40 protein-coding genes, 1 rRNA gene, 1 other RNA gene and 1 pseudogene (1 of these 43 running past the window's edge) are annotated in these 57671 nt (G+C 72.8%); 13 read left to right on the top strand and 30 right to left on the bottom strand.

What is annotated here, in order from left to right; all coding sequences use genetic code 11:
• Positions 1-1216, top strand: partial view of a hypothetical protein gene (locus tag ACWC9T_RS08560; protein WP_449820289.1) — the 3' portion only. Its footprint begins 83 nt before the window's first position; only the last 1216 of its 1299 coding nucleotides appear in the window; its start codon lies off the left edge, out of view; it ends in the stop codon at positions 1214-1216.
• A 3-nt stretch (positions 1217-1219) separates the two neighbouring features.
• Here the strand turns inward: ACWC9T_RS08560 and ACWC9T_RS08555 are convergent, their stop codons facing one another.
• From ACWC9T_RS08555 to ACWC9T_RS08530, 6 genes and pseudogenes are all read right to left on the bottom strand, one after another.
• On the bottom strand, positions 1220-2653 hold the full coding sequence (locus ACWC9T_RS08555) for an MFS transporter (RefSeq protein ID WP_449820288.1): 1434 nt from the start codon (positions 2651-2653) through the stop codon (positions 1220-1222).
• A 195-nt stretch (positions 2654-2848) separates the two neighbouring features.
• Positions 2849-5176, bottom strand: a complete 2328-nt coding sequence (locus ACWC9T_RS08550; RefSeq protein WP_449820287.1) for a xanthine dehydrogenase family protein molybdopterin-binding subunit — start codon at positions 5174-5176, stop codon at positions 2849-2851.
• A gap of 749 nt (positions 5177-5925) precedes the next feature.
• A pseudogene (locus ACWC9T_RS08545) lies at positions 5926-6414 on the bottom strand ((2Fe-2S)-binding protein); the annotation flags it as partial.
• 71 nt (positions 6415-6485) lie between these two features.
• Complete coding sequence (locus ACWC9T_RS08540) at positions 6486-7352, bottom strand: FAD binding domain-containing protein (protein WP_355671945.1); 867 nt, start codon at positions 7350-7352, stop codon at positions 6486-6488.
• 860 nt (positions 7353-8212) lie between these two features.
• Positions 8213-8488, bottom strand: coding sequence for a DUF3039 domain-containing protein (locus ACWC9T_RS08535; protein WP_153460824.1), 276 nt, complete (start codon positions 8486-8488; stop codon positions 8213-8215).
• A gap of 74 nt (positions 8489-8562) precedes the next feature.
• Complete coding sequence (locus ACWC9T_RS08530; RefSeq protein WP_449820352.1) at positions 8563-9156, bottom strand: YqgE/AlgH family protein; 594 nt, start codon at positions 9154-9156, stop codon at positions 8563-8565.
• 299 nt (positions 9157-9455) lie between these two features.
• Here ACWC9T_RS08530 and murA point away from each other — a divergent pair, with 299 nt between their 5' ends.
• Complete coding sequence (gene murA, locus ACWC9T_RS08525) at positions 9456-10796, top strand: UDP-N-acetylglucosamine 1-carboxyvinyltransferase (RefSeq protein WP_355671828.1); 1341 nt, start codon at positions 9456-9458, stop codon at positions 10794-10796.
• Positions 10797-10868: 72 nt separating this feature from the next.
• Here the strand turns inward: murA and ACWC9T_RS08520 are convergent, their stop codons facing one another.
• From ACWC9T_RS08520 to ftsE, 8 genes are all read right to left on the bottom strand, one after another.
• A complete protein-coding gene (locus ACWC9T_RS08520) occupies positions 10869-11150 on the bottom strand; it encodes an HU family DNA-binding protein (protein ID WP_270146674.1) in 282 nt (93 codons plus the stop codon).
• A gap of 502 nt (positions 11151-11652) precedes the next feature.
• Positions 11653-13125 carry a malic enzyme-like NAD(P)-binding protein gene (locus tag ACWC9T_RS08515; RefSeq protein ID WP_449820286.1) on the bottom strand — a complete coding sequence of 491 codons (1473 nt, stop codon included), beginning with the start codon at positions 13123-13125 and terminating at the stop codon, positions 11653-11655.
• A 348-nt stretch (positions 13126-13473) separates the two neighbouring features.
• Positions 13474-15777 (bottom strand): HelD family protein, encoded by a 2304-nt coding sequence (locus tag ACWC9T_RS08510; RefSeq protein ID WP_449820285.1) that lies wholly within the window; start codon positions 15775-15777, stop codon positions 13474-13476.
• Between the two features lie 154 nt (positions 15778-15931).
• Positions 15932-16313: a transfer-messenger RNA gene (ssrA, locus tag ACWC9T_RS08505) on the bottom strand.
• Between the two features lie 86 nt (positions 16314-16399).
• On the bottom strand, positions 16400-16876 hold the full coding sequence (gene smpB / locus ACWC9T_RS08500) for an SsrA-binding protein SmpB (RefSeq protein ID WP_449801790.1): 477 nt from the start codon (positions 16874-16876) through the stop codon (positions 16400-16402).
• Positions 16877-16981: 105 nt separating this feature from the next.
• Positions 16982-18118, bottom strand: a complete 1137-nt coding sequence (locus ACWC9T_RS08495) for a S41 family peptidase (RefSeq protein ID WP_449820284.1) — start codon at positions 18116-18118, stop codon at positions 16982-16984.
• 113 nt (positions 18119-18231) lie between these two features.
• On the bottom strand, positions 18232-19143 hold the full coding sequence (gene ftsX / locus ACWC9T_RS08490) for a permease-like cell division protein FtsX (protein ID WP_449820283.1): 912 nt from the start codon (positions 19141-19143) through the stop codon (positions 18232-18234).
• 77 nt (positions 19144-19220) lie between these two features.
• Positions 19221-19910 (bottom strand): cell division ATP-binding protein FtsE, encoded by a 690-nt coding sequence (gene ftsE, locus ACWC9T_RS08485; protein WP_360239098.1) that lies wholly within the window; start codon positions 19908-19910, stop codon positions 19221-19223.
• Between the two features lie 349 nt (positions 19911-20259).
• Here ftsE and ACWC9T_RS08480 point away from each other — a divergent pair, with 349 nt between their 5' ends.
• Positions 20260-20454 carry a hypothetical protein gene (locus ACWC9T_RS08480; RefSeq protein WP_449820282.1) on the top strand — a complete coding sequence of 65 codons (195 nt, stop codon included), beginning with the start codon at positions 20260-20262 and terminating at the stop codon, positions 20452-20454.
• A 101-nt stretch (positions 20455-20555) separates the two neighbouring features.
• Here ACWC9T_RS08480 and prfB read toward each other — a convergent pair whose 3' ends face one another.
• From prfB to ACWC9T_RS08465, 3 genes are all read right to left on the bottom strand, one after another.
• Positions 20556-21668 carry a peptide chain release factor 2 gene (gene prfB, locus ACWC9T_RS08475; RefSeq protein ID WP_449820281.1) on the bottom strand — a complete coding sequence of 371 codons (1113 nt, stop codon included), beginning with the start codon at positions 21666-21668 and terminating at the stop codon, positions 20556-20558.
• 112 nt (positions 21669-21780) lie between these two features.
• Complete coding sequence (locus ACWC9T_RS08470; protein ID WP_449820280.1) at positions 21781-23034, bottom strand: serine/threonine-protein kinase; 1254 nt, start codon at positions 23032-23034, stop codon at positions 21781-21783.
• Between the two features lie 194 nt (positions 23035-23228).
• Positions 23229-25073: a protein kinase domain-containing protein gene (locus ACWC9T_RS08465; RefSeq protein ID WP_449820279.1), complete on the bottom strand. Its 1845-nt coding sequence runs from the start codon at positions 25071-25073 to the stop codon at positions 23229-23231.
• 343 nt (positions 25074-25416) lie between these two features.
• Between ACWC9T_RS08465 and ACWC9T_RS08460 the strand changes: the two genes are divergently transcribed.
• Entirely contained in the window at positions 25417-28353 is a 2937-nt protein-coding gene (locus ACWC9T_RS08460) for an FtsK/SpoIIIE domain-containing protein (RefSeq protein WP_449820278.1), read from the top strand.
• A gap of 177 nt (positions 28354-28530) precedes the next feature.
• Here ACWC9T_RS08460 and ACWC9T_RS08455 read toward each other — a convergent pair whose 3' ends face one another.
• The 4 genes from ACWC9T_RS08455 to ACWC9T_RS08440 all read right to left on the bottom strand — a co-directional run bounded on the left by ACWC9T_RS08455 (position 28531) and on the right by ACWC9T_RS08440 (position 36784).
• On the bottom strand, positions 28531-33477 hold the full coding sequence (locus tag ACWC9T_RS08455; RefSeq protein WP_449820277.1) for an NAD-glutamate dehydrogenase: 4947 nt from the start codon (positions 33475-33477) through the stop codon (positions 28531-28533).
• Between the two features lie 286 nt (positions 33478-33763).
• A complete protein-coding gene (pruA, locus tag ACWC9T_RS08450; protein ID WP_449820351.1) occupies positions 33764-35389 on the bottom strand; it encodes an L-glutamate gamma-semialdehyde dehydrogenase in 1626 nt (541 codons plus the stop codon).
• Positions 35390-35566: 177 nt separating this feature from the next.
• Complete coding sequence (locus tag ACWC9T_RS08445) at positions 35567-36223, bottom strand: HAD family hydrolase (protein ID WP_449820276.1); 657 nt, start codon at positions 36221-36223, stop codon at positions 35567-35569.
• Between the two features lie 51 nt (positions 36224-36274).
• Entirely contained in the window at positions 36275-36784 is a 510-nt protein-coding gene (locus tag ACWC9T_RS08440) for a DUF6912 family protein (protein WP_449820275.1), read from the bottom strand.
• 359 nt (positions 36785-37143) lie between these two features.
• Here ACWC9T_RS08440 and ACWC9T_RS08435 point away from each other — a divergent pair, with 359 nt between their 5' ends.
• The gene (locus ACWC9T_RS08435; RefSeq protein WP_449820274.1) at positions 37144-37593 is read left to right on the top strand and encodes an Rv3235 family protein; all 450 of its coding nucleotides are present in this window, start codon (positions 37144-37146) and stop codon (positions 37591-37593) included.
• A gap of 77 nt (positions 37594-37670) precedes the next feature.
• Here ACWC9T_RS08435 and secA read toward each other — a convergent pair whose 3' ends face one another.
• A complete protein-coding gene (gene secA / locus ACWC9T_RS08430) occupies positions 37671-40433 on the bottom strand; it encodes a preprotein translocase subunit SecA (protein ID WP_449820273.1) in 2763 nt (920 codons plus the stop codon).
• A 242-nt stretch (positions 40434-40675) separates the two neighbouring features.
• Here secA and ACWC9T_RS08425 point away from each other — a divergent pair, with 242 nt between their 5' ends.
• Positions 40676-41233, top strand: a complete 558-nt coding sequence (locus ACWC9T_RS08425) for a GNAT family N-acetyltransferase (RefSeq protein WP_449820272.1) — start codon at positions 40676-40678, stop codon at positions 41231-41233.
• Between the two features lie 80 nt (positions 41234-41313).
• The gene (locus ACWC9T_RS08420; RefSeq protein ID WP_449820271.1) at positions 41314-42522 is read left to right on the top strand and encodes a winged helix-turn-helix domain-containing protein; all 1209 of its coding nucleotides are present in this window, start codon (positions 41314-41316) and stop codon (positions 42520-42522) included.
• 19 nt (positions 42523-42541) lie between these two features.
• Here the strand turns inward: ACWC9T_RS08420 and ACWC9T_RS08415 are convergent, their stop codons facing one another.
• Entirely contained in the window at positions 42542-43300 is a 759-nt protein-coding gene (locus tag ACWC9T_RS08415) for a response regulator (protein WP_449820270.1), read from the bottom strand.
• 243 nt (positions 43301-43543) lie between these two features.
• Complete coding sequence (hpf, locus tag ACWC9T_RS08410) at positions 43544-44239, bottom strand: ribosome hibernation-promoting factor, HPF/YfiA family (protein WP_355676363.1); 696 nt, start codon at positions 44237-44239, stop codon at positions 43544-43546.
• Between the two features lie 368 nt (positions 44240-44607).
• On the opposite strand from hpf, the gene ACWC9T_RS08405 reads away from it, so the two are divergent.
• A complete protein-coding gene (locus ACWC9T_RS08405; protein ID WP_449820269.1) occupies positions 44608-45327 on the top strand; it encodes a ComF family protein in 720 nt (239 codons plus the stop codon).
• A gap of 12 nt (positions 45328-45339) precedes the next feature.
• Here ACWC9T_RS08405 and ACWC9T_RS08400 read toward each other — a convergent pair whose 3' ends face one another.
• The 3 genes from ACWC9T_RS08400 to mtrA all read right to left on the bottom strand — a co-directional run bounded on the left by ACWC9T_RS08400 (position 45340) and on the right by mtrA (position 49976).
• Positions 45340-47217 carry an LpqB family beta-propeller domain-containing protein gene (locus ACWC9T_RS08400; RefSeq protein WP_449820268.1) on the bottom strand — a complete coding sequence of 626 codons (1878 nt, stop codon included), beginning with the start codon at positions 47215-47217 and terminating at the stop codon, positions 45340-45342.
• Positions 47192-49174: an MtrAB system histidine kinase MtrB gene (gene mtrB / locus ACWC9T_RS08395; protein WP_449820267.1), complete on the bottom strand. Its 1983-nt coding sequence runs from the start codon at positions 49172-49174 to the stop codon at positions 47192-47194. Before mtrB ends, ACWC9T_RS08400 begins: the two co-directional genes overlap by 26 nt.
• 124 nt (positions 49175-49298) lie before the next feature.
• Positions 49299-49976: an MtrAB system response regulator MtrA gene (gene mtrA / locus ACWC9T_RS08390; RefSeq protein WP_350746044.1), complete on the bottom strand. Its 678-nt coding sequence runs from the start codon at positions 49974-49976 to the stop codon at positions 49299-49301.
• Between the two features lie 287 nt (positions 49977-50263).
• Here mtrA and ACWC9T_RS08385 point away from each other — a divergent pair, with 287 nt between their 5' ends.
• The 5 genes from ACWC9T_RS08385 to ACWC9T_RS08365 all read left to right on the top strand — a co-directional run bounded on the left by ACWC9T_RS08385 (position 50264) and on the right by ACWC9T_RS08365 (position 55802).
• Positions 50264-51418: a DUF7544 domain-containing protein gene (locus tag ACWC9T_RS08385; protein WP_449820266.1), complete on the top strand. Its 1155-nt coding sequence runs from the start codon at positions 50264-50266 to the stop codon at positions 51416-51418.
• Positions 51419-51423: 5 nt separating this feature from the next.
• Positions 51424-52131, top strand: coding sequence for a DUF4129 domain-containing protein (locus ACWC9T_RS08380; RefSeq protein WP_449820265.1), 708 nt, complete (start codon positions 51424-51426; stop codon positions 52129-52131).
• Positions 52128-53351 (top strand): DUF4350 domain-containing protein, encoded by a 1224-nt coding sequence (locus ACWC9T_RS08375; protein WP_449820264.1) that lies wholly within the window; start codon positions 52128-52130, stop codon positions 53349-53351. The genes ACWC9T_RS08380 and ACWC9T_RS08375 overlap by 4 nt, the downstream gene beginning before the upstream one ends.
• A 104-nt stretch (positions 53352-53455) precedes the next feature.
• On the top strand, positions 53456-54385 hold the full coding sequence (locus ACWC9T_RS08370) for an AAA family ATPase (RefSeq protein WP_449820350.1): 930 nt from the start codon (positions 53456-53458) through the stop codon (positions 54383-54385).
• Between the two features lie 106 nt (positions 54386-54491).
• Positions 54492-55802 carry a DUF58 domain-containing protein gene (locus ACWC9T_RS08365; protein ID WP_449820263.1) on the top strand — a complete coding sequence of 437 codons (1311 nt, stop codon included), beginning with the start codon at positions 54492-54494 and terminating at the stop codon, positions 55800-55802.
• 14 nt (positions 55803-55816) lie between these two features.
• Here the strand turns inward: ACWC9T_RS08365 and ACWC9T_RS08360 are convergent, their stop codons facing one another.
• From ACWC9T_RS08360 to rrf, 3 genes are all read right to left on the bottom strand, one after another.
• Positions 55817-56974: an RNA polymerase sigma factor gene (locus tag ACWC9T_RS08360; RefSeq protein ID WP_449820349.1), complete on the bottom strand. Its 1158-nt coding sequence runs from the start codon at positions 56972-56974 to the stop codon at positions 55817-55819.
• Positions 56975-56982: 8 nt separating this feature from the next.
• Positions 56983-57390: a YciI family protein gene (locus tag ACWC9T_RS08355; protein WP_449820262.1), complete on the bottom strand. Its 408-nt coding sequence runs from the start codon at positions 57388-57390 to the stop codon at positions 56983-56985.
• Positions 57391-57584: 194 nt separating this feature from the next.
• A 5S ribosomal RNA gene (rrf, locus tag ACWC9T_RS08350) occupies positions 57585-57671 on the bottom strand; the annotation flags it as partial.

The following is a 57671-nucleotide window of genomic DNA, read 5'->3' as shown; positions in this document are numbered from 1 at the left end:
GCCCGGCGGCGGAGAGCAGCACGCGACGGGCGGAACCGCTCAGGCCGCCCCGGCGGACGGCAGGCAGAGCCCCACCCCGGCCGCGGTCCCGCAGAAGCCGCAGGCCGTACTGATCGGCGACGGCTCCACCTCCGACACCGGCGTCCAGCCGCACCAGCCCGTCCCCGAGAGGCTCCGGCCCGGCCGGCGCCCGCCGCAGTTCGTGGTCTTCTCCTGGGACGGCGCCGGCGAGCTCGACAACGGCCTGTTCGGCCGCTTCCGCCGACTGGCCCAGGAGCACAACGCCTCGATGACCTTCTTCCTCAGCGGCCTCTACCTGCTGCCGGAGTCCAAGAAGGACCAGTACCGCCCGCCGCAGCACGACGCCGGCGCCTCCGAGATCGGCTACCTGAGCGACCAGCACATCCACGACACCCTGGAGAACGTGCACGCCGCCTGGCTGGAGGGCCACGAGATCGGCACCCACTTCAACGGGCACTTCTGCGGCTCCACCGGCGTCGGCAACTGGTCCCCCGAGGAGTGGGACAGCGAGATCCAGCAGGCGATGGACTTCGTGATGAACTGGCGCACCAACACCGGCTTCACCGACCTGCCGGCGCTGCCCTTCGACTACCGCAAGGAGCTGATCGGCAGCCGCACCCCCTGCCTGGAGGGCCAGCGCAACCTGTTGCCCGCCGCGGTCAAACGCGGCTGGCGCTACGACAGCAGCGGCAACGGCACCCAGGTGTGGCCGCAGAAGATCCAGGGCGGCACGCTGTGGGACCTCCCGCTGCAGGCCATCCCCTTCCCCGGGCACACCTTCCAGGTGCTGTCGATGGACTACAACATCATGTACAACCAGTGCGGCCCCAACACCAGGGCCGACCCGGCGCTCCACCCGGGCTTCCAGGCCCAGGCCCGGGACGCCTACCTGATGGGCTTCGACCGCACGTACAACGGCAACCGGGCGCCGTACATCATCGGCAACCACTTCGAGGAGTGGAACGGCGGCATCTACATGAACGCCGTCGAGGACACGCTCAAGACCATCGCGGACAAGCCGGAGGTCCGGCTGGTCTCCTTCCGCCAGCTGGTGGACTGGCTGGACGCCCAGGACCCGGCGGTGCTGCGCAAGCTGCAGAGCCTCGCCCCGGGCCAGTCCCCGGCCGGCGGCTGGGAGAACTTCCTCGGCACCCCGGCCGCGGCGCCGCCGGCCACCTCCCCCGCCGCGGGCTGACCGTCAGGCGCGGCTGCGGACCCGGCCGGAGAGCAGCGCCCCCACCAGCGCCACCCCGGCCATCACCAGCAGGATCACCGCGAAGGCACCGGGCGAGCCGGCGGCGCCCGCGTGGGCGGCGGCGAGCGAGCCGCCGCCCAGCGCCGCGAACAGCACCCCCGCCAGGCCCGTCAGCAGCACGTTGCCCAGCGCGTCGCTCATCTGCAGGGCGGCCGAGTTGGCCCCGGCGTCCTCCGGCGCGGAGAGCTTCATCATCAGCACGCTGACGCTCGCGACCGTCAGCCCCATCCCGATGCCGCCGACGCCCCAAGCCACCGAGGCCACCCAGGCCGGCACCGCCGGGACCAGCACCAGCGCGGCCCCCGCGATCGCCACCGAGGTCAGCACGAAGCCGCCCCGGATCATCGCCTCGCGGTAGCGCTCGGCCCCCGGCCGCCCCTGCAGCCAGGAGCCCAGGGCCCAGGTGAGCCCGCCGCTGGTCAGGGTCAGTCCGGACAGCGTCGGCGAGAGGTCGCGCTGAGTGGTCATCATCAGCGGGACGAAGGCCTCGGCCCCGAGGAACGCCCCGGCGGCCAGTCCGCGCAGCAGGATCACGGTCGGCAGTCCGCGCCCGGCCCGCAGGGTCCGCTCGGGCAGCAGTCCCAGGACGGCCGGCACCAGCAGCGCCGCCCCGGCGATCCCGGGGAACAGCCCGACCAGGTCGCGCCGCTGCCCCGCGTACTGCAGCAGGCCGGCGCCGACCGCGGCCATCGCGGCCAGCAGGGTGCGGCGGCGGTCGAAGTCCGCGCCCTTGAGCACCGGGCGCTCCCGTTCGGAGCGGGCCAGCGCCGGGCCCATCACGGCCAGCGGCAGCAGGATCAGCACCGGCACCGCCAGGAACACCCAGCGCCAGCCGAGGTGCTGGGTGACGGCCCCGGAGACCAGCGGCCCGATGATCGAGGGCAGCACCCAGGCCGAGGAGAAGGCCGCGAACACCGCCGGTCGCAGCCGCTCCGGGTAGGCCCGGCCGACCACCACGTACAGCGCGACGATCACCAGCCCGCCGCCCAGGCCCTGGATCGCCCGGCCGACCACGAACACCCACATGCCGGGCGCCGTCCCGGCCACCACCAGGCCGACGCCGAACACCGAGATGCCGGTGAACAGCGGCTGCAGCGGCCCGCGCCGGTCGCACCACTGGCCGGAGACGACCAGCGCGAACAGCGTGGTGGTGAAGTAGCCGGAGAAGGCGAAGGCGTACAGCCCGAGGCCGTCCAGCTGGCGGGCCGCAGTCGGCATCGCGGTGTTGACGGCGGTCGCCTCGAAGGCGATCACCAGGACCACCGACACGATCCCCAGCGTCAGCGCGCGGTAGCGGCCGCCGAGGACCCCGCCGTCGGGGTCGGTTCCGTCGGGTATGGAGGTGGAGTCGACCGAGGTGGGGGAGGCAGTGGTCATACATGCCATCGTAAGAGCCGTCCGCGTCGGTGACCCCTGACCCGAGTCGGTGATCGCCTGGGTCCGTGGACGTAGGACCGGGGCTCAGTGCAGCACCTTGAGCCCCACCGCGCCGGAGACGATCAGCAGCAGGCAGCCGATCCGGGCCATGGTCGCCGGGTCCTTCCTGCTTCTCCGCTCCGCGCCCGGCCGCGCTCAGGCCGTGACCGCGTCCTCCGCGCGGATCGGCAGCCGGCCGACCGGCAGGCCGGTGGCGGCCCGGACGGCGGCGGCGACGGCCGCCGGGGCGACCACCGCGGGGACGGCGCTGACCGCCTTGGCACCGAAGGTGGCGACCACGTCCCGCTCCTCCAGCAGCGCGGCGATCCGCACCTCCGGGGTGTCCAGCGAGGTGGGCAGCCGGTAGCCGGTGAGCGAGGGATTGCGCAGCACCCCGCCCTCCGTGCGCAGGTCCTCCATCAGCGCCAGGCCCACGCCCTGGGCCACGCCCGCCTCGATCCGGTCCTCGATCTGCCGCGGGTTCAGCGCCCGGCCGACGTCCTGGGCGACGGTCATCTCGACCACCCGGACGGTCCCCAGCTCGATGTCCACGTCCACCACCGCGCGCATCGCGCAGAAGGAGATGGAGACGAAGGCGTCGCCCTGCCCGGACTCGTCCAGCGGCTCGGTCGGGTGCGGGCGGCACTGCGCGGTCGCCCAGAGCTCCTTGCCCTCCAGCGCCTCGGCGACCGGCATGCCGAGCACCCCGTCGTAGGAGGTGATCTTGCCGTCGGCGATCTGCAGCAGCTCCACCGACATCCCGAAGTTGGCCGCGATCGGCTGCAGCAGCTGGTGGCGGACCATCAGCGCGGCCCGCTCGACCGCGCCGCCGGAGACCCAGGTGTGCCGGCCCCGGGCGGAGGGCCCGGCGATCGACTGGTCGCTGTCGGCGGGCGCGATGTAGACCTCGCTGACGCCCAGCACGGTCTGCACGATCTGCCGGGCCAGCGTGGCGAAGCCCTGTCCGGCGTCGACGGCCGCGCAGATCACCGTGGCGTGGTCACCGCTGACCCGCACGGTGGCGGTGGAGACCTCGTCCTCGCCTTCGGCGCCGAGCATGTGCACCATGCCGACGGCGTAGCCGATGCCGCGGCGCACCGCCACCGGGTCCCCGGCACCGCCGGGCCCGCCGGGCAGCAGCCACTCGGCGTCCGGGTCGTCCACCGGCAGGGCTGGCAGCGGCTCGGCCGCCACCGCGTCCAGCAGCGCCTTCACCGGCGCCGGGCAGGTGACGGCCTGTCCGGTGGGCATCGGGTCGCCGGTGGACATCGCGTTGCGGCGGCGGATCTCCACCGGGTCCACGCCCACCCGGGCGGCCAGCTGGTCCAGCTGGGACTCGTACGCGAAGCAGGCCTGCAGCGCGCCCTCGCCGCGCATCCGCCCGGCCGGCGGGTTGTTGGTGCGCACCGCCCAGGCGTCCACGAACACGTTCGGGCAGACGTACGGGCCGACCGAGAAGGCCGTCGCGGCGGCCAGCGCCTCGGCGGAGACGTCCGCGTAGGCGCCGCCGTCCAGCAGGATCTGCGCCTCGACCTTCACCAGGTTGCCCTCGGCATCGGCGTGGTGGCGGTAGCGCAGGAGCGCGGGGTGGCGCGAGGCGTGGGTGTGGAAGGACTCCTCGCGGGTCAGCGTCATCTTCACCGGGCGGCCGGTGCGCAGCGCCAGCAGCGCCAGGGTGACCTGGAAGCCGAGGTCCTCGCGGTCGGTGGTGGCGCCGGGCACGCCGGTGACCACCAGCCGGACCCGGTCGGGCTCCAGGCCCAGGCAGGCGGCGGTGCGGTCGCGGTCGCCGTGCGGGTCGGTGGAGGACAGGTGCAGCTCGACGCCGCCGTCCGGGCGCGGTACGGCCAGCCCGGCCTCGGCACCGAGCGGGGCCGGGTCCTGCCGACCGACCTGGTAGAGGCCCTCGACGATGATCTCGCCGGCCGCGTCCGGGTCCCCGGTGCGCAGCGGCAGGTGGCGGAACAGGTTGCCGTCCGGGTGCAGCGGCGGCGCGGTGAAGGACTGCTCGGGGTCGATCACGGCCTCCAGCGGCTCGTAGTCGACCGTGATCAGGCCGACCGCCAGCCGGGCGGTGTCCGGGTGGTCGGCGGCGACCGCGGCGACCGGCTCGCCGTGGTGGCGCACCACGCCGGCGGCCAGCACCGGCCGGTCGGCGACGATCGGGCCGGCCGGGGCACCGTCCGGGGTGCCCGCCGGACCGGGCGGCAGGTCCTCGGCGGTGACCACGGCGTGCACGCCGGGCAGGGCGAGCGCGGCCGAGGTGTCGATGCCGCGGATCCGGGCGTGCGGGTGCGGCGAACGCAGCACCGCGCCCCAGAGCAGCCCCTCGGCCCACAGGTCGGCCGCGTAGGGGTAGATGCCGAGCGCTTTGGGCAGCGCGTCGCTGCGCAGCGGGGAGCTGCCCAGGCCGAACGGCTCCGGCGCGCCGCCCTCGCCGCCGTCCTGCTGGATTGCTGCGCCGATGTCGGTAGGCGACGTCATGATGCGTGGTCGTCCTCGGGGAGGCGGATGCCGTGGGCGGGGGTGGCGGTGTACGGGACGCCGGCCGGGGCACCGCCCTCGGCCGGGGCACCGTGCGGGTCGGCGTACGGGGTGCCGTGCGGGGGCGTGCCGTCGTAGACGGCGGCGGGTAGCGGGGTGCCGTGCGCGGGGGTGGGCTCGTAGACCGGGGCGTCGTAGCCGGTGTCGTAGCCGTGCTGCGGCTGGTGGCCGTCCGGATAGCCGGCCGGCACGTAGGTGCCGTGCGCGGGGGTGGCCTGGTAGGGCTGCCCGGGGTAGCCCTGCTCGGGGTAGCCCTGCTCGGGGTAGCCCTGCTCGGGGTAGCCCTGCGGCGGGTAGTAGACCTGGTCGTCGGTGGCCTGGGCGGGGATGCCGGGGTGCATCGCGGTCAGCGCGGAGGTGTCGTACACGCCGGTGTCGTAGCCGCCGTCGCCGTACCCGGGGGCGGGCACGGCCTGGCCGGGCGCCGGCTCAGGGGTCGGCTGCGGGGTGTGCTCGATCCAGGCCTCGGCGTCGGTGCAGACCTGCGGCTCGACGGTCGGCTCCGGCTCCGGGGCCGGCTGCGGGGTGAGCTCGATCCAGGCCTCGGCGTCGGTGTAGACCGGCGGCTCGACGGTCGGCTCCGGCTCGACGGCGGCGGGCTGCCCGACCGACGCCTCGGCCGGCACCTCGACCGGGGTCTCCACGGCGGGCTGCTCGGCGACGGCCTCCTCGGCGGCGGCCGCGGCCTCCTCCGCCTCCCCGGCCTCCAGCGCGCGGGCGTCCGCGACGGTCTGGACGGCGGCCAGCACGCCGCGGTAGCCGGTGCAGCGGCAGAGGTTGCCGCACAGCGCCTGCCGGGCCTCGACCTCGGTGGGCCGGTGGTTGCGCTGGAGCAGGTCGTGCACGGCCATCGCCATGCCGGGGGTGCAGTAGCCGCACTGGACGGCGCCGGAGGCGGCCAGCGCCTGCTGGACGTCGCTCGCGCCACCGCCGGCCGACAGGCCCTCGACGGTGTTGATCTCGCTGTCGGCGGCCAGTGCGGCGGGCACCAGGCAGCCGGCCACCAGCTGGCCGTCCACCTGCACCGAGCAGGCGCCGCACTCGCCCTGCTCGCAGCCGTCCTTGGCGCCGGCCAGGCCGAGCCGCTCGCGCAGCACGTAGAGCAGGCTCTCGCCGATCCAGGCGTCGGTGACGGGTCGTTCGAAACCGTTGACCCGCAGCGTGTAGGAGGCGCACGGGCGCAGCTCGCGGGTGACCTGCGGGGCGAGGCCGAGCGGGTCGGCGTCGAGGGTCTCGATGGGGTCTGTGGTCACTTCAGCGCCCTTCCCAGTGCCCGTCGGGCCAGCACCGATACGGTACGCCGCAGCCGAACGGCGGCCGCGGTCGGCCCCTCGGTCACGGCCTCCCAGGCGCCCTCGGCACCGTAGTTGTCAGGGACGCAGGCGGCGGCCACGTACTCGCCGAAGGCGGCGGTGGCGGCCGGGTCGATCTCCCGGCTGCCGTCCCAGTCGATGCAGCCGGCCACCCAGGCCTCGGCCTCCAGCGGGCGCAGCGGCACCGGGGCGACGGCTCCGACGGCGCAGCGCACGGCGCGCCGGGCCGGGTCGAGGACGAGCGCGACGGAGGCGGTGGCGCGGGCCGGGCCGCTGCGGCCGGTGGCCTTGAGGAAGACCTGCGGCGCGTGCAGCAGCGGGACCCGCACCCAGGTGAGCAGTTCGCCCGGGCGCACCGGGTCGAGGCCGGTGAGCAGGTGGCTGACCGGCACCTCGCGGCTGGCGCCGGCCCGGGCCAGGGTGACGCTGGCCTCCAGCGCGGCGAGCACCGGGAGGGTGTCGCCGGCCGGGGCGGCGGTGACGATGTTGCCGCCGAGGGTGCCGACGTTGCGGACCTGCGGCGGGCCGGCGGTGCGGGCGGCGTCGGCGAGCGCGGGGATGAGCGCGGCGAAGTCGGGGCGGTCCATCCGGGCGTGGGTGAGTCCGGCGCCCAGGACGGCGGTGCCGCCGTCCTCGTAGCGCCAGCCGCGCAGTTCGGTGATCCGGCCGAGGCCGACCAGGGCGGCGGGGCGCAGCCGTCCGGCGTTGACGGCCTCCATGAGGTCGGTGGCCCCGGCCACCGGTACCGCGGCCGGGGCGGCGGCCAGCGCGTCGACGGCCTCGTCGAGCGAGGCCGGCAGCATGATCGTCCGGTTCACCTGGGTCCCACCGTGCTCCACTTGCTCATCGATCGCCTGCCGCCCGCGGCCGTGGCCGTGCTGTCCGCGTCAGCAGCCCGGCCTGGCCCGTAGGGTACGGGCGATCGGGCCGGGTTGGGCAACTCTGGCACACAATGCTCGATGATCATTTCGGGACCGGTGAACGGAACTGCCCGTTTGGGACGGATACCGGGCGGTATCTGCCCCGACCCGGGCCGGGCCTGGGCAGATGTTCATCTGATATTGACGTCAGATGAACACCCATAAGTTCCCGCACCCCCACTCCACGACGGGGCGGCGATCACCGCACCGGCGGCGTGGTGGTGATGGCCAGGCCGCCCTCCAGGATCTCGTCGGGGGGGCGTCCGCGATGTCCGCGCCGGGCAGCACCCAGCCCTCGCGGCGCGGCGGGGAGCGCCGGCAGGCGTCCGGGCCGAGCAGCTGCCGCAGGGTCCGGGCGGCCCACAGCGCACCGGCCGGGCCGCCCGCGGCGAGCACGGGCGTGGCCGGGGCGCACCGCGATCCGGTACGCCTCGGCGGCCAGCCGGTCGTCCCGGAGCAGCTCGATCCCGCACCGGCTGGCCCGGGCCGAACGGCAGCCCGGTGGTGGCGGACGGCGCGCCGCGCAGCCAGCGCCCGGCGTCGGCCGGCCCGGGCGGGGCGGTCAGCGTGGTCGCGGCATCGAGCGGGTAGTCCTCGTCCGGGCGGCGGAGGCACTCGAAGGTGCGGGAATGAGGCCCGTTCCGACATCCTGCCCACGCCCGGAACGATTGGCGTAGACCACTACGGGAACGCGGTGCCGTGCAGAACGGCGCTGCGTTCGCCGGAACCGCGGCGGCCGGGGACTACTTGTCGCCGTCGCCGCCCTGCGGCTTGCCGATGCCGTCGTAGATCTCCTTGCACATCGGGCAGACCGGGTACTTCTTCGGGTCGCGCCCGGGCACCCACACCTTGCCGCAGAGTGCGACCACCGGGGACCCGGAGAGCGCGCTCTCCATGATCTTGTCCTTCTGGACGTAGTGCGCGAAGCGCTCGTGGTCGCCGTCCCCGTTGGACACCTGCGGGACGGGCTCGACCAGGGTGCCGGTGCCGAGGCCGCGCTCGGGCTCAAGAGTGCTCATAGGTGACAAGTCTATGGGCGCCTCCGGAAACCGGGCCAGTGTCGCGCGGACGGGCCCGCACATCCGTACGGAGTTCAGTTCAGCATCGGGTCGTCCGGGTAGGTCGCCAGCAGCGCCAGCGGCCCGCGCTGGCGGCGCAGGACCGAGCGCCACAGCCGCTCCGGCTCGGGGCTGGAGATGTCGCCGGGCTCGCAGTCCACCAGGTGCCAGGCGCCGCTCTCCAGCTCGGCCTCCAGCTGGCCCGGCGACCAGCCGGCGTACCCGGCGAAGATCCGCAGGCTCCCCAGTTCGCCGGCCAGCACCTCGGGCGGCGCCTCCAGGTCCACCAGCCCGATCGCGCCGTGCACCCGCCGCCAGCCCAGCGGCTCGCCGGTGCCCGGCTCCCCCGGCGCGACGGCCAGGCCCAGCGCCGAGTCCAGCGCCACCGGCCCGCCCTGGAACACCACCGCCGGCTGCCCGACGAGTCTGCCCCAGCCGTCCAGCACACTGCCCACCTCGACCGGCGTCGGCCGGTTGAGGACCACACCGAGCGCCCCCTCGGCGTCGTGGTCGAGGAGGAGCACCACCGCCCGCGCGAAGTTCGGATCGGTGAGCAGGGGCGTCGCGACGAGCAGACGGCCGGTGTGGGACCGGCCTCCGTGCGAATGGGCCGCCGTCATGCCACACATGATCCCGCAGAACGGCACCGGTCGGGCACCACAACACCCGAAACCCCGCCGCGCCGAACGAACACCCGTACGGCCGCATCGGCGGGCGGGAGGGACCGGGGAGAGAGCACCATCACGGGAGAGGCTCACGGGAACCATCGGAACGCCTACTACCATCTACGGATGGTGGACGCCCCTCTACGGTGCCGACTCGGATTCTCCGGGGGCCCGAACGCGCCCGTACGCCCGTACCACCGGTCCACCAGCGGCTCCGAACCGGAGCCCGTCCCACTCCTCTGGCACCCCGGATTGCGAGAACGATGACCGACGACGTCCTGCTGGTCCACGGCGGAAACCCGCTCGAAGGCGAGATCCGCGTCCGCGGTGCGAAGAACCTGGTCCCCAAGGCCATGGTCGCCGCCCTCCTCGGCCAGGGCCCCAGCAGACTGCGCAACGTCCCGGACATCCGCGACGTCAAGGTGGTCCGCGGCCTGCTGCAGCTGCACGGCGTGACCGTGCGCACCGGTGACGAGGACGGCGAGCTGATCCTCGACCCCTCGCACGTCGAGAGCGCCAATGTCGCTGACATCGACGCGCACGCCGGCTCCTCGCGGATCCCGATCCTGTTCTGCGGCCCGCTGCTGCACCGCCTCGGCCACGCCTTCATCCCGGGCCTGGGCGGCTGCGACATCGGCGGCCGCCCGGTCGACTTCCACTTCGAGGTGCTGCGCCAGTTCGGCGCCACGATCGAGAAGCACCCGCAGGGCACCTACCTGGTCGCCCCGCAGCGGCTGCGCGGCACCAAGATCGAGCTGCCCTACCCCTCGGTCGGCGCGACCGAGCAGGTGCTGCTCACCGCCGTCCTCGCCGAGGGCGTCACCGAGCTGCGCAACGCGGCCATCGAGCCGGAGATCGTCGACCTGATCTGCGTGCTGCAGAAGATGGGCGCGATCATCACCCTGGGCACCGACCGCACCATCCTGATCACCGGTGTGGACGAGCTGGGCGGCTACACCCACCGCGCCCTGCCGGACCGCCTGGAGGCCGCTTCCTGGGCCTGCGCGGCGCTCGCCACCAAGGGCGACATCTACGTCCGCGGCGCGCGCCAGCTGGAGATGATGACCTTCCTCAACACCTTCCGGAAGGTCGGCGGCGCCTTCGAGGTGGACGACGAGGGCATCCGCTTCTGGCACCCGGGCGGCGAGCTCAAGGCGATCGCCCTGGAGACCGACGTGCACCCGGGCTTCCAGACCGACTGGCAGCAGCCGCTGGTGGTCGCGCTGACCCAGGCCACCGGGCTCTCCATCGTGCACGAGACGGTGTACGAGTCGCGCCTGGGCTTCACCGGCGCGCTCAACCAGATGGGCGCGCACATCCAGCTGTACCGCGAGTGCCTGGGCGCCACCCCGTGCCGCTTCGGCGCGCGCAACTTCCTGCACTCCGCGGTCGTCTCCGGCCCGTCCAAGCTGATCGGCGCCGAGCTGGTCATCCCGGACCTGCGCGGCGGCTTCTCGTACCTGATCGCGGCGCTGGCGGCCGAGGGCACCTCGACCGTGCACGGCATCGATCTGATCAACCGCGGCTACGAGAACTTCATGGAGAAGCTGCGCGACCTGGGCGCCCACGTGGAGCTGCCCAGCGAGCAGCTGGTCGACGCCTGACAACCGGGTCATACGGCGAGAGGCCGGGCTCCCCAGCGGGGAGCCCGGCCTCTCGGGCGTTCAAGGGGTGGTTCAGATGCCCTTGGCGGCTTCCTTCAGCTTGGAGCCGGCGCTCACCTTGGCGCTGTAGCCGGCCGCGATCTGGATCGGCTCACCGGTCTGCGGGTTGCGGGCGGTGCGGGCAGCGCGGTGGGTGCGCTCGAAGGTCAGGAAACCGGGGATGGTGACCTTCTCGTCGCCCTTGGCGACGACCTCGCCGACGATCTCGGCGAAGGCGGCCAGAACGGCGTCGGCGTCCTTGCGGGTCACCTCGGCGCGCTCGGACAGCGCGGCCACCAGCTCACTGCGGTTCATGTGTACTCCTGTGGTCTGTTCGCTTGCGGTGTGCGGGGGCCCATCGGTGCTCCCACCGGGGGGCACCCGGATGGGCCGCAGGTCCGCACACTGTGCTCATGCAGGCAATGCGTGGTCGCAGGCCGGGTTCGTACCCGATGCCGCGCCGGAGCCGTCGAAGGCCCGCCCGCCTGGGAACGAATCCTGCCCCGACCGGCCCCGAGAAAGCCAATCGGGCCCCGGCCGGGCCACCCGAACAACGCCCGCTCACTGGAGGTGTGACGCTCCGTCGGCTCCGGCGGACCGGGCGCGGGCGGCGGTCGGGACGACTCGCCGGAAGACCAGGGGGACGTTCCGTACTTGTCGGACACGCCTGCCCCGTGCAGGGCTACCGTACGCCCTAGGACTGACAAGCCCAAACACGCCCCTCGCCCTTGTGTCGCAAGGGTTCGGGCGCGCTTGGGCGGGTATGGCCGCTAATCGGACATTTGACCGATCGACGACACGTCGTCAGGCCGGACCGTCAGAGCTTGACGGTGGGAAAGGCGGAGGTGTCGAGGGTGCCGACGATGCCGGGGGTCGGGCGGGCCGGGGCCGGGGCCTCCTGGGCGCCGGCCAGGGCCGCCTCGCGCACCGCGGCGGCGACGGTCTTGGCGACGTCCTTGTGGAAGACGCTCGGGATGATGTAGTTGGCGTTCAGCTCGTCGTCGGCCACGGTGGTGGCCAGCGCCCGGGCGGCGGCGATCATCATCTCGGTGTTGACCGTACGGCTCTGGGCGTCCAGCAGGCCGCGGAAGACGCCCGGGAAGACCAGCACGTTGTTGATCTGGTTCGGGAAGTCGCTGCGGCCGGTGGCGACCACGGCGGCGGACTGCCGGGCGACGTTCGGATCGACCTCCGGGTCCGGGTTGGCCAGCGCGAAGACGATCGCGTCCTCGGCCATGGTGGCCAGGTCGTCGCCGTCCAGCACGTTCGGGGCCGAGACGCCGATGAAAACGTCGGCGTCCGCCACGGCCTCCTTGAGGCTGCCGGTGCGGGCCGAGCGGTTGGTGTGCTCGGCGATCCAGCGCAGGCTGTCGTTGAGGTCCTCACGGCCCTGGTGGACCACACCGTGCACGTCCGCCACGGTGGCGTGCTCGACACCGGCCGCCAGCAGCAGCTTGAGGATCGCGGTACCGGCGGCGCCGGCGCCCGACATCACCACGCGGATGTCGCCGATCTCCTTGCCGACCACCTTCAGCGCGTTGGTGAGGGCGGCCAGCACCACGATCGCGGTGCCGTGCTGGTCGTCGTGGAAGACCGGGATGTCCAGGGCCTCGCGCAGCCGGGCCTCGATCTCGAAGCAGCGCGGCGCGGAGATGTCCTCCAGGTTGATGCCGGCGAAGCCCGGGGCGATCGCCTTGACGATGGCCACGATCTCGTCGGTGTCCTGGGTGTCCAGGCAGATCGGCCAGGCGTCGATCCCGGCGAAGCGCTTGAACAGGGCCGCCTTGCCCTCCATGACGGGCAGCGCGGCCGCCGGGCCGATGTTGCCCAGGCCCAGCACCGCCGAGCCGTCGGTGACCACCGCGACGCTGTTGCGCTTGATGGTGAGGCGGCGGGCGTCCTCGGGGTTCTCGGCGATCGCCATGCAGACCCGGGCGACACCCGGGGTGTAGATCATGGACAGGTCGTCACGGTTGCGGATCGGCAGCTTCGAGGACATCTCGATCTTGCCGCCGAGGTGCATCAGGAAGGTGCGGTCCGAGACCTTGCCGATCGCCACGCCGTCGATCGCCCGCAGCTTCTCGACGATCTCCTCGCCGTGTGCGACCGAGGAGGCCGCCACGGTCACGTCGATCCGCAGCGCCTCCAGGCCGGACGCGGTGACGTCGAGACCGGTCACCGATCCACCGGAGGACTCCACGGCCGTGGTGATCGCGCTGACCGCGTTGCCGCGGGCCGGGACCTCCAGTCGCACCGTGATCGAGTTGGAGACACTGGGCACCGTCGCCATCGACGCTTCCTTCTTCCGTCTGTCCCGCAGGCTCAACATTTTGTTGAAGGCATCGCCTGCGCATGCTAGACCTCGATCGTCGCACCTACCAAGGGGTAGCCAGAAATAACGTTCATTGAGTGTGCGGATCCGACAACCCCGACCCGCTGCCGAGGTCTTTCCCCGTCCACTCCTTGCCTCTCCGGGCCGATGCGTTACATTGGACGGGACACCGGCTCGATCCAAGCCCCCGGGCCCAACCTTCGTCCCTTCGAGGGACCACTTGCCGCGAGGCGAGCATGGCGGGTCGGTGTCGTAAACGTCTGAAGGCCCCTCACCGTCGGTGAGGGGCCTTCGTGTTGGTCCGGGTCAGCCGTGCAGCAGCGCGGGCACGCCGGCCGCGTCCGGCAGGTCGTCCGGGCCGGACAGCACGGTCAGCCGCTGGGTCGCCCGGGTCAGCGCCACGTACAGCACCCGCAGACCGGCCTCCGACTCGCCGGCGATGCCGGTCGGGTCGGCGACCACCGTCGCGTCGTACTCCAGGCCCTTGGCCTCCAGGCTGCCCAGCGCCACCACGCGCTCGCCCAGGCCCTCGGCCCAGCCGGCCGCCTCCGCCCGGCGGTCCATCGGCACCACGATCGCGACGGTGCCGTCCACCTCACCCAGCAGCCGCTCCAGCTCGGCCCTGGCGGCCTTGCCGAAGGCCTCCGGCGAGGGGTCGGTGACGGCCGCGAAGCGCGGCTCCACGCCGACCCGGCGCACCGCGCTCGGCGAGGGCGTGCCCGGCACGGCCAGCGCCAGCACCTTGGCCGCGACCTCGGCGATCTCGGCCGGGTTCCGGTAGTTGACGGTCAGCGTGAAGCGGCGGCGCGGCTTGCCGGAGAGCACCTCGTCCAGCGCGGCCTGGGCCTCCTGCGGGAACGGCCAGGAGGACTGCGCCGGGTCGCCGACGATCGTCCAGGTGGCCATCCGGGCCCGGCGGCCGATCAACCGCCACTGCATCGGGGTGAGGTCCTGCGCCTCGTCCACGATGACGTGCGCGTACTCCTTGCGCTCGACCGGCTGGCGGTCGCGCTGGCGGGCGCTGCGGTCGGCGAACGTGGTGACCTCCTCCAGGCCGCTCAGCAGGTCCACCGCGTCCACCTCGCGCACCTTCGGCCGGGCCGGCTCGCCGAGCAGCACCTGCAGCTCGTCCACCAGCGCGACGTCGTGCGCGGACAGCGCGCCCTCGCCCTCCGGGGACAGGTGGCGCCAGGAGGCGGCCAGCAGCCTCGCCTCGTCCGGGGTGACGGCGCGGCGGGCGATCCGGTTGGTGTGCCGGCTCTGCTTGAGCGTGCCGAGCACCCGGCGCGGGGTCAGGGTCGGCCACCAGGCGTCCAGGAAGTCCAGGAACGGCGCCTCGTCCGAGACGTACTCGTCGAAGGACTCCTTCTCCTCCTGCCGCTGCTCACGGGCGTAGTGGTCGGTGGGCTTGGGCAGGTGCTTGACGGCCTCCTGCCACAGGGCGTCCAGCAGCAGCCGGCGGGCGCGCGGGCGCAGCAGGTTCAACGGGGTGCCGCCGGAGCCCACGACGTTGCCGCGGACGGCCTTCAGCCGGCCCGCGTCCAGCTTCAGCACCTCGCCTCGGGCGACCACCTTGAGCTCCTGCGGGGCGCCCAGCTCCAGCGCCGCCCGGGCGGCCCGGCGCAGCAGCTGCGCCATCCGGGCCGAGCCCTTGACCCGGGCCGCCTCCGGGGTGTCGTAGGTGCCGGCCTCGATGCCGTCGACCAGCGAGCCGACCGCGCGGATGGCGACCTGGCCCTCCTCGCCGAGCGAGGGCAGCACGCCCTCGGTGTAGGAGACCAGCAGCGGGGTCGGCGAGACGACCAGGATGCCCCCGGCGTAGCGGCGGCGGTCCTGGTAGAGCAGGTAGGCGGCGCGGTGCAGGGCGACCGCGGTCTTGCCGGTGCCGGGGCCGCCGGTGACGAGGGTGGCACCGGCCGCGGCGGCGCGGATCACCTCGTCCTGCTCCTTCTGGATCGAGGAGACGATGTCGCGCATCGAGTGGCTGCGGGCGCGCCCGAGCGAGGCCATCAGCGCGCCGTCGCCGACCACGGCGAGCTCCCGGCCGTCCAGGGTCGGGGTGAGGTCGGGGCGCAGCAGGTCGTCCTCGACGCCGATCACCTTGCGGCCCTTGGAGCGGATCACCCGGCGGCGGACCACCCGACCCGGATCGACCGGGGTGGCGCGGTAGAACGGCGCGGCGGCGGGGGCCCGCCAGTCGATCACCAGCGGGCCGTACTCGGCGTCCAGAACGCCCAGGCGGCCGATGTGGAGGGTTTCGGCGACGGCTGGGTCGGCCGGGTCCAGCGGGGTGTTGGACGGGATGCCGTGCTCCTCCGGGGCGTCCGCCTGTTGGAGGTCGATCCGGCCGAAGAGGAAGTCCTCGAACTCGTTGTTGAGTCGCTGGAGGTGGGCGCCGGCCCGGTAGACCTGGGCGTCGCGCTCGGCGAGCGCGCCGGGGGTGCCGACGTGAACCCGCTTGGCGGCGTCCTCCAGGATGTACTCGGCCTCGGCGAGCTTCTCCTCCAGCCGGTGGTAGACGGTGTCGAGGTGCTGCTGTTCACCGGCGATCTCGCGCTCGCGGACGGTCTCGTGGTCGGCGGTGGGGGTGGTGTCCGTGTTGCTCTGCATGGCCTCGGGGGTTGCGACGGAATCCGGCTCCGGAAAACGAGCGGACGGATGATCCTACGCCCGGGCGGGCGGCCGCGCCGCACCGGGATCGTAAAAAAATCCGAAGGCCGCCCCCCGCGCGGAGCGGTGGACGGCCTTCGGTGTGAACATGGGGTGGTGGAGATGCCGGGAATCGAACCCGGGTCCAGTGGAGTTAATTCAGGGCTTCTCCGAGCGCAGTCCGCTGTGCTTTTCTCGGCCCTGGCGGTCACACGGACAAGCCGCCAACAGGCCCAGCTGCTGTTTGATTTCCCATCCACCCTCGCAGCCCGGGCGGACGGTTGAGTTCCCTAGATTATGCCAGGGTCCGGGTCGGGAACTCCCCGGTCTGACACCCAAGCGCTATCGGTGCTTATTAGGCAGCGAGAGCGAACTGCTGGGAATCGCGCTTAGAGTTGGCGATTATTTTTTTGCGACACGTGGTTAACGAGATCATTGCCGCGTTCCTCGGCTCGCTTCCCCTGTTTCAACATCCCCTGTCGAAACCGATCATCCCCATGTTTTGTTGAGAAACAGCTCGGACGGCGACCGTCCGTGTTGCTGGCGCCATAGTACGCGAGGCGACGGGCGAGGGTCCAGCGGATTAACCCTGGCGCCGTCGGGCCGCGGCCACGGCACGCGCCGTCTCGCGGGTGTCCTGCTTCTCGCGCAGCGCCTGGCGCTTGTCGTACAACTTCTTGCCGACCGCGAGCGCGAGTTCGAGCTTGACCCGGCCGTCCTTGAAGTACAGCGACAGCGGGACCAGGGTGTGGCCCGCGTCGCGGACCTTGGTCTCGATCTTGCGGATCTCCAGCTTGTGCAGCAGCAGCTTGCGCTTGCGCCGGGCCGCGTGGTTGGTCCACGTCCCCTGGGTGTACTCGGGGATGAAGACGTTGTCGATCCACGCCTCGTGGTTCTGGATGTAGGCGTAGCCGTCGACCAGGTTGGCCCGCCCCTCGCGCAGTGACTTCACCTCGGTGCCGGTGAGTACGAGGCCGCACTCGTAGGTGTCGAGGATCGTGTACTCGTGTCGCGCCTTCTTGTTCTGCGCGATCAGCTTCTGTCCGGTTTCCTTTGCCATAGCGCGGCCATTCTCGCACTTCGACGCAGGATCGGGCAGCTGCTTTAGGCGCGGGCGCGGTGCGCCGGCGGGTGTCGGCGGGTGTCGGTGGGACACCTGCGGGCCTCAGGCCCGGGTGCCGAGCCCGGCGAGGACGCGCAGGGCCAGCGCGTCAGCGTCCTCGCCGACCGCGGCCGGGACGTCCGGGGCGAGGCCGGTGCCGTCCAGCGAGCGGCCGGCCGGGGTGTAGTAGCGGCCGACGGTCATCTCCAGCACCGCGCCGTCGGCGAGCCTGCTGGGCTGCTGGACGGTGCCCTTGCCGAAGGTCCGGGAGCCCACCACCACGGCGCGACTGCGGTCCTGCAGGGCGCCGGCGAGCAGTTCGGCGGCGCTCATCGTGCCGCCGTCCACCAGCACCACCAGCGGGGTGCGCTGGTCGCCGCCCGACGGGGCGGTCAACTCCCGCTTCTCGCCGCGCTCCTGGTACGAGCCGACCGTCCCGCCGTCCAGGAAGACCCCGGCGGTGCCGACCGCCTCGTCCACCAACCCGCCGGAGTTGCCGCGCAGATCGAGCACCACGCCGGTGTGCGGGGCGCGCAGCGCGGTGCGCACCTGCTCGGCCACGCCGCTGGTGAAGGCCCGGACGGTGATCCGCAGGTCCCCCTTGTCCAGCCGCTCGGCGGCGACCTGCTGGCTGTCCAGCAGCACGCGCCGCAGACGCAGCTCGCGCACCTGCCCGTCGCCGCGCCGGACGGCCAGGGTGACCTCGGAGCCGACCCCGCGCTCTCCGCCCTGCCCGCGCAGCCGGGCGACCACCTCGGTGACCGGCAGCCGGTCGGCCTGGTCCTGGTCGATCCGCAGCAGCTGGTCACCGGGGGCGATCCCGGCCTCGGCGGCCGGTCCGGCCGGGGTGACCCGGGAGACCGCGGTGACGCCGTCCTCGCCGCGGCCGACCGAGAGGCCGACGCCCAGGTAGCGGCCGTCCAGGCCCTGGCTGAACTCGGCGTACTCCCGGGCGCTGTAGTACGCGCCCCAGCGGTCACCGCCGGCCGCGAGCAGGTGCTCGGCCTGCTGCTCGGACAGCGCGGTGCCCGCCGGGTCCGCCGGGAGCCCGGCGGCGGCCGGGGCGAGGTCGGCGGAGGCGCGGTGCGGCGGCACGCCCGGGTCACCCCAGGCACCGGTGGCGGCGCCGGCGATCAGCACGGCGCCGAACACCAGGCTGAGGGCGGCCACCTGACGTGCCCCGCGTGGAGTTTGCGGCATGGACCGGAGTGTAGACACCGCATCGCGCGCGGCGGGCCGGAACGACGGACCACGAAACGGCGACGGCCCCGGACGGCGCAGTGCCGTCCGGGGCCGGGGCATTCCGACGGGGATCAGACCTTGAGGTACTTGCGCAACGTGAAGAACGCCGCGATGCCGGCCATGCCCATACCCACCACGACCAGCAGCGGGATCACCGCGAGCACCGAGCTCAGGCCGATGAAGTGGATGAACTGCACCCGGTCGGCCAGCCAGTGCTGGACGAAGAAGTGCCCGCCGAGCAGCAGGCCCGAGGCCATCACCGCACCCAGCAGCGCGGCGAACGCGGCCTCGGCGATGAACGGCATCTGGACGTAGAAGTTCGAGGCACCGACCAGGCGCATGATGCCGGTCTCGCGCCGCCTGCTGAACGCCGACACCCGGACGGTGTTGACGATCAGCAGCAACGCGACGAAGAGCATCAGCACCATGATCACGAAGGCCGCCGTCTGGAGACCGTTGAGCAGGCCGAAGAGGTTCTCCAGGATCTTCCGCTGGTCCTCGACCGACTTGACGCCGGGCTTGCCGGCGAAGGCGCTCTGTATGACGTCGTACTTGGTCGGGTCGTTGAGCTTGACCCGCCAGGACTGCGGCATGGCGTCCGCACCCAGGACGGAGATGAGCGGGTTGTCCGGGTTCATCTCCTTCCAGTGCTTGTACGCGTCGGCGGAGCTCTCGTAGGTGGACGACTGGACCACCGAACTCATCTTGTCCAGCTGGTCCTTGATGTCCTGGACCTGCTGGTCGGTGGCCGCGCCCTTGTCGCACTGCGGCGAGTTGCGGGCATCCGCCTTGGTGCAGAAGTAGATGCTCACCTCGACCTTGTCGTACCAGTACCCCTTCATGGAGTTCACCTGGTCACGGACCAGGAGCGAGGAACCGGCGAGGGCGAGGGAGAGCGCGACACTGACGACGACCGCGATGGTCATGGTCAGGTTGCGTCGGAGACCCACACCGATCTCCGACAGGACGAACTGGGCACGCATGCGGGAAACAACTCCAGGGTCGGTACTGCTCGGTCTGGCGTGCGGGCCGGCGGGCCCCACGGGTCAGCGCTGGTGGGTCAGTGCTGGTACCCGTAGACGCCGCGGGCCTGGTCGCGGACGAGCAACCCCTTGTCGAGTTCGATGACTCGCTTGCGCATCTGGTCGACGATGGCCTGGTCGTGGGTGGCCATCAGCACCGTGGTGCCGGTGCGGTTGATGCGGTCGAGCAGCTTCATGATGCCGACCGAGTTCTGCGGGTCGAGGTTACCGGTGGGCTCGTCCGCGATGAGCAGCATCGGGCGGTTCACGAACGCGCGGGCGATCGCCACGCGCTGCTGCTCACCACCGGACAGCTCGCCCGGCATGCGGTCCTCCTTGCCGCCGAGGCCGACCAGCTCCAGCACCTCGGGCACCACCTTGTTGATGGCGCTCTTGGGCTTGCCGATCACCTCCAGGGCGAAGGCGACGTTCTGCGCGACCGTCTTGTTCGGCAGCAGGCGGAAGTCCTGGAAGACGGTGCCCAGCTGGCGGCGCATGTGCGGCACCTTCCAGTTGGACAGCTTGCCGAGGTCCTTGCCCAGCACGTGCACCGAACCGGTGCTGGGGCGCTCCTCGCGCAGACACAGGCGCAGGAAGGTGGATTTGCCCGAGCCGGACGAGCCGACCAGGAAGACGAACTCACCCTTCTCGATCTCCAGCGAGACGTTGTCCAGGGCGGGACGGTTCTGCTTGGGATAGGTCTTGGAGACGTTGTCGAATCTGATCACGGCTGCATCACGGAGGCCATCCTAGGCGGCGCCAGTCCTCGGTCGGTCCACCCCGGAGGCCCGGTCCCGGGGCGGGCGAAGGGAGCGCGGAGGGCCGCTCCCGGTCTGGGACCATACGCGAATCGGCGACCGGCTCGCAGGGTCGGTCCAGGACGGCGATCGAAATCTGGGAGAGAATGTCCAGTTATGCCCTGAATATTGCGAGCCATCTCACAGCCCGGGAGCCGGAAGCGCCAGAACCTGGCAGAGTGGAGGTGGCGACCGTGTTCGGCCGCTCCCCCGTACAGGGCAGGAAAAGGAACCAAAGCCCCGTCCGGCGCGTTGGCTGTAGCAGCGAGGAGGAGATCGCATGACGTGCGACCATCTGGTGTGCGCCAACTGCAACGGCCGCGTCAGCGAGGGGCGTTGCCCGGTGTGCCGCGCCAACCGGGCCCGGCTGCAGGAGCAGCAGGGGCCGTTCGCCACGCTCTCCCCCGCGATGCTGCTGGCCCTGCTGGCCGGTCTGCTCGCGGTGGCGCTGATCGCGCGGCAGGCGCTGGCCTGAGAACCGACGAGACGTGCGGCAGGCGCTGGCCTGAGAACCGACGAGACGTACGGAAAGGCCCCCGACCACTGCGGTCGGGGGCCTTCTCCGTGTCCGGGTGCTTACTCGGCGCTGGTCTCGCGCTGCTTGCGCCACCGGATGCCGGCCTCGATGAAGCCGTCGATGTCGCCGTCCAGCACCGCCTGCGGGTTGCCGGCCTCGAACGCCGTACGGACGTCCTTGACCATCTGGTACGGGTGCAGCACGTAGGAGCGCATCTGGTTGCCCCAGGAGCTGCCGCTGTCCTTGAGCGCGTCCATCGCCGCCTTCTCCTCCTGGCGGCGCCGCTCGAGCAGCTTGGCCTGGAGGACGTTCATCGCGGACGCCTTGTTCTGGATCTGCGAGCGCTCGTTCTGGCAGGAGACCACGATGCCGGTCGGGATGTGCGTGATGCGCACCGCCGAGTCGGTGGTGTTGACGCCCTGGCCACCGGGACCGGACGCGCGGTAGACGTCCACCCGCAGGTCGCCCTCGTCGATGTCGACGTGGTCGGCCTGCTCGACGACCGGGAGCACCTCGACACCGGCGAAGGAGGTCTGCCGGCGGCCCTGGTTGTCGAACGGCGAGATGCGCACCAGACGGTGGGTGCCCTGCTCGACCGAGAGGGTGCCGTAGGCGTACGGCACCTTCACGGTGAAGGTCGCGGACTTGATGCCGGCCTCTTCGGCGTACGAGGTGTCGTACACCTCGGTGGGGTACCCGTGCCGCTCGGCCCAGCGCAGGTACATGCGCATCAGCTGCTCGGCGAAGTCGGCGGCGTCGACGCCACCGGCCTCGGCACGGATGTTGATCAGCGCCTCGCGGGCGTCGTACTCGCCGGACAGGAGGGTGCGGACCTCCAGCTCCTCGACCGCCTTCTTGACGGCCACCAGCTCGGCCTCGGCCTCGGCGCGGGTGTCCGCGTCGTCCTCGGCCTCGGCCAGCTCGAACAGCACACCCAGGTCGTCGATGCGGCCGCGCAGGCCCTCGACCCGGCGCAGTTCGCCCTGGAGGAAGGAGAGCCGGCTGGTCACCTTCTGCGCGTTCGCGACGTCGTCCCACAGGGTGGGGGCGGCTGCCTCCTCCTCCAGGACCGCGATGTCGGCCCGGATCTTGTCCAGGTCGAGGACGGCCTCGATCGACCCCATGGTCGTATCGAGGTTCTTGAGCTCTTCGGAAGGATCGACGGCTGCCACGCCCCCAGGGTAATGGTTCCGGGGGTGGTCATGACGACACCCCCGGTCCGCCCGGAGTCAGGGCCCGCCTCGTAGGCCCTACCCGATCCGGACAAAACCCGGGAGACCGGCCCTACGGGGCCCGCTGGGCGGTGCTGTGCACGGCCGGGCGGGGCGGGTGGCCGCGGTCCGGCCCGGTGGCCGCGAAGGCCGTCCAGGCCGCGGCGGCGCCCGCCAGCAGCAGGACGGTAGCCAGCAGTACGGCCAGCAGCCGGCGGCGGCGCAGCAGGGCCTGGCGGTCCCGGCGGTGGCCCGGGGCGGCGCGCTGGGCGCGCGACTCGGCCGCGTACGCGGCCAGCTCTTCGGCCGAGGGACGGCGCAGGCTGGTGTGGGTGTCCCGGGTGGAGTCCGGGGCGACGCCGGGCACCAGCGGGACGGCCGGACCGCGGCGCCGCTTGTGGGTGCCCGGGCCGGCGTCGATCTCGGCGTAGACGGCCTCGCCGGGGGTCAGCTGTTCCTCGGCCGGGGCGCGGCCCTGGGAAGGCACCACCAGCACCGGCAGACCGGCCAGCGAGGGCAGCTGCTCGCGCAGCCGGGCGGCCAGTTCCGCGGCGCGCAGCCGGGAGGCCGGAGCCTTGGCCAGGCACTCCGAGATGATCCGCCACAGCCCGTCCGGCAGACCGGGGATCGGCGGCACCTGCTCGGTGACGTGCCGGCGCAGCACCGCGCCGGTGTGGCCGCCGCCGAACGGGGTGAAGCCGGCCAGCAGCTCGTAGAGCACGGTGGCGAGGGCGTAGATGTCGACGGCGGCGCGCGGCTCCAGGCCCTCGATGATCTCGGGGGCGAGGTAGTCGGGGGTGCCGATGATCCGGGTGGCCCGGGTCCGGCGCGGGGCGTCGACCAGGCGGGCCACGCCGAAGTCGGTGAGCTTGGCGCGCGGGGCGCCGCCGGGGCCGGGGGCGGCGGCGAGGTCGAGCAGGACGTTCTCCGGCTTGACGTCGCGGTGGACGATCCCGGCCGCGTGCGCGGCGGCCAGGCCGTCGGCGACGTCGGCGATGATCGAGGCGGCCGTCTGCGGCGGGAGGGCGCCGTCCCGCTCCAGCCGGGAGCGCAGGTCCGTGCCCTGGACCAGTTCCATCACCAGGGCGAGGTCGCTGCCGTCCACCACCATGTCGCGCACGCCGACCACCCGGGGGTGGTCGAGGCTGGTCAGCGCGGTGCGCTCCTGGACGAAGCGGCCGACCAGCACCTGGTCGGCGGCGAGGTCCTCACGCAACAGCTTGACCGCCACCGGGCCGTCCGGCCCGTCACCGAGCCAGACCGTCCCGGCCGAACCCCGGCCGATCACCTGGTGGGCGGTGTACCGGCTGCCGATCTTGCGTGCCAATGCTGCTCCGTGGGCGGCGCGGGAGCGCTCCGGGGGTCCGGGCGCGCTCGGTGGGGCGGGACAACAGCGACCAACCTACGCGCCCCGACCCCCCGTGCGGGCCGTCTGACGGCCCCGGGGCGGGACTCCGGGGCGAGAAATCTTGTGAATTGTCGACAAAGCGTCAATCCTGCCACCCCGGAGGCGATCCGCGGCTATTTGCCGAAGACGCTGTTCACCCAGTCCCGCGCCGAGTCGAACCAGCCGACGACGTTGTCCCAGTAGTGCGGCAGCGGGGTGAAGTTCCACAACGCGATGCCGGCCAGGGCCAGCACCAGCAGCACCATCAGACAGCCCTTGAGGCAGCCGAGCCCCGGGATGTACATCCGGTTGCGGCTGCGCGGGCGGCGCTCGCGCGGCGGGGCGGGCTCGCGCCGGGGCGGCGCGGGCGGCTCCTCGCGGCGCTGCGGGGGCTCCCGGTACTGCGGCGCGGGCGGCTCGGCCCGGCGCGGCACCGGGGCGGGCGGCGGCGGGTAGCCGCCCTGCGGCTGGCCGTACCCGGCCGGGGGCTGCCGGTAGCCGCCCTGCGCGCCGGGGTCGCCCTGGCCTCCCCGGCTGTTTCGGCCGCCCTGGCCTCCCTGGCCGCCCTGGTAGGGCGGCGGGGCGACCGGCGGGCGCTGGGCGTAGCCGGGCGGCGGGCCCTGGCGGCGCTGGTCCGGGCGGTAGCCGGCCGGCGGCTGCGGCTGGTAGCCGGGCGCGCCCTGGCCGGCCTGGCCCCCCGGTCCGGCCTGGTAGGGCGGCGGGGCGACCTGCGGCTCCTCGAAGTCCTCGGGGCCGAAGTAGCCGACCTGGGTCTGCTGGTTGCGGTCGCGCGCCGCGCGCAGCTGGGTCTGCCACGGGTGCGGCACCTCCTCCTGCGGCGCGGCGGGCGCTCCGGGCGGGGGCGGGGGCACGGCGGTGGGCGGCATCACCTGGGTGCGGTCCTGGGTGCCGTACGGGGGCGCGGGCGGCGGCTGGGTGCCCATCACCCGGGTCGCCCCGGCCGGGTCGTACTGCGGGCCGCCCGGGGGCGGGGGGAGCACCTGGGTGCGGTCCTCGGCGCCGGCCCCGGGCACGGCCGGCATGGTGCCGGGCACGGTGGTCGGCTGCGGGTCCGGCAGCAGCAGGGCGGCGACCGCCAGCGCCTCGTCCACCGCCGCCGGGGAGGCGTGCACGCCGACCCCGGCCGCGACCACCCGCAGCGCGCGGGCCAGCGAGGGGGCGCTCGGCCGCTGGGCCGGGTCCTTGCGCAGGCAGCGCTCGACCACCGTCCAGAGCGGCTCGGGCATGGTGCTTGGCCGCTGCGGCTCCTGCGCCAGGTGGGCCTGGAGGACGGCCAGGGCGCTGTCGCCCTGGAACGGCTGGCGGCCGGTGACCAGCTCGTACAGCATGATCCCGGCGCCGTAGACGTCCACCGCGGAGGTCTGCGGGCGGCCCTCGGCGGACTCCGGCGCGACGTACGCGGGGGTGCCGACGAACTCGTGGGTGCGGGTGACGCCCGGGGAGTCGGCGAGCCGGGCGATGCCGAAGTCGGTCAGCAGCGGGTGCATCTGCTCGGTGCCGTCCACCAGGACGGAGGCGAGCAGCACGTTGGCCGGCTTGAGGTCGCGGTGGACGATCCCGTCCGCGTGGCTGGCCGCCAGCGCGTCGGCGACCTGGGCCATCAGCAGAGCGCCCGCGATCGGGCTGAAGGGGCCGTTGGCGCGCAGGTAGCGGGCCAGGTCCGGGCCCTCCACCAGGTCCATCACCAGGGCCAGCAGCTCGCCCTCGACGACCAGGTCACGGACCCGGACGATGTTCGGGTGGGTCAGCCGCAGCAGTAGCGAGCGCTCGCGCAGGAAGCGCATCACGACGTCCGGGTCGGCCGCCAGTTCCTCGCGCAGCACCTTGATCGCCACCTGCTGCCCGGGCTCACTGCCCGGCACCTGGACGTCCGGACGCACCAGGCCGCGCCAGACGGTCCCGGTGGCACCCCGTCCCAGGGTCTCCTCAAGCAGATATTTGCTGCCGACTGGCCGCACCTGTCGCACTCCTCGCCGTGCCGCCCGCGCGGGGCGCTCCTCCGCCGGTGCGGTGAGCCTGCCGGGCCCGTGTTTGCGGCCACTCTAACCGTGTCCGTTCGGGTTTTTGAGGTGACCGGCGGGCCACCCGAGCAGGGTTGGGGGACATCCCCTAGGGGACTGCCCGGACGCGCCCCAGGGGACTGGCCGGAGCCGCTCGCCGGGGCCCGTCGCGGCGCCGTCACGGCCGCGGTTGACCTGACTCTCCGTCGCCTCCACCATGGCGATGATCGCAAGATCGTCAAATCCGGTACGGTGCGCGGACTGTCCACGCCGGATGGCAGGATGGACACTCGCCACTCGTGTGGCCCGAAGGATCGACGCGACCGCCCGGTGCGACCGCGACGACACCTGGCAGCGGTACCAGGCATCACACCAGCAGAAGGGACCCGCGGGCGAGATGCAGATCCGGCTGACCGTCCTCCGACCGCGCAGCGGCCCGACCGCCGCCGGCTCCGCCATCCCCTACGTGGACGTACTGGTCACCGCGCCCGTCGGCACCGCGCTCGGCGCCATCGCGGGCGCGCTCGCGGGCGCCGTGGGCGTGCGCGGACCGCGGGCCGCCACCCACGTGCACTTGTATGCCGGGGCACACCGGGTGGACGAACACACCCTGCTCGGCCACCCCCCGCTGCTCGACGGAGCCGTCCTCAGCCTCAACGAGCCCGACCCGACCGCCGACGACCCCGACGACACCCCCGCCGCCGAGCTGCGGGTGGTCGGCGGCCCGGACGCCGGCGGCGTGCACCGGCTGCACGGCCGGGAGATCCGGATCGGCCGCTCCGGCGAGGCCGACGTCCCGCTCGACGACCCGGACGTCTCCCGGCTGCACCTCGCCCTGCACCTCGGCGAGGACGGCCGGATCGCCGTCCGCGACCTCGGATCCACCAACGGCACCACCCTGGACGGCCGGCTCGTCCCGCCCGCCCCGGCCGAAGCCGCGGTCCCGCTGGAGAACGGCGCCCTGCTGCGGATCGGCGAGTCCACCCTGCAGGTCTTCGAACCGGCCGGGGAACCCGCTCGCACCGCCCTGCCCGACGGCAACGGCCACCTCCAGCTCGCCGCCCCCGGCCCGGTCCGGCCCGCACCGCCCGTGATCGAGCCGCCCACCGCCCCCGAGCCCACCCACGGGCGCGGCCTCGGCCTGTTCTCCCTGCTGTCCGGCCGCACCGCCGAACCGCCCGAGGAGAGCGCCGAGCGCCACCACGCCGCGGTACGGCTGCGCCAGGCCGCCGCCCAGCGCGAGCGCTGGCCCGACCTCGCCACCGTGCTGCTCAACGCCGTCGGCCCCGGCCCCCGGCTCTGGGAACGCGGCCCCGGCCACCCCGACGCGCTCACCCTGCGCCTGGGCACCGCCGACCGCCCCGGCGGCCCCGGAACCACGCCCGGCACCATGCTGCCCGCCGTCCCCGTCACCCTCGACCTGCAGACCGCCGGCAGCCTCGGCCTCAGCGGCCCCCGCGAGCGCCTGGACGCGCTCACCCGCGCCGTCGTCGCCCAACTCGCCGCGCTGCACCCGCCGACCGGGCTGAGCCTGGTCGTGGTCGACGCCGACCCGGCCCGCGGCCCCGAGGAACGCGTCGACACCTGGGCCTGGGCGCTCTGGCTGCCCCACCTGCGCCCCGCCGACGGCCAGGACTGCCGACTGCTGCTCGGCCTCGACGACGAACAGGCCACCGCGCGGCTGACCGAGCTCACCGCCCGGCTCAGCGGCCCGGCCGGCCTCAGCGGCCACCCCGCCACCGTGGTCGTGGTGGACGGCCGCCCGGCCACCGAGGCCGCCCGGCACGCGCTCGACCTGCTGCTGCGGCAGGGCCCGGCGGTCGGCATCTTCCCGATCTGCCTCGCCGAGCAGCCCGAACTGCTCCCCCGCGGCCTCGGCGCCACCGCGCTGATCACCGGCGAGGTCGGCACCCACCTCTCCATCGACCGCCCGGTGGCCCGCGGCCGCGAGACCCTGCACGAGGTCTCGCTGGACGCCGTCTCCGACGCCTGGGCCGAGCGGCTCGCCCGCGTCCTCGCCCCGCTGCGCGAGGCCACCCCGGCCGCGCGGGGCCCGCTGCCGGACGCGCTGCGGCTGCTCGACCTGCTCCAGCTCGACACCGTCACCCCGGCCAAGCTGTCCGCCCGTTGGGCCGCCCACGCCGGCGGCATCGGCGCGGCCGGCGCGCTGCTCGGCACCACCCGGGACGAGCTGTGCACCCTCGACCTGGCCGACCCCGAACTCGCCCTCCCCTCCCCCGACCCGGGCGGCCCGCACCTGCTGATCGGCGGCGCGCGCGGCTCCGGCAAGACCGAACTGCTGCGCACCCTGGTCGCCTCGCTCGCCGTCTCCGAACGGCCCGAGCGCCTGGCCGTCACCCTCATCGAGGGCCGGGCCGCCGCGGACGGGCAGGACGGCCTGGACGGCTGCACCGAGCTGCCGCACGTCACCGGGCGGGTCAACGCCGCCTCCGACCCGCGCGCCGCACTGCTCGCGGCCGAGGCACTGGAGGACGAACTCGCCCTGCGGGAGCGGCTGTTCGACGGGCTGGACTTCGCCGCCTGGCACGCGGCACGCATCTTGGACGGGCACAGCCTGGACGGACGCGGCCTGGACGGCCAGGGCCTGGGCGCGAACCGCCCGCAGGTCCCGGTGCCCGCCACGGTCGGTGCCACCTCGCCCGGCGGCGCGCGGATCATCCCGCCGCGCAGCGCCTCCGACGCCCGGCCGGCCGCCTCCCCAGCCGACCCGGCCCCGGCCCGGCTGGTCGTCGTGGTCGACGACTACGACGACCTGCTCTCCCCCACCTCGCCGGCCGGTCGCCCGCTGGCCCGCGTGCTCGCCGCCGTCGCCCGGCGCGGCGGCCCGCTCGGCATCCACCTCGCGGTCGCCACCGGACGCCCGGAGGAGAGCGCCGGCACCGAGGTCGACGAGGCCGCCCTGCTCCGGATCGCCCTGCGCACCGAGGATCCGGCCGACTCCGACCTGCTGATCCACCTCGGCGACGCGGCCGCCATCCCCGAGGACACCCCCGGCCGCGGCTACCTGCGCCGGCCCGACGGCGGGGTCACCGCCTTCCAGACCGCCCGGATCAGCGGCCGCATCCCCCGCACCGCCACCCTGCGGCCCACCGTGGTCGCGATAGACCCGCTCCAACTCGGCGCCCCACCCGCCCGCCGCCCGGTCCGCGAGCTCGGCAACGGCCCCACCGACCTCGCCCTCCTCGCCAGCGCCCTCCAGCGCGCCGCCTCGCGCTGACGCGGCGGGGCAAGACGACCGGGGGCGGGGCCACGGAGGTGTCCGTGGCCCCGCCCCCGGGAGGTCAGGTGGCCGCGCGCACTTGACGCCAACGACGGCGCCGCCCCGGACGGCCGGAGCCGGGAACGCGGAAGGGCCCGCGTCCCGAGGCCGCGGGCCCTTCCGTTCGGCCGTCCGTCAGCGCATCGAACCGGTGCGCAGCAGGGTGCGGATGACGCGCATCGCGACCGAGAGGCTGGACAGCTCGTAGTTGTCCGAACCCCTTATGTCGTCGAGGGTGCTCTTGGCGCGGTTGAGCAGGGTGGAGTTGAGATCCGCCCAAGCGTTGTAGCGCTCCTCGGGGGTGGCGCCCTCGGGGCCGCAGGCCAGGACGTCTGCGGTCAGCGCCGCGTGCGCCGCGAAGAGATCCTCGCGGATCGCGGCCCGGGCCATCGACGACCAGCGGTCGGTGCGCGGCAGGTCGATGATGCGGTCGAGCAGGTGCGAGATCTGCAGGCGGTCGCCCAGGTCGTAGTACAGCTCGGCGACGTCGGCGACGTCCTTGCCGGAGCGGTCCGCGACCTCGGTGATGTCCAGGGTCGGGAAGACCGAGGACAGGCCGGCGATCCGGGTGGCCAGCTCCTCCGGCACTCCGGCCGAGGCGAGCTCGTTGTAGATCGACTCGAACCAGGTCAGGTCCTCGCCGCGCAGCGGCTTGGGCAGCGAGCCCCAGACCTGGTTGACCCGGTCGTGGAAGAACTCGATGGTGCCGGCGACGTCGAGCGGCTGGCGGCGGTTGTTGAGCATCCACCGGGTGGCGCGCTCGACCAGGCGGCGCGAGTGCAGCCGCATCTTGGTCTGGGCCCGGGCCGGGACCTTGTTGTCGAGGCCCTCGATCTCGGCCCAGATCTCCTCCAGGCCGAAGACGGCCCGCGCGGCGGTGTGCGTCCGGGCGATCTCCTCGTAGGTCGCGCCGGTCTCCTCCTTCAGGCGGAAGGCGAAGGTGCAGCCACCGCGGTTGATCGTGTCGTTGACGATCAGCGTGGTGATGATCTCGCGGCGCAGCGCGTGGCTGTCGATCGCGTCGGCGAACTTCGCCCGCAGCGCGCTCGGGAAGTACTCGTGCAGCGAGGCGCGGAAGTACGGGTCGTCGGGCAGGTCGGTGGTCAGCAGCTCGTCGGCCAGGATGATCTTGGTGTAGGCGAGCAGCACGGACATCTCGGGCTGCGAGAGGCCGCGGCCGCTCTGCTGGCGCTCACGGATCTGGCGTTCGGCGGGCAGGAACTCCAGCGCCCGGTCCAGCTGGCCGGCCGCCTCGAAGCGGTTGATCATCCGCGCGTGGACGTTGAACATGCTGTGCGCCTGGGAGACGGCGTTGGCCAGCACCACGTTCTGCGCGTAGTTGTTGCGCAGCACCAGGTGGCCGACCTCGTCGGTCATCTCGGCGAGCAGAGCGTTGCGCTGCTTGACCGTCATGTCGCCCTCGGCGACGACCTGGTTGAGCAGGATCTTGATGTTGACCTCGTGGTCCGAGGTGTCCACACCGGCCGAGTTGTCGATGGCGTCGGTGTTGATCCAGCCGCCGGTGCCTTCGGGGCCGCCGGAGGCCGCGTACTCGATGCGGCCGAGCTGGGTGCAGCCGAGGTTGCCGCCCTCGCCGATGACCCGGGCGCGGACCTGCTCGCCGTTGACGCGGATGGCGTCGTTGGCCTTGTCGCCGACCTCGGCGTTGGTCTCGCCGGAAGCCTTGACGTAGGTGCCGATGCCGCCGTTCCAGAACAGGTCGACCGGCGCCTGCAGGATCGCCTTCATCAGCTCGGCCGGGGTCAGGCGGCTCTCCTCGATGCCGAGGGCGGCCCGGACCTGCGCACTGATCTGGATCGACTTGGCGCTGCGGGGGAAGACCCCGCCGCCGGCCGAGACCAGCGACTTGTCGTAGTCGTCCCAGGAGCTGCGCGGCAGCTCGAACAGGCGGCGGCGCTCGGCGTAGGAGGCGGCCGCGTCCGGGTTCGGGTCGAGGAAGATGTGGCGGTGGTCGAAGGCGGCGACCAGGCGGATGTGCTCGCTGAGCAGCATGCCGTTGCCGAAGACGTCGCCGGACATGTCGCCGATGCCGATGACGGTGAAGTCCTCGGACTGGGTGTCGACGCCGAGCTCGCGGAAGTTGCGCTTGACCGACTCCCAGGCGCCGCGGGCGGTGATGCCCATGCCCTTGTGGTCGTAGCCGGCCGAGCCGCCGGACGCGAAGGCGTCGCCCAGCCAGAAGCCGTACGACTCCGCGACGCCGTTGGCGATGTCGGAGAAGGTCGCGGTGCCCTTGTCGGCGGCGACGACCAGGTAGGTGTCGTCCTCGTCGTGGCGGACCACGTCGGCCGGGTGGACGACCTCGCCGGCCACCAGGTTGTCGGTGATGTCCAGCAGCGCCGAGATGAAGGTCTTGTACGACGAGATGCCCTCGGCCAGCCAGGCGTCACGGTCCACCGACGGGTCCGGCAGCTGCTTGGCGACGAAGCCGCCCTTGGCACCGACCGGCACGATGACGGTGTTCTTGACCATCTGGGCCTTGACCAGGCCGAGGATCTCGGTACGGAAGTCCTCACGCCGGTCGGACCAGCGCAGACCACCGCGGGCGACCTTGCCGAAGCGCAGGTGCACGCCCTCGACCTGCGGCGAGTAGACCCAGATCTCGAACGCCGGGCGCGGGGCCGGCAGGTCCGGGATGGCCTTCGGGTCGAACTTCATCGACACGTAGGAGTGCCACTCGCCGGAGCCGTCGTGCTGGAAGAAGTTGGTCCGCAGGGTGGCCTTGATGAGGTTCAGGAAGGAGCGCAGGATGCGGTCCTCGTCCAGCGAGACGACCTCGTCGAGCGCGCCGGCCAGCTCCTCCAGGATGCCCTCGGTCAGTTCCAGTGCACCCGAACGGTGGCTCGGGCTCAGCCGGGCCTCGAACAGGTTGACCAGCAGGCGGGTGGTGTGGGTGTTGTTGCGGAGCGCGTCCTCCATGTAGTCCTGGGAGAACGTGGAGCCCGCCTGGCGCAGGTACTTGGCGTACGCGCGCAGCACCACCGCCTGGCGCCAGTTCAGCCCGGCGGTCAGCACCAGCTCGTTGAAGCCGTCGTTCTCGGCCTTGCCGGTCCAGGTGGCCGCGAAGGTCTCCTGGAAGCGCTCGCGGGCCTCGTCGGTGAGCCCGGTGGCCTCGCGCAGCTTCAGGCCGAAGTCGTACACCCACGCGGTGGTGCCGTCGGAGCGGCGCAGCGCGTACGGGTGCTCGTCCAGCACCTCGACGCCCAGTCGCTGCAGCACCGGCAGGACCTCGGTGAGCGAGATCGGGCCGCCGACCCGGTAGATCTTGAAGCGGCGCTCGTCGTCGCCCGCGCCGACCGGCTGGTACAGGTTCAGGCGGAAGTCGCCCTCGCCGTGCAGCGACTCGATCTGCTTGATGTCGGAGACGGCGGTGCGCGGCGGGAAGTCGGCGCGGTAGCCGTCGGGGAAGGCGTTGGCGTACTTGTGGCCGAGCTCGGCGGCCTTCTCCTCGCCCAGCTCGGTGTGCAGCTGGTCGTGGAAGCCGTCCATCCAGAACCGGGCGGCCTCGGCCAGGCGGTTCTCGATCCGCTCGATGTCGCTGTCGGTGAGCTGGGGCAGCTCGGTGCCCGGGGCGACCCGGACCACGAAGTGCAGGCGGGTCAGCACCGACTCGGTCGCGTACACCGTGTAGTCGATGGTGGCGCCGTTCAGCTCCTCCTTGAGGATGTCGGTGAGCAGCAGCCGGATGCGCGTGGTGTAGCGGTCGCGCGGCAGGTAGATGAACGCCGAGAAGTAGCGACCGTACTCGTCCTGGCGCAGGAAGAGGCGCAGCTTACGGCGCTCCTGCAGGTAGAGCACGCTGGTGGCGATGGAGAGCAGCTCGTCGGCCGAGGTCTGGAAGATCTCGTCGCGCGGGAAGGTCTCCATGATCTGCAGCAGGTCGCGGCCGTCGTGGCTCTCGCTGGAGAAGCCGGAGCCGTCCAGCACCTCCTGGACCTTGCGGCGCACGACCGGGATGCGGGTGACCGACTCGGTGTAGGCGGCGGAGGAGAACAGACCGAGGAAGCGGCGCTCGCCGATCGGCTCGCCGGCGGCGTTGAACTTCTTGACGCCGACGTAGTCCAGGTAGGCCGGACGGTGCACGGTGGCGCGGCTGTTGGCCTTGGTCAGGACGAGGAGCTTCTTCTCGTGGGCCTTGGCGCGCACCGGCGCGGAGAGGCGGCCGAAGGCCTCGGAGACCGAGTGGTGGCGGTCGTCGTGGCTGCGCGGGTCGGAGCGCAGGATGCCGAGGCCGGTCCCGGCGACGGCCTTGAGGACCTCCTCGCCCTCGTGCTCGACCAGGTCGTACTCGCGGTAGCCGAGGAAGGTGAAGTGGTCGTCGGCGAGCCAGCGCATCAGCTCCCAGGCCTCGCCGACCTCCTGCTCGGGCAGGCCGGTAGGGGGCTCCTCGGCCAGCTCGTCGGCCAGGCGCAGCGCGCTCTCGCGCATCTTGCCCCAGTCCTCGACGACCTCGCGGACGTCGCCGAGGACGCGGCGCAGGTTGGTCTCGATGGAGCGCAGGTCGTCGCGGTCGGTCTCGCGGTCGATCTCGATGTGCATCCACGACTCGACGGTCGCGTCGGCGGGCCACTCGGTGCCGGCGGCCTGGCTGCGGGAGCAGGCGTCGACGTCCAGGATCTCCAGCAGCTTGCCGGTGATGTCACGGCGGACGACCAGCTGGGGGTGGATGACGATGTGGATCGCGCGGTCCTGGCGGGACAGCTCGTTGGTGACCGAGTCCACCAGGAAGGGCATGTCGTCGGTGACGACCTCGACCACGGTGTGGCCGCAGGACCAGCCGTTCTCCTCGACCGAGGGGGTGTGGACCCGCACCTCGGCGGTGCCCTGGGGGCGCTTGAGGCCCAGACGGTAGTGGGAGGCGGCCGCACCGTACACGTCGACCGGGTCGCGGTCGACCAGGTCCTCGGGGGCGGTGTGCAGGTAGTAGTGGTGCAGGTACGCGGTCAGAGCGCCGTTGCTCAACCCCTCCCCGGGCGCCGCTCCTCCCACCTGGCTGTTCTCAGCGGCTGCGGCTGCCTTCTTGAGCAGTTCGGCCTTGGCTGCGTCCAGCTTGGTCTGCATGACTTCTTGGCTCCTGTCGCGCGCCGTTGCGTGACTCGGTGGTGTGTGGATGTACACCGACGGGTCACCGCAATCCTGCCGCACCATCCGACTGAAAGGGGCTTCACGGCACGCATGAAACGCCCTCCCAGCGGGTAGGACGACTCATTCGTCCTGCAAGCCACCCGACGACGCCAGCCAGCCTAACCGGATCAATCGAAGGTGCACAGGGACAGGGAGGCGCAAACCCGCAGGATGTCGGGTCCGTCCTGGACACCATGTCCAAACCGGAGCTTCATGTTCACTCTCAGCCCATGTGCGGGTATCCGTGGTGGGTCGGCGGGACGAAGGTCTCCTTGATCGCGCGGGCCGAGGTCCAGCGCAGCAGGTTCTGGGCGGCGCCCGCCTTGTCGTTGGTTCCGGAGGCCCGGGAGCCGCCGAAGGGCTGCTGGCCGACCACGGCGCCGGTGGGCTTGTCGTTGATGTAGAAGTTTCCGGCGGTGAAGCGCAGTTCCTCCACGGCCTGGGCGATGGCGTAACGATCCTGCGCGATCACCGCGCCGGTCAGGCCGTACGGGGCGCCGGCGTCGACCCGGCCGAGCACGTCGTCCCAGCGGGAGTCCTCGTAGACGTGGACCGCCAGGACGGGGCCGAAGTACTCGGTGCGGAAGATCTCGCCCCGGTGGTCGGAGGAGACCAGGACGGTCGGGCGGACGAACCAGCCGATCGCGTCGTCGTACTGGCCGCCGGCCACCAGCTCGACGGTCGGGTCGGCCTTGGCCCGCTCGATCGCGATGCGGTTCTTCTCGAAGGCCCGCTTGTCGATCAGGGCGCCCATGAAGTTGGACAGGTCGGTGACGTCGCCCACCGTGAGGGCGTCCACCTCGGCCAGGAAGTCGTCCTTGATCCTCAGCCACAGGCTGCGCGGCAGGTAGGCGCGGGAGAGCGCCGAGCACTTCTGGCCCTGGTACTCGAAGGCGCCGCGGATCATGGCGGTCTTCAGGATCTCCGGGTCGGCCGAGGGGTGGGCCAGCAGGAAGTCCTTGCCGCCGGTCTCGCCGACGATCCTCGGGTAGGTGCGGTAGCCGCCGATGCTTGCGCCGACGGTCTGCCACAGCGACTGGAAGGTCGCGGTGGAGCCGGTGAAGTGCAGCCCGGCTAGCGCCGGGTCGGTGAGCGCCACCGGGGAGACCTGCAGGCCGTCGCCGGTGACCAGGTTGATCACCCCGGGCGGCAGGCCGGCCGTCTCCAGCAGCCGCATCAGGTAGTGGGCGGCCAGCGCCTGGGTCGGCGCGGGCTTCCAGACCACGGTGTTGCCCATCAGCGCGGGGGCGGTGGGCAGGTTCCCGGCGATCGCGGTGAAGTTGAACGGGGTGATCGCGTAGACGAAACCCTCCAGCGGGCGGTGGTCGACCCGGTTCCACACCCCCGGGGAGGAGATCGGTTGGTCGGCCAGGATCTGCCGGGCGAAGTGGACGTTGAACCGCCAGAAGTCGATCAGCTCGCAGGCGGAGTCGATCTCGGCCTGCTGCACGGTCTTGGACTGGCCGAGCATGGTGGCCGCGTTGAGCGTCTCCCGCCAGGGCCCGGACAGCAGGTCGGCGGCGCGCAGGAAGACCGCCGCCCGGTCGTCGAAGGAGAGCGAGCGCCACTGCCGCCCGGCCGCCAGCGCCGCGTCCACCGCCGCCCGGGCGTCTTCCCGGGTGGCGTTGCCGAGCACGCCCAGCTTGGCGGCGTGGTGGTGCGGCTGGACGACGTCGATCCGCTCACCGCCGCCGAAGCGCTGCTCGCCGCCGATGGTCATCGGCAACGGGATCTGCTCGGCCGCCAGCTCGTCCAGCCGCCGGACCAGCCGCTCCCGCTCCGGGCTGCCGGGCGCGTACGCCTGCACCGGCTCGTTGACCGGGGTCGGCACCTCGGTGACTGCGTCGATGGGCATGGCGGCTCCGTCCTGCTGGCGGCTGGGGGGCAGGGCCTGTCCCCTGGATCACGTCGCGGGCCCGGCAAGGATCCGAGAGACGGGCCCAGCTCCAGCCTGACCAGCGGGGACGGGTTCCGCCTGTTCAGACACGCGGACGGCGAACGTGGCGCCCGCCACTGTCCGGGCGGCTCAGCCCGCCAGCCAGCCCGCCAGCTCGACCGCCTCGGCCAGGCTGTCCACCACCGGGACACCGACCGGCTCCAGCTTCTCCCGGGTGTGCGAGCCGCCGGTGTAGAGCACCGCGTGGGCGCCCGCGTTCAGCGCCGCCAGGGCGTCGTCCGCGGCGTCACCGATCAGAACCGTACGGGCGGGGTCCACCTGCTCCCCGAGCGCGGCCAGGTGCCTCGTCAGCTGCTCCGCCTTCTGGCCGCCGGACGGGCCGCTGCGGCCGTCCACCCGCAGGAAGCGGCCGGTCAGGCCGAAGGAGTCGACCAGCGGGACCAGCTTGTCGTGCATGTACATCGACAGCAGGGACTGGCTGTTCCCGGCGGTCTCCCAGCCCTCCAGCAGCTCCAGCACGCCGTCGGTCAGGCCGCAGGCCAGGCTGAGCTCGCGGTAGCGGTCCTGGAAGGCGTCGTCCAGCTTCAGCCACTCCTCCCGGGAGGGCATCCGGCCGAGCAACCGCTCGTAGAAGTTGGGGATCGGGATCTCGTACTGCTCGCGGTACTGCTGCATGGTCATCGGCCCGACGCCGATGGTCGCGAACGCGGCGTTGCTCGCGCCGAGCACCGCTTCCATGTCGTGGAAGAGGGTCCCGTTCCAGTCCCAAACGATGTGAGTGCGCACGGGTGCAGACGGTAACCCGGACGGACGAGACACGGGTAGGACCGGGGTCACTCAGGCCAGCAGCGAGGGGATTTCCTGGGTCGCGTACCAGAGCAGGTCGTGGTCCTCGGCGCCGTCCACGGTGAACTGGGCGTCCTGGTCGCCCGCGTCGGCCGCAGCCACCGCCGCCACCGCCGCCGTGACGTCCGCGACCACCTCGTCGTCGGCCACGTCGGCGTGCACCGAGGCGGCCTTGGCCAGCTTCACCGGGCCGGCCAGCACCACCCGGCCCAGCGAGGCCTGGTCCTGGTACTCGTCGCCGGGGAAGGGCTTCACGGCCGAGTCGGCGACGTCCAGCGCCACCACGATCCGGCGGCGCGGGGCGTCCGGCTCGTCGGCCAGCAGCCGCAGCGAGGACTGGGCGGCCCGGTTCAGCGCCGCGTACTCCAGCTCCTCCAGGTCGTCGCTGACGTACCACTCGCGCAGCGCGGGGGTCACGGCGTACGCCGCGGACTGCTCCAGGGCGCCGCCCTCGTGCGCCGCCGCCAGGCCGGTCAGGGTGGTGGGCACGTACACGCGCATCGGTGGCACTCTCCGGTTCGTCCAGCGGGGTTCGTCCAGCGGCACAGATTCTGCAGCGCCCCAAGAATAAGCTCCGCCGGGCCCGCCGTGATCACCCTCCACCCCGATCAGCGCGCGGCCCGCAGGGCCACCCGGTCCGCCGCACCGGGGCGTCCCCTTTCGGACCGTACGGCCCGCCCCCGGGCGTCAACCGGAGCATCGACAGACGGCCCGCCGGGCCCGTCGCCGCATTGGTCAAGTCCCCCGGATAGGTGAACTCCGCACCAGGCCCCGGGCGCCCGAAAACACGTTGCCGCCCCGCGCGCGGCGCCGTCAGCCTGGCCCCGTCCGTACCCGCACCACCCGCACCGGGAGCCACCGTGACCGCCCACCTCACCGCCCGCCCGCACCGCCGCGTCCGCGCCTCCGGCAGCTGCGACCCAGCCGGACGCCGGCCGCGCCGACCGCGCGCCGTCTGCACCGGCACCGCCGTCCCCCACGACCACGCCCCCCGGGCGCTCGCCGCCCGCTTCGCCCACCAGCTGGTCGAGGTGCTCACCGGCGCCCGGCCCGCCGGCCAGCTGATGCGGCACACCAGCCTGGACGGCTACGGGCAGCTCGCCTCGCTGGTCAGGGCCGGTGCGCTGCGCCGCGGCGGCCCCGCCGACCGGCCCCGGCTCGGCCCGGTGCACGACCGATCGCCCTCACCCGATGCCGTCGAGGCCTGCGTCCGGGTCGATCTCGGCCGGCGGCACCACATGGTGGCCTTCCGGCTGGAGCAGCGCGGCCCGGCCGGGCAGTGGCAGTGCACCGCCGTGGAGGCCCGATGACCACCCGGTGGTACGGGACGGCGCAGGGCGCCGCCCCCGTGCGGGTGCGGCGCCCTGCGCGGCGTCCTACGTCGGGCTCAGCCCTTGCGGCGACGGCCCTTGGCGGACTTGGCGGCCTTGCGGCGCTCGGCGCGGGTCAGCCCGTCGCCCTCGTCCTCCGGCGCCAGGTCCTCGAAGTCGCCCTCGATGACACCGCCGCCGACCTCGTCCGAGGGGGCCGTGTAGTGCAGCCGCTGGGGCTTCGGGGCCTCCAGGCCCTTGGCCTTGATCTCCGGGCGGGCGGCGTCCTTCTCCAGCTTGTCGAGCACCACCTGGGCGTCCTCGACCGGGACCTCCTCGACCTGCTGCTCGACCTGGACCTCCAGGTTGAACAGGTAGCCGACGGACTCCTCCTTGATGCCCTCCATCATCGCGGTGAACATGTCGAAGCCCTCGCGCTGGTACTCGACCAGCGGGTCGCGCTGCGCCATGGCCCGCAGGCCGATGCCCTCCTGGAGGTAGTCCATCTCGTAGAGGTGCTCGCGCCAGCGGCGGTCCAGCACCGACAGGACGACCCGGCGCTCCAGCTCGCGCATGATCTCCTCACCGAGCTGGTCCTCGCGGGCACCGTACTGGGCCTGGATGTCCTCCTGGATGACCTTGGTCAGGAACTCGGAGGTCAGTCCGCCGCTGCCACCGGCCTCCTCCTCCAGCTCCTCCAGGTCCAGGGTGATCGGGTAGAGCTGCTTGAGCGCGGACCAGAGCTTGTCCAGGTCCCAGTCGTCCTCGAAGCCCTCGCCGGTGGCCGCCTTGACGTAGGCCTCGACGGTGTCGTCCATGAAGTGGCCGACCTGCTCCTGCAGGTCCTCGCCCTCCAGCACGCGGCGACGCTCGCCGTAGATGACCTCGCGCTGGCGGTTGAGCACCTCGTCGTACTTGAGGACGTTCTTGCGGATCTCGAAGTTCTGCTGCTCGACCTGGGTCTGCGCGGAGGCGATCGCGCGGGTGACCATCTTGGACTCGATCGGCACGTCCTCGGGCACGTTGGCCATCGAGAGCACGCGCTCGACCATGCCGGCCTTGAACAGGCGCATCAGGTCGTCGCCCAGGGACAGGTAGAAGCGGGACTCGCCCGGGTCGCCCTGACGGCCGGAGCGGCCGCGCAGCTGGTTGTCGATCCGGCGGGACTCGTGCCGCTCGGTGCCGAGGACGTAGAGGCCACCGGCCTCCTTGACCTCCTCCTGCTCGGCCTTGACCGAGGCCTTGGCCTTCTCCAGCGCGGCCGGGAACGCGGCCTCGTACTCCTCCGGGTTGTCCCCCGCGGAGAGCCCGCGCTGGGCCAGCTCGGCCGCCGCGAGGTGGTCCGGGTTGCCGCCGAGCATGATGTCGGTGCCTCGGCCGGCCATGTTGGTGGCGACGGTGACGGCGCCCTTGCGGCCGGCCTGCGCGACGATCTGCGCCTCGCGCTCGTGGTGCTTGGCGTTCAGCACCTCGTGCGGGATGCCGCGCTTGCGCAGCTCCTGCGACAGGTACTCGGACTTCTCGACCGACACGGTGCCGACCAGCACCGGCTGGCCCTTCTCGTGCTTCTCGGCGATGTCCTCGACCACGGCGGCGAACTTGGCCGGCTCCGACTTGTAGATCAGGTCGGGCTGGTCGATGCGCAGCGGCGTCTTGTTGGTCGGGATCGGCACCACGCCGAGCTTGTAGATCTGGTGGAACTCGGCCGCCTCGGTGGTGCCGGTACCGGTCATGCCGGACAGCTTGTCGTACAGGCGGAAGAAGTTCTGCAGGGTGATGGTGGCCAGGGTCTGGTTCTCGTTCTGGACCTCCACCCCTTCCTTGGCCTCGATCGCCTGGTGCATGCCCTCGTTGTAGCGGCGGCCGGCCAGGATACGACCGGTGTGCTCGTCGACGATCATGACTTCGCCGTTCATGACGACGTAGTCCTTGTCCTTCCTGTACAGCTCCTTCGCCTTGATGGCGTTGTTCAGGAAGCCGACGAGCGGGGTGTTCACCGACTCGTAGAGGTTGTCGATGCCGAGGTAGTCCTCGACCCGGGTGACGCCCTCCTCCAGGATGCCGACGGTGCGCTTCTTCTCGTCGACCTCGTAGTCGCGGTCGATCTTCAGGCGCAGCACCAGCTTGGCGAAGTCGGCGTACCACTTGGTCGCCTGGTCGGCCGGGCCGGAGATGATCAGCGGGGTACGGGCCTCGTCGATGAGGATCGAGTCGACCTCGTCGACGACGGCGAAGTTGTGGCCGCGCTGGACGAGTTCGTCCTTCGACCATGCCATGTTGTCACGAAGGTAGTCGAAACCGAACTCGTTGTTCGTGCCGTACGTGATGTCCATCGCGTACTGGCGCTTGCGCTCGACGGGCGTCATGTTGGCCAGGATCACGCCGACTTCGAGGCCGAGGAAGCGGTGCACCCGGCCCATCCACTCCGAGTCGCGCTCGGCGAGGTAGTCGTTGACGGTGATCAGGTGAACGCCCTTGCCGGTCAGCGCGTTCAGGTACGCGGGCAGGGTGCCGACGAGTGTCTTGCCCTCACCGGTGCGCATCTCCGCGACGTAGCCGAAGTGCAGGGCCGCGCCGCCCATGAGCTGGACGTCGTAGTGCCGCTGGCCGAGCACGCGCTTGGCGGCCTCACGGACGGTGGCGAACGCCTCGGGGAGGATGTCGTCCAGCGACTCGCCGTCGACGAGCCGCTGCTTGTACTCGTCGGTCAGCGCGCGCAGCTCGGCGTCGGTGAGGTTGACGAAGTCCTCTTCGATGGAGTTGACCTGGGCAGCAATCCGCTGCAGCTTGCGAAGGATCTTGCCCTCGCCGGCGCGCAGGATCTTGTCGAAGACGGACACTTGAGCGGGCTCCTTGCCTGTATTGGCACTGGACGACTGCACGGCGGGTCCACCCCACCGCACGGGCCATCGTATGCGAGGAGTCCAATGCGCCGGGAGGTGCGTCAGCACCGTATTCCCGTGTCACCCGCCCGAGCACATGGACCGATAGCACCGTCCACCATGACAAATCGGTCGGCGGGCCCGGGAGTTGGCCGCGATATCGGATGCCCGCATTCCTCATTCGGCGAAATAATCCACCCATGGAAGAACCACGGAGCGAACTCGTCACCCTCGCCACCGACCGCCTGGTCCTGCGGGCCCCCCGGGAATCGGACATCGACGCGATCTTCGCGGCCTGCCAGGACGACGAGATCCAGCGCTGGACGGTCGTGCCGGTCCCCTACCGGCGCGCGGACGCGGAGTTCTTCGTACGCACCCTGGCCCCCGAGGGGCTGGGCAAGGGCAGCGAGTTCACCTGGTGCGTGGTCGAACGCGACACCGGGCGGCTGGTCGGCGCCCAGGCGGTCACCCGCTTCGCCGCTGACCCGGACTCCGCCTCGGTCGGTTGGTGGACGGTGAAGGAGCAGCGCAGCCGCGGCTACACCGTCGAGGCGGCCCGGGCGGTCGCCCGTTGGGCGCTCACCGAGCTCGGCCTGCGCCGCCTCCAGTGGCTCGCCTACATCGGCAACGAGGGCTCGCGCGCGGTCGCCGAGCGGGTCGGCTACCGCTACGAGGGCACCCTGCGCTCCTACGCCAACCAGCGCGGCGTCTTCCACGACTCCTGGGTCGCCTCGCTGCTCCCGTCCGACCTGGACTGAGGTCCGACCCGGACTGAGCGCTGAATCGAGCGGACACCGGCCCGGGCCCGCCGTCGGTACCCCGGGCTACGCTCGCCGGCATGACCGCCGCAGCCGCCGACCGCACCCCCGTCACCGTCCTGGGCGCCGACGACGCCCGCCGGATCGCTCTGCGCGCCCAGGGCCTGCTGGGCGCACCGGACCGCCGGGGCGGGGTGCGCGGGGTGCTGCGGCACCTGGGCGCCGTCCAGTTGGACACCATCTCGGTGCTGGCCCGATCGCACGAGCTGGTGCCGTACGCCCGGCTCGGCGCGGTCGGCCGTCCGGCGGTCGAAGCGGCGTACTGGGGCGCCGGCACGAGCTTCGAGTACTGGTCGCACGCGGCCTGCATCCTGCCGGTCGAGGAGTGGCCGCTGTTCGCCTTCCGGCGCCGCCGCTACCGCGACCGCGGCCACCTCTGGGGCCACCAGGTCGCGCCCGAGACGTACCGGGCAGTGCTCGACAAGCTGCGCGCCGAGGGGCCGTTGACCTCCACCGCGCTCGGCGGGGCGAAGAGGACCGCCGAGTGGTGGGACTGGTCCGACACCAAGATCGCGGTCGAACGGGCCCTGGCCTTCGGGGACGTGGTCTGCACCGAGCGCCGGAGCTGGAAGCGGGTGTACGCGCTGGCCGAACAGGCCATCCCCGATGCCCTGTTCGGCCAGGACCGGTCCGACCGGGAGTGCGTGCGCACCCTGGTCGCCCAGGCCGGCGCCGCGCTCGGCGTGGCCACCCGAGCCGACCTGCTGGACTACCACCGGCTGCGCGCCGAGGAGTTGGACCCGGTGCTCGCGGACAGCGGGCTGATCCCGGTCGAGGTGGCCGGCTGGGGCCCGGGCGGCGGCCGGGCCGCCGCCTGGGCCGACCCGGCCGCGCTGGCCGCCGCCCCGCGGGGGCGCCACCGCACCACCCTGCTCTCGCCGTTCGACTCGCTGGTCTGGGACCGCGCCCGCACCGAACGGATCTTCGGCATGACGCACCGCCTGGAGGCCTACACGCCCAAGCACAAGCGGGTGCACGGCTACTTCGCGATGCCGCTGCTGACCGGCGGTCGGCTGGTCGGCCGGGTCGACCCGGCCCGGGAGGGGCGCACCCTGGTCGCCCGACAGGTCTCGCTGACCGGCGACCGAGGATCCGGCGCGCGGCACGTCGAGGCGCTGGCCACCGCCCTGCGCGAGGCTGCCGCCTGGGTCGGCTGCGACACCGTACGGGTCGGGGCGCTGCACGACGAACGACTGCGCCCGGCCCTGGAGAAGCTGCTCGCCGACTGAACGGGCCGAGCGAACCGGCTCACCCTATTTCGAGGATCTTCTCCCGCATCGCGTACACCACCGCCTCCATCCTGGAGTGCAGTTGGAGTTTCTCCAGGATGTTGCGCACGTGGTTCTTCACGGTGTTCTCGCTGATGAACAGCTCCTTGGCGATCTCCCGGTTGTTCATTCCGGTCGCCACCAGCTTGAGCACCTCCAACTCCCGGTCGGTGAGCCGGGGCGCGGGCACCAGGTCCCGGTCGTCGGAGCGGCGCTGGATCATCGACTTGAACTCGGTGAGCAGCTTGGAGGCCATCGACGGGCTGATCTGCGACTGCCCGTCGGCGACCGCGCGGATCGCGGTGGCGACCTCGTCGGTGGAGATCTCCTTCAACAGGTAGCCGGTGGCCCCCGCCTTGATCGCCTCGTAGAGGTCGGCCTCCTCGTCGCTTATCGTCAGCATGATGATCTTGGTGCTGGGCGCCACGTCCTTGATCGCCGTGCAGGCCTCGATCCCGCTGCGGCGCGGCATCCGGACGTCCATGAGGATGATGTCGGGCAGCAGGTCAGCGGCCTTCAGCACCGCCTCGGCGCCGTCCCCGGCCTCGCCGACGACCTTGATGTCCGGCTCCTCGGCGAGCACGATCTCCAGCCCCCGACGGAACAACGCGTGGTCGTCCACCACCAGCACGCGGATCGGCTCACCCCGGCGTGGCGCGTACGCGGGCCCCTCCTCCGGGCCCGGCGACAGTCCGGCGACCGGCCCCCCAGCGGGCCCCAGCCCGAAGTGATCCCCCATCCGCTCCTCCCCCTTCGCGGGTCGTCGTCAGCCAATCATTCCACGCCCCGACACCGCCACGGTGACCCTCCGGCGCCGATTCCGCCGCATCGGGTGACCCCCTCGACCCCAGTGCGTCCGAGCACCGTTCGAACCCGTCCCGTCGCGACGCCCGTCCCGCCCCGGAACCCGTCCCGCCGCCGAACGCCGGTGACCCCGGCGGCCACTGCCACCGGGGTCACGACTCCATCACTGCCGGGACGGTCAGTCCTCGTCGTCGGACCGACCGATCGCACCGCCCGCACCGCTGGCCACGCCGGCCGCCATGTCGGGCTGCACGTGGATGACGCCGTAGTGGTAGCCGTGTCGGCGGTACACGACGCTCGGCAGGCCGCTGTCCTTCTCCACGAAGAGGTAGAAGTCGTGGCCGACCAGCTCCATCTCGTAGAGCGCCTGATCCAGCGCCATGGGGGCGGCCGAGTGCGTCTTCTCCCGGACCACCAGCGGGCCTTCGCCCTCCACTTCCAGGGATCCCATCATGGTCTTGCGGACGGCTCCGTTGGTCTCGCCCTCCGTCGCCGTCGTCGACGGCAGCGCGGCCAAGGCCGCAGTCGCCTCGGCGACGCTGATGGGGGTGCGGCCGTTCGCGCCGCCCTTGTGCACCCGACGCCGGTCCGCGGACTTGCGCAGCTGCGCGTCGAGCTTCGCCGAGGCCAGGTCGAGCGCCGCGTACGGGTCGGCGGCGGCGGCTTCGGCCCGGATCACCGGGCCCCGGGTACGGAGAGTGATCTCCACGCGGTCCGACCGGTCGGCCTGCCGCGGGTTGTGCTCCTTGGACACCTCGACGTCGAGGCTGATCACCTTGCCGTCGAACTTCTGGACCTTCTCCAGCTTCTCGGCCACGTGCTCGCGGAACCTCTTGGGCACCTCGGTCTTGCGGCCCTTGACGACGATGTCCACGCAGAACTCCGATCCCTCGTGCTGACGCCGATCCGGGTGCTACCGGACCGGACTGAGCTCCAGCTGGACCAGCCCATCCACTGCCGGCCCCCGCCCCCGCCAGCGGCGGGAACGACTGGCCCTCATCTCACTTCCTCCCCATCAGGGACGGTTGAAACCCCCTGGAGCCTTATCGAACACCTCACACGGGATTTTCGCCTCCCCAGGCGAGAACCCGGGTATGACCCGATACTGCGGGCGGGCGGTCAAACTGCTTCACCCTGTCTACCCTCCTGCGAGTGAAGTAGGGGTAAATACCTGGACAACGCCCCCCATACGGCGCATCCTTTGCTGACTCTCCGTGCCTGCCGCCGCCAGGAGCAGCCGTTTTGCCGTCCCCCTCGCCCACCCGTCCGCCGTCCGTCCGGACACCCTTCGCCCACGCACTGGCCGGGCTGCTGGACGTCCTGCTCCCCGCCGACTGCGCGGGCTGCGGCAGCGAGCGCACCCAGCTCTGTCCGGCCTGTCGGCACGCGCTGGCCACCGCCCGCCCCGGCCCCACCCTGCTGCCCTGGGCGCACGCCGCCGCTCCGTACAACGACCCGGTCCGGCAGCTGCTGCTCGCGCACAAGGAGCGCGGCGCGCTGCGGCTGGCCGGGCCGCTCGGGGAGGCGCTCGGACGGGCGGTGCGCTCCGTGCTGGGGGCCCGGGCCGAGTCCCCGCCGCTGCTGCTGGTCCCGATGCCCTCGGCCCGCGCGGCGGTCCGCGCCCGCGGCCACGACCCGACGCTGCGGCTGGCCGGGGCCGCCGCCCGCTCGCTGCGCCGGGCGGGTCTGGACGCCCGGGCCGCGCCATTGCTGCGGCACGCCCGTCCGGTCGCCGACCAGACCGGGCTGAACGCGGCCGAGCGGCGGCGCAATCTGCACGGGGCACTCACCGTACTGCCGCGCGCCCGACGCGAGCTGGCCGGCCGTCAGCCGGTGCTGGTGGACGACCTGGTGACCACCGGGGCGAGCCTGGCCGAGGCCGCCCGGGCACTGGCCGACGCCGGCCTGCCGGCCCGGGCGGCCGCCACGGTGGCGGCCACCGCGGTGCAGCCGGCCGACTGATCCGTCGGGGCGTCAGCCCGCGTAGAAGAAGGAGCGGGCCTTGTCCAGCAGCTGGGCCTCCCGCCACTGGTTGTTGACCAGCCGGTAGACCTTGCCCTCGGCCACCGCGAGCACCGGCGGCGCCGGCGTCAGGCTGTCGCCCCGGGACTCCGAGGCCGAGACGCTCAGCATGCCGAGGCCGCCCTGCAGCTGACCGTCCGTGCTCTGCGAGCCGTCGGTGCTGATGTAGTACAGCTGCTTGGGGCGGTCCGCCTCGTTCCCGAGCACCAGCAGCTGGTCGCTCTCCGCCCAGGAGACCGAGGCCACGTCGGTGAGCGAGGGCGCCGCCCGGCGCAGCGGCCCGGTGATCCTCGCGGTCGGCGCCTCCGGGGTGCCGCCGTGCACCACCAGGCCGAGCATCAGCGAACTGGTCGCCACACCCGGGGACCTGACCACCAGGGCGACCCGGGTGCCGTCCGAGGAGATCCTCAGCGCCTGCACGGTCTGCCCGGTCAGCCCGTCGACCGGCACGGTGTACGACTTGTTGCCGCGCACCATGACCACCCGCGGGCCCTGCGGGTTGCGGTCCACCACCCAGAGGTCGCCGCGGCCGTCCCAGCTGGGCGAGGCGAGGCCGTCGTCCTTGCTGCCGGCCTTCACCGGCGAGCTGAGCACCGGCTCGGGCATCGCCACGGTGCTGTCCGACAGCGCCACCGAGTAGAGCTGGTGGCCGTCCGCGCTGATCGCGGCGGCCCGGGCGCCGTCCCGGCTGACCGCGAGGGCGCTCGGCTGGGCCGCCGGGTTCGGTTGCGGCTTGCCGAGCACGCCGTGCACCGGGTCACCGGTGCGGCCGTCGTCGGTCGCCATCAGGACGCCGTTGTCGGAGCGCTGGTAGTACTGCTGGACGGACGACGCTCCGGCCACCGCTCCGGTCAGGGCACCCGGGCCGGTGGCGGGCGAGTCGGCGCGGCTGGCCGTGCAGGAGCCGCGCTGGCCCTTCAGCTCCAGCCGCTCGACCTGGCCCTTGCCCTGGTCGGCGAGGGTGTAGAAGAGCTGGGTCGCCATCCGGCGGCAGGCCATCGGCTCGCCGAGGTCCGCGCCGCCGAGCTGCACGTGGGCGACCCGGCTGTCGTCGATGGAGACCTTGTCCACCGAGGCGCCGGTCGGGAAGGCCGTCCGGACCACCGGCGAGAGCCAGTTCGAGGGCCCGCCGACCAGGGCCTTGGCGGCCGCCGTCAGCGGGTCTATCCGGCGCCGCAGGTAGATCGGGTCGGCGACCAGCACCTCCTGGCCGCCGTTGCCGGCCGACGGGTCCGGGGCGGTGTAGAAGAAGCGCTCGACCTGCCGGAAGCTGTTCCGGAAGTTGGTCTCGTTCATGATCACGCCCGGCGGCAGCTTGTCGATCCGCCACTCGCCGTCCTTCTCCCGGATGAAGGTGAAGTCGGACGAGGCGTTGTTGTTCTGCCCGGCGACCAGCAGGTACGAGTGCTTCTCGTCGACGGTGGCGACCATCTGCCCGGTGACCGTCTCGGAGGCCGTGGTGTCGGTGTCGGAGACGGACTGGCCGGGTTCCTTGATGGTCGTGCTGGCGAGCACCTGGATGCCCGCCTCCGGGTTCCAGCTCGCGGCGGCGCTCTCGGTGAGGTACTTGCGCGCGGTGTCGTACCCCTCGTCGGCGGTCACCGCGTCCAGGAACCCGGTCAGCAGCTCGCGCGGCTTGGCGCCCTTGCCGGGCGCCACCGGGTAGACCCTGGCCTGCAGGTTCTTGTCGGCCGAGCCCTGGGACAGCTCCACCCTGGTGATGCCGCCGGAGTCCGGCATGGCCGCGCAGCCGCTCGCCACCAGGGCGCCGAGCACCGCGCCGGCCACCGCCGTGAGCCGCGGCTCAGTCCTGCTGCTCGTCCTTCGCACGCTGCGACCCCTCCAGGTCCGTCCCGCCCGTCATGTCCGGCTCCGCCGTCCGCTGTGCCACCGACGGCCGTCCTGGCGACGGGTCCACCATGACCTGGGCGCCGGTGACGCCGTAACCGGCCCCTGCGGTCCATACGTCCGAAGGGTCCGAACGCGGCCCCTCCGGCAGTCGCTGTCGGCCCAGCCCGGGGCCGATGTTCAGCACCCCGCCAAGCCCGCTGCCCAGCCCGCTGCCGGGCCCCTCCGGCGCCTCGGCCTGCTCCTCGGCGGCCGTCAGCGCCGTCGCACCGGCCGGGGCGATCGCCCGCCGGTACGGCGTGCCGTACGCGCCCAGGCCCCGGTTGTTACGGGAGTCCTCCGGCTCAAGCCGGAACGGCGCCCGGCTGATCTCGCCGCCGCGGGTGCGCGGCAGGGTGAGTCGGAAGTGCGAGCCGCCGCCGGGCTCGCCCCAGGCCTGGAGCCAGCCGCCGTGCAGATGGGCGTCCTCGACCGCGATGGACAGGCCGAGGCCGGTGCCGCCGGTGGTGCGCACGCGGGACGGGTCCGCCCGCCAGAAGCGGTGGAACACCCGGGACGCCTCGCCCGGTTTGAGGCCGATGCCGTAGTCGCGCACGCCGACCGCGACCGCGCCGTCGGCCGAGCCCAGCCGGACCACCACGTCGCGGCCCTCGCCGTGCTCCAGCGCGTTGACCACCAGGTTGCGCAGGATGCGCTCGATCCGGCGGGAGTCCACCTCGGCCAGTACCGGCTCGCCGTCGCCGCGGATCACCACGGTGCTGCCCTTGGCCTGGGCCAGCGGGTCGGCGGCCTCCACCACCCGGGCGACGATCTCGCGCAGGTCGACCGGCTCGGCGTCCAGGATCGCGGCGCCGGCGTCGAAGCGGCTGATCTCCAGCAGGTCGGCCAGCAGCGACTCGAAGCGGTCCAGCTGGCCCTGCAGCAGCTCCGCGGAGCGGGCCGCCATCGGGTCCAGGTCCTCGCGGCTGTCGTAGATCAGGTCGGCGGCCATCCGGACCGTGGTCAGCGGGGTGCGCAGCTCGTGCGAGACGTCCGAGACGAAGCGCCGCTGAACCCGGGACAGCTCCTCGAGCTGGCGGATCTGCGCCTGGAGGGCGTTGGCCATCCGGTTGAAGGACTCGCCGAGGCGGGCGATGTCGTCCGTCCCGGTCACCTTCATCCGCTCCTCCAGGTGCCCATCGGCGAGCCGCTCGGAGATCCCGGCGGCCATCCGCACCGGGGTGACCACCTGGCGCACCACGACCCAGGCGATGCCACCCATCAGGATCACCACGAACACGCCGGCGGTCGCCAGGGTGCCGGTGATCAGGTTGAGGGTGTCGGTCTCCTGGCCGAAGGAGAACACGTAGAACAGCTGGTAGCTGGTGCCGGCCGGGCCGACGAACTGCATGCCGAGGGCCAGCCCGGGCTCGGTCTTGCCGCCGCTCTCGGGCGAGCGGTGGATCCGGGTCGCCTGGTCGAACATCTGGCCGGGCTCGTCGAAGAGCTTGGCCCGCAGGGTGTCCGGGACGCTGCTGGGCTGGATGTCGCCCGAGTAGCGCGGCGCGAAGCCGGCCGTGTCCGGGACGACGGCGCCGGTTCCGGGGGCCATCGCGATCACCGAGTAGACCGTCTGCCCGCTCGCGGCCAGGTCGTTGACCTGCCGCAGCAGCCAGGTGCCGGTCTCCTCGGTGGTCGGGTCGGCGGTGTTGCGCAGCTTGAGGTCGCGGGCCTCGTCGATCTTCTTCTGCTCGACCTGGAAGCCGATCCGGGCCTGCGCGCGGGCGGCGTCGATCTTGGTGTCGAGCAGGCCGGTGCGCACCTGCGCCACCACGACCACGCCCAGCACCAGGACCACCGCGATGGACGCCAGCAGGGACACCGCGACCACGCGCAGCTGGATCGAGCGGCGGTACAGCGCGGACACCCGGTGCACGGGACGACGGAACTGACGCTTCATCAGGCCGAAAACTCCGGAAGGGCCGCGACGGCGGCGGGTGGTCGAACTCAGCACGTCACCGCGCACGGCCCCCGCCCCGCCGGTCGCGGAACCCGGCGGGGTGTCGTCAGCCCGGTCCGTCACGTCAGCTGGGTCCGGCCTTGTAGCCGACGCCGCGGACGGTCACCACGATCTCGGGGCGCTCCGGGTCCTTCTCGATCTTCGAGCGAAGTCGCTGGACGTGGACGTTGACCAGGCGGGTGTCCGCCGCGTGGCGGTAGCCCCAGACCTGCTCCAGCAGCACCTCGCGGGTGAACACCTGCCAGGGCTTGCGGGCCAGCGCGACCAGCAGGTCGAACTCCAGCGGGGTCAGCGGGATGCTGCGGCCGTCCCGCTTCACCGAGTGGCCGGCCACGTCGATCACCAGGTCGCCGATGGTCAGCTGCTCGGGCGTCGGCTCCTCGGCGCGGCGCAGCCGGGCACGCACCCGGGCCACCAGCTCCTTGGGCTTGAACGGCTTGGTGACGTAGTCGTCGGCACCGGACTCCAGGCCCACCACCACGTCGACCGTGTCGGTCTTCGCGGTCAGCATGACGATCGGCACACCGGACTCCGCCCGGATCTGCCGGCACACGTCGATGCCGTCCCGGCCGGGCAGCATCAGATCGAGCAGGACCAGGTCAGGCTTGGTCTCCCGGAACGCGGCTAGCGCCTTGTCCCCGTCGGCGACGAAAAACGGCTCAAAACCCTCACCACGCAGCACAATGCCGAGCATCTCGGCCAGTGCGGAGTCGTCATCAACGACGAGGACGCGTCCCTTCATGGGTCCATCTTCTCATTACCGGATTGTGACCTGCCGCACAGCAGTACCAATGCTCCACAACGGCCAACTCCCCCGCCGGGGCATTCCGGCCATACCGGGCGAATAGTCCTCGCCGGAGCGTCTCCGAACGGTCCGGGACCGGCCCTCCGACCTCCCGAAGAGCCCGGTTGCCGATCAGCAACCGGATACCCCTGGGGCCTGTTCGGGCCCCATGGCACGATGGGCACCGCGCGCGGGCGAAAGATCCGCCCGGAGCCGCGCCCGTGACGCCCCTCCGAGGAGCAGTGATGACCGACACTCCGGGCTGGGCCTCGCCCAGCTCGTCCGAGCCACCCCGCGACGGCGCCCGGCCCCCGGCTGACGCGCCCGCCGCCGTGCCCGGACCGTCGGCACCACCGCAGGCCACCCCCGGCTGGAACACCCGGCCCGCGCAACCGACCTGGGGCGGACAGCCGCCCGGCGGCCGGAACCCGTACGGCTGGAGCACCGTGAGCAGCCCGCGGCCCGGGGTCATCCCGCTGCGCCCGCTCGCCGTCGGCGAACTGCTCGACGGAGCCGTCACCACCATCCGCCGGCACTGGCGCACCGCCCTCACGCTCTCGCTCGGCATCGCCGTGGTCGACCAGGCCGGAGCGATCGCCTCCGAGCTGCTGGTCAGCGGCAGGACCGGCATCTCCACCCAGCTGCTCACCCTGCTGGCCCGGATGCCGCTGATGCTGCTGCTCGACGCCCTCGCCACCGCGCTGCTCACCGTGGTGGTCAGCCGCGCCGTCCTCGGCCGGTCGGTGACCGCCGGCGACGCCTGGCGCGACGCCCGCCCCCGACTGCTGCAGTTGCTCGGCCTCACCGTGCTCACCACCCTGATGAGCTCCGGCGTGCTGCTGCTCGGCTTCACCCCGCTGCTCGGCTACCAGGCCAGCGGCTCCGCCACGCCCGCGACCGAGGCCCTGCTGGCGCTGGTCGGCCTGCTGACCGTCCCGGTCGCCGTCTGGCTGCTGATCCGCTACAGCCTGGCCGCCCCCGCGCTGATGCTGGAGAAGCAGGGCGTGATGACCGCGCTCTCGCGCTCACGGCGGCTGGTCCGCGGCTCCTGGTGGCGGATCTTCGGCATCGTCGTGCTGAGCAAGGTGCTGTCCGTGGTCATCGGGATGGTCCTGCTCATCCCGGCCCGGTTCATCGGCCTGGTGCTGGGCTTCGGCAGCATCGACCGCCTCAACAGCGGCAACCAGTCCGTCGGCATGCTGGTCATGACCGCGGTCGCCGGGATCATCGCCTCCGCGCTCACCACCCCGTTCATGGCCGCGGTCGGCGTGCTGGTCTACATCGACCAGCGAATCCGCCGCGAGGCCCTGGACATCGAACTCGCCCGCGCCGCCGGCCTGCCCGAGCAGGCCGGCACCGGTTCGGGCGGCCAGGCCGACCAGACCCCCGCGAGGCGCTGAGCCGGATGCCTATCTGGGGGGACAGGCTCCTCGCCGCGAGCGGCGCCCCGGTCACCGTGCCGCGTGACCCGGCCCGCGACGCCGCGCGCGACGAGCTGCTCAAGGCCGACTACCACAAGAACGACCCGACCGCCCTGGAACGGATCACCGACTGGTTCTGGGACCACATCGACCACGCGCTCGGCAGCCTCTCCGGCGGGGGCACCGACGGCGCCACCGGGCTGGTGCTCTTCCTGATCGTCGCCGTACTGATCGCCGCCGCCCTCTGGTGGCGCCTCGGCGCACCCAAGCGCGCCGCCCGTACCGTCCCGGGCGTGTACGGCACCCAGGGCCCGCGCAGCGCCGCGCAGTACCGGTCGGACGCCGCCGGGCACGCCGCAGCCGGGCAGTGGGCCGAGGCCGTCCGCGACCAGATGCGGGCGCTGGTCCGGGCCCTGGAGGAGCGCACCCTGCTCGACACCCGCCCCGGCCGCACCGCCGACGAGGCCGCCGTCGAGGCCGGCCGGGCCCTGCCCGAGCACGCCGCCGCGCTGACCGCGGCCGCCCGCGCCTTCGACGACATCGCCTACGGCGACCGGACCGCCGACCAGGACGCGTACCAGCTACTGCTGGACCTCGACCGGACCCTGGAGCGCACGCGCCCGGCCCTCGCCCACGCCACGGTCCCCGCAGCTGTCCCGACCACGGCCTCGACCACGGGAGGAGCGGCATGACCGGCACCGTCCCCGCTCCCCCCGCCGCCGAGCGGCCCGACGCCCACGCCGCCGCGCCGACCAGCCTCGCCCCCACCGGGCACGGCCTGCTGCGCCGCGCCCGCTGGTACCTGGCGTTCCTCGCCGCCCTGCTGATCAGCGCCGTCTGCATCGCCACCCTCAACCGGGGCCACCAGTACCCGCCCGGCGACCCGCGCTCGTACGACGCCGACGGCGCCCACGCCGTGGTCGCGCTGCTGGAACACCAGGGCCTCAGGACCGAGCTCACCACCGACCCCGCGGCCGCACCGGGCGGCGCCGACACCCTGGTGCTGCCCGAACCCGACCTGCTCGACAAGGCCCAGCTGCGCGCGATCGCCGCCGCCCGGCACAAGCGGCTGGTCCTGATCGCCCCCGGCCCGACCGCCCTCACCGCGCTCGCCCCCGGCATCCGCCCCTCCGACGAGGCCGGCGGCGCCCCGTACGCCCCCATCCGCAGCACCGCCATGGGCTGCTCGCTCACCGAGGCGGTCCGGGCCGGCAGCGCCACCATCGGCGGCATGCTCTACACCAGCGGCAGCCGCGGCGAGGGCTGCTACTCGCGCGGCCACGGCTACCCGCTGGTCAGCACCCCGACCGGGGACGGCGACGTCATCGTGCTGGGCAGCGGCACCGTCCTCACCAACGGTGAACTCGCCAAGGACGGCAACGCCTCGCTCGCGCTCGGCCTGCTCGGCTCGCAGCCCCGCCTCACCTGGCACCTGCCCGACTACTCCGCGCCGCCGGCCGAGGGCCTCCACCCCAAGACCTTCAACGACTACATCCCGAAGGGCTGGCACTGGGCCTTCTACCAGCTCGCCGTCGCCGCCGTCCTGGCCGCGCTCTGGCGCGCCCGCCGGCTCGGCCCGGTGGTCAGCGAGAACCTGCCCGTGGTGGTCCGCGCGGCCGAGACCACCGAGGGCCGCGCCCGCCTCTACCGGCGCGCCAAGGCCCGCGGCCGCGCCGCCGAGGCCCTGCGCCGGGCCGCCGCCCACCGCCTCGCCCCCACCCTGGGCGTCCCGCTCCAGGCCGGCGCGCCCGACCCCGAAGCCCTCTGCGCGGCCGTGGCCGGCCGCCTTCCCGAACGACCCGCCGGGGACGTCCGGGCCCTGCTCTACGGCCCGCCCCCGACCGACGACGCCGCACTGCTGCGGCTCGCCGACGACCTCGACGCCCTCGAAAGGCAGGTACGGAACCCGTGACCGAACAGGCGACCGCCCAGCTCCGCATCACCCCCGGCACGGCACCCGTCACCCCCGGCGCACCCACCACCCCCGCCACGCCCGCAACCGATCCGCGCGCTGCCCTGACCGCCCTGCGCGCCGAGATCGGCAAGGCCGTGGTCGGCCAGGACGCCGCCGTCACCGGCCTCGTGGTGGCGCTGCTCTGCGGCGGCCACGTGCTACTGGAGGGCGTCCCCGGCGTCGCCAAAACCCTGCTGATCCGCACCCTGTCCACCGCGCTCAGCCTGGAGACCAAGCGGATCCAGTTCACCCCCGACCTGATGCCCGGCGACGTCACCGGCTCGCTGGTCTACGACGCCCGCACCGCCGAGTTCTCCTTCCAGCCCGGCCCGGTCTTCACCAACCTGCTGCTCGCCGACGAGATCAACCGCACCCCGCCGAAGACCCAGGCCGCCCTGCTGGAGGCCATGGAGGAGCGGCAGGTCACCGTGAACGGCGAACCGCGCGCGCTGCCCGTCCCGTTCCTGGTCGCCGCGACCCAGAACCCGGTCGAGTACGAGGGCACCTACCCGCTGCCCGAGGCCCAGCTGGACCGCTTCCTGCTCAAGCTGATCCTGCCGTTGCCCGACCGCGACCAGGAGTTCCAGGTCCTCTCCCGGCACGCCGCCGGCTTCGACCCCCGCGACCTCGCCGCCGCCGGCGTCCGCCCGGTCGCCGGGCCCGAGCACCTCGCCGCGGCCCGCGCGCAGATCGCCAAGCTGACCGTCTCCCCCGAGGTCCTCGCCTACATCGTCGACCTCTGCCGGGCCACCCGGCAGTCCCCGTCGCTGTCCATCGGCGTCTCGCCGCGCGGCGCCACCGCCCTGCTCGCCGCCTCGCGCGCCTGGGCCTGGCTGGCCGGACGCGACTACGTCACCCCGGACGACGTCAAGGCACTCGCCCTGCCCACCCTGCGGCACCGCGTCGCGCTGCGCGCCGAGGCCGAGATGGAGGGCGTCACCGCCGACTCCGTCATCCAGGCCGTCCTGGCGCAGACGCCCGCCCCCCGCTGACCACCGCCCGCTGATCCACCGCCCGTAGGCGTCCGAGCCCCCGGCCCACGGGGTCCCGAACCCACGGGTTCCCGATTGTCACGGGTTTCCGAAGGAGCGCACCCGCATGGCCCTCACCGGGCGAACCGCCCTGCTCGCCGCGCTCGGCGCGCTCGTCGTGGGCCTGCTGCTGCCCTCCTGGGCGGGGATCGGCGTCGTCACCGGCGCGGTCCTGCTCGCCGTCCTGGTCGACCTGGCGCTCGCCGCCCCCGTCCGCAGCCTGCGTGTCGACCGGGGCGGCGACACCACCGTCCGCCTCGGCGACTCCGCCTCGATCGAACTGACCGTCACCAACCCCTCCGGGCGCCCGCTCCGGGCCCTGGTCCGCGACGCCTGGGCCCCCTCCGCCTGGCGACCCGGCACCGCCGAGACCGCCTCCCGGCACCCCCTCACCGTCCCCGCCGGCGAACGCCGCCGGGCGATCTCCGTACTCACCCCGAGCCGCCGCGGCGACCACCACGCCCACCGGGTGACGGTCCGCTCGCTCGGCCCCCTCGGCCTGGCCGGCCGTCAGGGCTCGCACAACGTCCCCTGGACGATCCGCGCGCTCCCCCCGTTCACCAGCCGCAAGCACCTGCCCTCCCGGCTCGCCCGACTGCGCGAACTCGACGGCCGCACCTCGGTACTGACCCGCGGCCAGGGCACCGAGTTCGACTCGCTGCGGGAGTACCTGCCCGGCGACGACATCCGCTCCATCGACTGGCGCGCCAGCGCCCGCCGCAACACTGTCGCCGTCCGCACCTGGCGCCCCGAACGCGACCGGCACATCCTGGTCGTCCTCGACACCGGCCGTACCTCGGCCGGCCGGGTCGGCGACGCCCCCCGCCTGGACGCCGCTCTCGACGCCGCCCTGCTGCTCACCGCCCTCGCCACCCGCGCCGGCGACCGGGTCGACCTGCTCGCCCACGACGCCCGCAAGCGCGCCACCGTGGCCGGCAGCTCGGCCAACGAGATCCTGCCCGCCTTCACCAACGCGATGGCCGTCCTGGAACCCGCGCTGCACGAGACCGACATGCGCTCGCTGGTGGCCACCGCGCTCAAGATGGCGCCGCACCGCTCACTGATCGTCCTGCTCACCGGCCTCGACGCGGCTCCGGTCGAGGACGGCCTGCGCCCGCTGCTGCCGCTGCTCACCAAGCGCCACGAGGTCGTCCTCGCCTCGGTCGCCGACCCGCACCTGGACGTCCTGGCCGCCGGCCGCGGCACCCTTCAGGCCGTCTACGGCGCGGCCGCCGCCGAGCAGACCCGCGCCGACCGCCGCGCCACCGCCGAGCACCTCACGCGCCACGGCGTCACCGTCCTCGACGCCCCGCCGAGCCAGATCGCCCCGGCACTGGCGGACACCTACCTGGCGCTGAAGGCCGCTGGCCGACTGTGAGTTGACCCGATGGGTCAGGTCTTGTGGCGGGCATTGAGCAGGGCGTTGAGCCGGGCCGCCTGGCGCGTCAGGTAGTCGCGCTCGGCGAGGTTGGACGCCTTGGGGGCCGCCTCGGCGTACAGCCGGGCCGCCGTCGCCAGGTCGCCGTCGCGCTCACGGAGGTAAGCCGCCACCGCCGTGTAGCGGGGCAACGAGTCGTCCAACCCCGCGAGCGCCGCCAGTCCGGCCCGCGGCCCGTCGGCCGCGCCGACGGCGACCGCGCGATTCAGCCGGACGACCGGGCTGTCGGTCAGCCTCACCAGCTCGTCGTACCACTCGACGATCTGCACCCAGTCGGTCTCCTCAGCGGTGAGCGCGTCGGCATGCAGCGCCGCGATGGCGGCCTGGGCCTGGAACTCTCCCAACCGGTCACGGGCCAGGGCCGCCTGCAGGATCACGACGCCCTCGGCGATCAACCCGGTGTCCCACCGGCTGCGGTCCTGCTCGGCGAGCGGCACCAGGCTGCCGTCCGACGCGGTCCGCCCGGCCCGCCGGGCGTGGTGCAGCAGCATCAACGCGAGCAGCCCCGCCACCTCGGGGTGGTCGATCGCCGCCGCCAGCTGCCGGGTGAGCCGGACCGCCTCGGCGGCGAGGTCGACGTCACCGGAGTAGCCCTCGTTGAAGACCAGGTAGAGGACCCGCAGCACGGTGGCGACGTCGCCCGGCTGATCGAACCGCACACCGGCGACGGTCCGCTTGGCCCGGCTGATGCGCTGCGCCATGGTCGCCTCGGGCACCAGGTAGGCCTGGGCGATCTGGCGGGTGGTAAGCCCGCCGAGCGCCCGCAGCGTGAGCGCGACCGCGGACGACGGCGTCAACGACGGGTGGGCGCAGAGGAAGTAGAGCCGGAGCGTGTCGTCCACCTCGGCCGCCGGGCCGGGCTCCGGCTCCTGGTCGACGAGGTCCTCACGCCGACGCCGCGCGGTGTCCGCCCGGGTCATGTCGAGGAACTTGCGCCAGGCGACGGTGACCAGCCAGCCCTTCGGGTCCCTCGGCGGATCGCTCTCCCAGACGCGGACCGCCTCGACCAACGCCTCCTGTACGGCGTCCTCGGCCGCCGCGAAGTCTGCTCCGCGGCGGACGAGGATGCCGAGCACGCTCGGTGTGAGGCTCCGGACCAGGGCCTCGTTCATCGGGGAGCTCACTCCGTGATGGTCGGCGGCATGGCCAGGAACGGGCGGACCTCCAGCCACTCGTGAATCGGCTTGCCGCCGGCCCCCGGGGCGGCCGACAGTTCCCCGGCCAACTCGATGGCGCGGTCGTAGCTGTCGACGTCGATCACCATCCAACCGGCGATCAGGTCCTTGGTCTCGGCGAACGGACCGTCGGTGACCGGCGGACGCCCCTCGCCGTCGTACCGGACCCACGTCCCCTCGGGCGCGAGCGCCTGGCCGTCGACGAACTCGCCGGTCTTCTCCAGCCGGACCGCGAAGTCCTGCATGTACTTCACGTGCGCCGTCACCTCCTCCGGCGTCCACTGGTCCATCGGCACGCAGTTGACCGCAGTCGGGGCGCCTCGGTAGTGCTTGAGCAGCAGGTACTTGGCCATCGTGCTTCTCCCTCGGTGCTGGTGCGACCCATTGTGGCCGCGTCCACCCCGGGGACGGAGCCAGCCACGGGTTCTCGACATCGCCGACCAGATTTTTCGGATCGGCGGCGGCGGAGTCACCAGAGCCTCGGGAATCGCCCCGGAAATGCGAAAAGGCCCACCCGGTAACCCGGGTGGGCCTTTTCTGAAGAATTGTTCGGCGGCGTCCTACTCTCCCACAGGGTCCCCCCTGCAGTACCATCGGCGCTGTGAGGCTTAGCTTCCGGGTTCGGAATGTAACC

The sequence above is a fragment of the Kitasatospora sp. NPDC001159 genome (genome assembly GCF_053598235.1).
Note: the sequence above shows the minus strand (reverse complement) of the source record. Positions and strands in the feature narration are given on the sequence as shown.

Bases quoted from the DNA above. Each gene is read 5' to 3' on its own strand.
- ACWC9T_RS08555 (WP_449820288.1), bottom strand. From the start codon at position 2,653: ATGACCACTGCCTCCCCCACCTCGGTCGACTCCACCTCCATACCCGAC.
- ACWC9T_RS08550 (WP_449820287.1), bottom strand. From the start codon at position 5,176: ATGACGTCGCCTACCGACATCGGCGCAGCAATCCAGCAGGACGGCGGC.
- ACWC9T_RS08540 (WP_355671945.1), bottom strand. From the start codon at position 7,352: ATGCTGCCGGCCTCGCTCGACGAGGCCGTCGACGCGCTGGCCGCCGCC.
- ACWC9T_RS08535 (WP_153460824.1), bottom strand. From the start codon at position 8,488: ATGAGCACTCTTGAGCCCGAGCGCGGCCTCGGCACCGGCACCCTGGTC.
- ACWC9T_RS08530 (WP_449820352.1), bottom strand. From the start codon at position 9,156: ATGTGTGGCATGACGGCGGCCCATTCGCACGGAGGCCGGTCCCACACC.
- murA (WP_355671828.1), top strand. From the start codon at position 9,456: ATGACCGACGACGTCCTGCTGGTCCACGGCGGAAACCCGCTCGAAGGC.
- ACWC9T_RS08520 (WP_270146674.1), bottom strand. From the start codon at position 11,150: ATGAACCGCAGTGAGCTGGTGGCCGCGCTGTCCGAGCGCGCCGAGGTG.
- ACWC9T_RS08515 (WP_449820286.1), bottom strand. From the start codon at position 13,125: ATGGCGACGGTGCCCAGTGTCTCCAACTCGATCACGGTGCGACTGGAG.
- ACWC9T_RS08510 (WP_449820285.1), bottom strand. From the start codon at position 15,777: ATGCAGAGCAACACGGACACCACCCCCACCGCCGACCACGAGACCGTC.
- smpB (WP_449801790.1), bottom strand. From the start codon at position 16,876: ATGGCAAAGGAAACCGGACAGAAGCTGATCGCGCAGAACAAGAAGGCG.
- ACWC9T_RS08495 (WP_449820284.1), bottom strand. From the start codon at position 18,118: ATGCCGCAAACTCCACGCGGGGCACGTCAGGTGGCCGCCCTCAGCCTG.
- ftsX (WP_449820283.1), bottom strand. From the start codon at position 19,143: ATGCGTGCCCAGTTCGTCCTGTCGGAGATCGGTGTGGGTCTCCGACGC.
- ACWC9T_RS08480 (WP_449820282.1), top strand. From the start codon at position 20,260: ATGACGTGCGACCATCTGGTGTGCGCCAACTGCAACGGCCGCGTCAGC.
- ACWC9T_RS08455 (WP_449820277.1), bottom strand. From the start codon at position 33,477: ATGCAGACCAAGCTGGACGCAGCCAAGGCCGAACTGCTCAAGAAGGCA.
- ACWC9T_RS08440 (WP_449820275.1), bottom strand. From the start codon at position 36,784: ATGCGCGTGTACGTGCCCACCACCCTGACCGGCCTGGCGGCGGCGCAC.
- ACWC9T_RS08425 (WP_449820272.1), top strand. From the start codon at position 40,676: ATGGAAGAACCACGGAGCGAACTCGTCACCCTCGCCACCGACCGCCTG.
- ACWC9T_RS08420 (WP_449820271.1), top strand. From the start codon at position 41,314: ATGACCGCCGCAGCCGCCGACCGCACCCCCGTCACCGTCCTGGGCGCC.
- ACWC9T_RS08415 (WP_449820270.1), bottom strand. From the start codon at position 43,300: ATGGGGGATCACTTCGGGCTGGGGCCCGCTGGGGGGCCGGTCGCCGGA.
- mtrB (WP_449820267.1), bottom strand. From the start codon at position 49,174: ATGAAGCGTCAGTTCCGTCGTCCCGTGCACCGGGTGTCCGCGCTGTAC.
- mtrA (WP_350746044.1), bottom strand. From the start codon at position 49,976: ATGAAGGGACGCGTCCTCGTCGTTGATGACGACTCCGCACTGGCCGAG.
- ACWC9T_RS08385 (WP_449820266.1), top strand. From the start codon at position 50,264: ATGACCGACACTCCGGGCTGGGCCTCGCCCAGCTCGTCCGAGCCACCC.
- ACWC9T_RS08380 (WP_449820265.1), top strand. From the start codon at position 51,424: ATGCCTATCTGGGGGGACAGGCTCCTCGCCGCGAGCGGCGCCCCGGTC.
- ACWC9T_RS08375 (WP_449820264.1), top strand. From the start codon at position 52,128: ATGACCGGCACCGTCCCCGCTCCCCCCGCCGCCGAGCGGCCCGACGCC.
- ACWC9T_RS08365 (WP_449820263.1), top strand. From the start codon at position 54,492: ATGGCCCTCACCGGGCGAACCGCCCTGCTCGCCGCGCTCGGCGCGCTC.
- ACWC9T_RS08360 (WP_449820349.1), bottom strand. From the start codon at position 56,974: ATGAACGAGGCCCTGGTCCGGAGCCTCACACCGAGCGTGCTCGGCATC.
- ACWC9T_RS08355 (WP_449820262.1), bottom strand. From the start codon at position 57,390: ATGGCCAAGTACCTGCTGCTCAAGCACTACCGAGGCGCCCCGACTGCG.